The organism is Pseudomonas sp. WS 5011 (genome assembly GCF_012985775.1).
Classification (GTDB): Bacteria; Pseudomonadota; Gammaproteobacteria; order Pseudomonadales; family Pseudomonadaceae; genus Aquipseudomonas; species Aquipseudomonas peli.
Genome location: NZ_JAAQXA010000011.1, coordinates 56882 through 112024 on the forward strand (window position 1 = coordinate 56882; position 55143 = coordinate 112024).

General features: G+C 60.6%; 55 protein-coding genes (2 of these 55 only partly in view). 22 read left to right on the forward strand and 33 right to left on the reverse strand.

The annotated features are described in order from the left end of the window. The 6 genes in view from yidD to folE2 are tightly spaced (at most 41 nt apart) and all read right to left on the reverse strand, a layout consistent with a single transcriptional unit that may run on beyond the window. Positions 1–26, reverse strand: the 5' end (the start) of a protein-coding gene (gene yidD, locus HBN63_RS13335; protein WP_167144170.1) for a membrane protein insertion efficiency factor YidD. 223 nt of this gene lie to the left of the window's left edge; only the first 26 of its 249 coding nucleotides appear in the window; it begins with the start codon at positions 24–26; its stop codon lies beyond the left edge, outside the window. After that, entirely contained in the window at positions 23–430 is a 408-nt protein-coding gene (gene hisI / locus HBN63_RS13340) for a phosphoribosyl-AMP cyclohydrolase (RefSeq protein ID WP_170049756.1), read from the reverse strand. The genes yidD and hisI overlap by 4 nt, the downstream gene beginning before the upstream one ends. Beyond that, a complete protein-coding gene (locus HBN63_RS13345) occupies positions 427–1299 on the reverse strand; it encodes a metal ABC transporter substrate-binding protein (RefSeq protein WP_170049757.1) in 873 nt (290 codons plus the stop codon). Before HBN63_RS13345 ends, hisI begins: the two co-directional genes overlap by 4 nt. A gap of 9 nt (positions 1300–1308) precedes the next feature. Then, complete coding sequence (locus HBN63_RS13350) at positions 1309–2130, reverse strand: metal ABC transporter permease (protein ID WP_160090072.1); 822 nt, start codon at positions 2128–2130, stop codon at positions 1309–1311. A 41-nt stretch (positions 2131–2171) separates the two neighbouring features. After that, the gene (locus tag HBN63_RS13355) at positions 2172–2843 is read right to left on the reverse strand and encodes an ATP-binding cassette domain-containing protein (protein WP_170049758.1); all 672 of its coding nucleotides are present in this window, start codon (positions 2841–2843) and stop codon (positions 2172–2174) included. Continuing rightward, complete coding sequence (gene folE2, locus HBN63_RS13360; RefSeq protein WP_170049759.1) at positions 2840–3736, reverse strand: GTP cyclohydrolase FolE2; 897 nt, start codon at positions 3734–3736, stop codon at positions 2840–2842. Before folE2 ends, HBN63_RS13355 begins: the two co-directional genes overlap by 4 nt. 75 nt (positions 3737–3811) lie before the next feature. On the opposite strand from folE2, the gene dksA reads away from it, so the two are divergent. Genes dksA through HBN63_RS13375 form a run of 3 tightly spaced genes read left to right on the forward strand, consistent with a single transcriptional unit; the run spans position 3812 to position 6101 of the window. After that, the gene (gene dksA / locus HBN63_RS13365; RefSeq protein WP_170049760.1) at positions 3812–4237 is read left to right on the forward strand and encodes an RNA polymerase-binding protein DksA; all 426 of its coding nucleotides are present in this window, start codon (positions 3812–3814) and stop codon (positions 4235–4237) included. Between the two features lie 14 nt (positions 4238–4251). Beyond that, the gene (zigA, locus tag HBN63_RS13370; RefSeq protein ID WP_170049761.1) at positions 4252–5457 is read left to right on the forward strand and encodes a zinc metallochaperone GTPase ZigA; all 1206 of its coding nucleotides are present in this window, start codon (positions 4252–4254) and stop codon (positions 5455–5457) included. Beyond that, positions 5457–6101 (forward strand): DUF1826 domain-containing protein, encoded by a 645-nt coding sequence (locus HBN63_RS13375; protein ID WP_167144157.1) that lies wholly within the window; start codon positions 5457–5459, stop codon positions 6099–6101. The genes zigA and HBN63_RS13375 overlap by 1 nt, the downstream gene beginning before the upstream one ends. A 134-nt stretch (positions 6102–6235) precedes the next feature. Here HBN63_RS13375 and HBN63_RS13380 read toward each other — a convergent pair whose 3' ends face one another. After that, positions 6236–6589 carry an NADH:ubiquinone oxidoreductase gene (locus tag HBN63_RS13380; RefSeq protein WP_170049762.1) on the reverse strand — a complete coding sequence of 118 codons (354 nt, stop codon included), beginning with the start codon at positions 6587–6589 and terminating at the stop codon, positions 6236–6238. A 144-nt stretch (positions 6590–6733) separates the two neighbouring features. On the opposite strand from HBN63_RS13380, the gene HBN63_RS13385 reads away from it, so the two are divergent. Further along, positions 6734–7771 (forward strand): CobW-like GTP-binding protein, encoded by a 1038-nt coding sequence (locus HBN63_RS13385; RefSeq protein ID WP_170049763.1) that lies wholly within the window; start codon positions 6734–6736, stop codon positions 7769–7771. On the opposite strand, the gene HBN63_RS13390 is transcribed toward HBN63_RS13385, so the two are convergent. Continuing rightward, positions 7691–8050 carry a hypothetical protein gene (locus HBN63_RS13390; RefSeq protein ID WP_170049764.1) on the reverse strand — a complete coding sequence of 120 codons (360 nt, stop codon included), beginning with the start codon at positions 8048–8050 and terminating at the stop codon, positions 7691–7693. The genes HBN63_RS13385 and HBN63_RS13390 overlap by 81 nt on opposite strands. Before the next feature lie 114 nt (positions 8051–8164). Between HBN63_RS13390 and HBN63_RS13395 the strand changes: the two genes are divergently transcribed. Together HBN63_RS13395 and HBN63_RS13400 are read left to right on the forward strand one after the other, a co-directional pair. Then, on the forward strand, positions 8165–9043 hold the full coding sequence (locus HBN63_RS13395; RefSeq protein ID WP_170049765.1) for an alpha/beta hydrolase: 879 nt from the start codon (positions 8165–8167) through the stop codon (positions 9041–9043). Positions 9044–9048: 5 nt separating this feature from the next. Then, entirely contained in the window at positions 9049–9408 is a 360-nt protein-coding gene (locus HBN63_RS13400; protein WP_170049766.1) for a hypothetical protein, read from the forward strand. Between the two features lie 6 nt (positions 9409–9414). Here HBN63_RS13400 and HBN63_RS13405 read toward each other — a convergent pair whose 3' ends face one another. The 6 genes from HBN63_RS13405 to HBN63_RS13430 form a co-directional block, all read right to left on the reverse strand. Next, positions 9415–9816, reverse strand: coding sequence for a DUF3301 domain-containing protein (locus HBN63_RS13405; protein ID WP_170049767.1), 402 nt, complete (start codon positions 9814–9816; stop codon positions 9415–9417). Positions 9817–9864: 48 nt separating this feature from the next. Continuing rightward, entirely contained in the window at positions 9865–11403 is a 1539-nt protein-coding gene (locus HBN63_RS13410) for a sensor domain-containing diguanylate cyclase (protein WP_170049768.1), read from the reverse strand. 64 nt (positions 11404–11467) lie between these two features. Next, entirely contained in the window at positions 11468–11953 is a 486-nt protein-coding gene (locus HBN63_RS13415) for an acyl-CoA thioesterase (protein WP_090250937.1), read from the reverse strand. A gap of 63 nt (positions 11954–12016) precedes the next feature. Continuing rightward, the gene (locus HBN63_RS13420) at positions 12017–12748 is read right to left on the reverse strand and encodes a transporter substrate-binding domain-containing protein (RefSeq protein ID WP_170049769.1); all 732 of its coding nucleotides are present in this window, start codon (positions 12746–12748) and stop codon (positions 12017–12019) included. 55 nt (positions 12749–12803) lie between these two features. After that, positions 12804–14171 carry a glutamine synthetase family protein gene (locus HBN63_RS13425; RefSeq protein WP_170049770.1) on the reverse strand — a complete coding sequence of 456 codons (1368 nt, stop codon included), beginning with the start codon at positions 14169–14171 and terminating at the stop codon, positions 12804–12806. Positions 14172–14261: 90 nt separating this feature from the next. Next, positions 14262–15653 carry an aspartate aminotransferase family protein gene (locus tag HBN63_RS13430; protein ID WP_170049771.1) on the reverse strand — a complete coding sequence of 464 codons (1392 nt, stop codon included), beginning with the start codon at positions 15651–15653 and terminating at the stop codon, positions 14262–14264. Positions 15654–15775: 122 nt separating this feature from the next. Here HBN63_RS13430 and HBN63_RS13435 point away from each other — a divergent pair, with 122 nt between their 5' ends. From HBN63_RS13435 to HBN63_RS13450, 4 genes are all read left to right on the forward strand, one after another. Beyond that, entirely contained in the window at positions 15776–16546 is a 771-nt protein-coding gene (locus tag HBN63_RS13435; protein ID WP_170049772.1) for an SDR family NAD(P)-dependent oxidoreductase, read from the forward strand. Positions 16547–16669: 123 nt separating this feature from the next. Further along, a complete protein-coding gene (locus HBN63_RS13440; protein ID WP_170049773.1) occupies positions 16670–17323 on the forward strand; it encodes a GntR family transcriptional regulator in 654 nt (217 codons plus the stop codon). 80 nt (positions 17324–17403) lie between these two features. Beyond that, positions 17404–19008, forward strand: coding sequence for a tetratricopeptide repeat-containing response regulator (locus tag HBN63_RS13445; RefSeq protein WP_170049774.1), 1605 nt, complete (start codon positions 17404–17406; stop codon positions 19006–19008). Then, positions 19005–19697: a HAMP domain-containing sensor histidine kinase gene (locus tag HBN63_RS13450; protein WP_170049775.1), complete on the forward strand. Its 693-nt coding sequence runs from the start codon at positions 19005–19007 to the stop codon at positions 19695–19697. Before HBN63_RS13445 ends, HBN63_RS13450 begins: the two co-directional genes overlap by 4 nt. 63 nt (positions 19698–19760) lie before the next feature. Here the strand turns inward: HBN63_RS13450 and HBN63_RS13455 are convergent, their stop codons facing one another. Beyond that, entirely contained in the window at positions 19761–20171 is a 411-nt protein-coding gene (locus tag HBN63_RS13455; RefSeq protein ID WP_090250916.1) for an SMI1/KNR4 family protein, read from the reverse strand. 131 nt (positions 20172–20302) lie between these two features. Between HBN63_RS13455 and HBN63_RS13460 the strand changes: the two genes are divergently transcribed. Next, entirely contained in the window at positions 20303–20896 is a 594-nt protein-coding gene (locus tag HBN63_RS13460) for a hypothetical protein (protein ID WP_170049776.1), read from the forward strand. A 3-nt stretch (positions 20897–20899) separates the two neighbouring features. On the opposite strand, the gene HBN63_RS13465 is transcribed toward HBN63_RS13460, so the two are convergent. From HBN63_RS13465 to uvrD, 5 genes are all read right to left on the reverse strand, one after another. After that, entirely contained in the window at positions 20900–21268 is a 369-nt protein-coding gene (locus HBN63_RS13465) for a VOC family protein (protein WP_090250911.1), read from the reverse strand. A 137-nt stretch (positions 21269–21405) separates the two neighbouring features. Then, positions 21406–22251, reverse strand: coding sequence for a TIM44-like domain-containing protein (locus HBN63_RS13470; RefSeq protein ID WP_170049777.1), 846 nt, complete (start codon positions 22249–22251; stop codon positions 21406–21408). 104 nt (positions 22252–22355) lie between these two features. Beyond that, positions 22356–22934: a TetR/AcrR family transcriptional regulator gene (locus HBN63_RS13475; protein ID WP_170049778.1), complete on the reverse strand. Its 579-nt coding sequence runs from the start codon at positions 22932–22934 to the stop codon at positions 22356–22358. Positions 22935–23037: 103 nt separating this feature from the next. After that, positions 23038–24126 carry a TRAP transporter substrate-binding protein gene (locus HBN63_RS13480; protein WP_170049779.1) on the reverse strand — a complete coding sequence of 363 codons (1089 nt, stop codon included), beginning with the start codon at positions 24124–24126 and terminating at the stop codon, positions 23038–23040. Between the two features lie 32 nt (positions 24127–24158). Beyond that, a complete protein-coding gene (gene uvrD / locus HBN63_RS13485) occupies positions 24159–26372 on the reverse strand; it encodes a DNA helicase II (protein ID WP_170049780.1) in 2214 nt (737 codons plus the stop codon). Between the two features lie 222 nt (positions 26373–26594). Here uvrD and HBN63_RS13490 point away from each other — a divergent pair, with 222 nt between their 5' ends. Further along, entirely contained in the window at positions 26595–29477 is a 2883-nt protein-coding gene (locus HBN63_RS13490; protein WP_170049781.1) for an EAL domain-containing protein, read from the forward strand. Positions 29478–29804: 327 nt separating this feature from the next. Here HBN63_RS13490 and HBN63_RS13495 read toward each other — a convergent pair whose 3' ends face one another. From HBN63_RS13495 to HBN63_RS13520, 6 genes are all read right to left on the reverse strand, one after another. Further along, complete coding sequence (locus HBN63_RS13495) at positions 29805–31484, reverse strand: hypothetical protein (protein ID WP_170049782.1); 1680 nt, start codon at positions 31482–31484, stop codon at positions 29805–29807. A gap of 234 nt (positions 31485–31718) precedes the next feature. After that, entirely contained in the window at positions 31719–32066 is a 348-nt protein-coding gene (locus tag HBN63_RS13500; RefSeq protein ID WP_170049783.1) for a hypothetical protein, read from the reverse strand. A gap of 108 nt (positions 32067–32174) precedes the next feature. Further along, positions 32175–32564 carry an outer membrane protein assembly factor BamE gene (gene bamE, locus HBN63_RS13505; RefSeq protein WP_170049784.1) on the reverse strand — a complete coding sequence of 130 codons (390 nt, stop codon included), beginning with the start codon at positions 32562–32564 and terminating at the stop codon, positions 32175–32177. Positions 32565–33064: 500 nt separating this feature from the next. Beyond that, complete coding sequence (locus HBN63_RS13510) at positions 33065–33898, reverse strand: hypothetical protein (RefSeq protein ID WP_170049785.1); 834 nt, start codon at positions 33896–33898, stop codon at positions 33065–33067. After that, positions 33899–35500 carry a hypothetical protein gene (locus HBN63_RS13515; RefSeq protein ID WP_170049786.1) on the reverse strand — a complete coding sequence of 534 codons (1602 nt, stop codon included), beginning with the start codon at positions 35498–35500 and terminating at the stop codon, positions 33899–33901. Between the two features lie 15 nt (positions 35501–35515). Further along, entirely contained in the window at positions 35516–37036 is a 1521-nt protein-coding gene (locus HBN63_RS13520; protein WP_170049787.1) for an OmpA family protein, read from the reverse strand. 328 nt (positions 37037–37364) lie between these two features. On the opposite strand from HBN63_RS13520, the gene HBN63_RS13525 reads away from it, so the two are divergent. Then, positions 37365–38621, forward strand: a complete 1257-nt coding sequence (locus tag HBN63_RS13525; RefSeq protein WP_170049788.1) for an MFS transporter — start codon at positions 37365–37367, stop codon at positions 38619–38621. Between the two features lie 149 nt (positions 38622–38770). Continuing rightward, complete coding sequence (locus HBN63_RS13530) at positions 38771–39445, forward strand: hypothetical protein (RefSeq protein WP_170049789.1); 675 nt, start codon at positions 38771–38773, stop codon at positions 39443–39445. A gap of 3 nt (positions 39446–39448) precedes the next feature. Here the strand turns inward: HBN63_RS13530 and zwf are convergent, their stop codons facing one another. Further along, a complete protein-coding gene (zwf, locus tag HBN63_RS13535) occupies positions 39449–40936 on the reverse strand; it encodes a glucose-6-phosphate dehydrogenase (protein ID WP_170049790.1) in 1488 nt (495 codons plus the stop codon). Positions 40937–41047: 111 nt separating this feature from the next. On the opposite strand from zwf, the gene hexR reads away from it, so the two are divergent. Both hexR and HBN63_RS13545 read left to right on the forward strand, forming a co-directional pair. Next, positions 41048–41914, forward strand: coding sequence for a transcriptional regulator HexR (gene hexR, locus HBN63_RS13540; RefSeq protein ID WP_090250886.1), 867 nt, complete (start codon positions 41048–41050; stop codon positions 41912–41914). 89 nt (positions 41915–42003) lie between these two features. Then, complete coding sequence (locus tag HBN63_RS13545) at positions 42004–42228, forward strand: transcriptional regulator (RefSeq protein WP_160086176.1); 225 nt, start codon at positions 42004–42006, stop codon at positions 42226–42228. Here HBN63_RS13545 and HBN63_RS13550 read toward each other — a convergent pair. Next, on the reverse strand, positions 42170–43132 hold the full coding sequence (locus HBN63_RS13550; protein ID WP_090250880.1) for a LysR family transcriptional regulator: 963 nt from the start codon (positions 43130–43132) through the stop codon (positions 42170–42172). The two genes, HBN63_RS13545 and HBN63_RS13550, sit on opposite strands and share 59 nt — an antisense overlap. A gap of 189 nt (positions 43133–43321) precedes the next feature. On the opposite strand from HBN63_RS13550, the gene HBN63_RS13555 reads away from it, so the two are divergent. The 4 genes from HBN63_RS13555 to HBN63_RS13570 all read left to right on the forward strand — a co-directional run bounded on the left by HBN63_RS13555 (position 43322) and on the right by HBN63_RS13570 (position 48113). Further along, the gene (locus tag HBN63_RS13555) at positions 43322–44740 is read left to right on the forward strand and encodes an acetyl-CoA carboxylase biotin carboxylase subunit (RefSeq protein WP_090250877.1); all 1419 of its coding nucleotides are present in this window, start codon (positions 43322–43324) and stop codon (positions 44738–44740) included. 16 nt (positions 44741–44756) lie between these two features. Continuing rightward, the gene (oadA, locus tag HBN63_RS13560) at positions 44757–46565 is read left to right on the forward strand and encodes a sodium-extruding oxaloacetate decarboxylase subunit alpha (protein ID WP_170049791.1); all 1809 of its coding nucleotides are present in this window, start codon (positions 44757–44759) and stop codon (positions 46563–46565) included. A gap of 303 nt (positions 46566–46868) precedes the next feature. Next, positions 46869–47810, forward strand: coding sequence for a sodium-dependent bicarbonate transport family permease (locus HBN63_RS13565; RefSeq protein WP_090250873.1), 942 nt, complete (start codon positions 46869–46871; stop codon positions 47808–47810). Further along, a complete protein-coding gene (locus HBN63_RS13570; protein WP_160086172.1) occupies positions 47811–48113 on the forward strand; it encodes a DUF3240 family protein in 303 nt (100 codons plus the stop codon). It abuts the gene before it with no gap. On the opposite strand, the gene HBN63_RS13575 is transcribed toward HBN63_RS13570, so the two are convergent. Beyond that, complete coding sequence (locus tag HBN63_RS13575) at positions 48110–48505, reverse strand: hypothetical protein (RefSeq protein ID WP_170049792.1); 396 nt, start codon at positions 48503–48505, stop codon at positions 48110–48112. The genes HBN63_RS13570 and HBN63_RS13575 overlap by 4 nt on opposite strands. A 217-nt stretch (positions 48506–48722) precedes the next feature. Between HBN63_RS13575 and glsB the strand changes: the two genes are divergently transcribed. Continuing rightward, positions 48723–49631, forward strand: coding sequence for a glutaminase B (gene glsB, locus HBN63_RS13580; RefSeq protein WP_170049793.1), 909 nt, complete (start codon positions 48723–48725; stop codon positions 49629–49631). 55 nt (positions 49632–49686) lie between these two features. Here glsB and HBN63_RS13585 read toward each other — a convergent pair whose 3' ends face one another. From HBN63_RS13585 to HBN63_RS13600, 4 genes are all read right to left on the reverse strand, one after another. After that, complete coding sequence (locus HBN63_RS13585; RefSeq protein ID WP_170049794.1) at positions 49687–51042, reverse strand: 8-oxoguanine deaminase; 1356 nt, start codon at positions 51040–51042, stop codon at positions 49687–49689. A 169-nt stretch (positions 51043–51211) separates the two neighbouring features. Then, positions 51212–51667: a GNAT family N-acetyltransferase gene (locus tag HBN63_RS13590; RefSeq protein ID WP_170049795.1), complete on the reverse strand. Its 456-nt coding sequence runs from the start codon at positions 51665–51667 to the stop codon at positions 51212–51214. A 58-nt stretch (positions 51668–51725) separates the two neighbouring features. Next, on the reverse strand, positions 51726–52712 hold the full coding sequence (locus HBN63_RS13595) for an asparaginase (RefSeq protein WP_170049796.1): 987 nt from the start codon (positions 52710–52712) through the stop codon (positions 51726–51728). A gap of 88 nt (positions 52713–52800) precedes the next feature. Next, a complete protein-coding gene (locus HBN63_RS13600; RefSeq protein ID WP_170049797.1) occupies positions 52801–54243 on the reverse strand; it encodes an alanine/glycine:cation symporter family protein in 1443 nt (480 codons plus the stop codon). A 152-nt stretch (positions 54244–54395) separates the two neighbouring features. On the opposite strand from HBN63_RS13600, the gene HBN63_RS13605 reads away from it, so the two are divergent. Further along, positions 54396–55143, forward strand: the 5' portion of a protein-coding gene (locus HBN63_RS13605) for a helix-turn-helix transcriptional regulator (protein ID WP_160086160.1). 71 nt of this gene lie beyond the right edge of the window; only the first 748 of its 819 coding nucleotides appear in the window; the start codon lies at positions 54396–54398; the stop codon falls past the right edge of the window.

Sequence of the window (55143 nt, forward strand, 5' to 3'; positions counted from 1 at the left end):
ACCAGGCCCAGCAGCAGGCGTTTCATTGCGGCACGCTAATCACGCTCACCTGCGCGTCGCGGATGGCGTTGTAAAAGCAGTTGGGTCGGCCGGTGTGGCAGGCCGGGCCCTGTTGCTCAACGAGCAGCAGCAGGGCGTCGCCGTCGCAGTCCAGCCGCGCTTCGATCAGCCGTTGCCGGTGGCCGCTGGTTTCGCCCTTGCGCCACAGTTGCTGGCGCGAGCGCGACCAGTAACAGACCTGGCCGCTGGCGAGGGTTTCTTCCAGCGCGGTGCGGTTCATCCAGGCCAGCATCAGCACCTCGCCGTTGTCGTGTTGCTGGGCGATGGCGGCGATCAGGCCTTCAGCATTCCAGGGGATGGCCTCCAGCACGGCGGCCAGCGGGCGGCTCTCGTCCAGTCCGGCCTGCTCCAGTTCAAGCCATAGGCTCATGGGTTGAGCGCGGCCAGCAGGGTGTCGAGGTTGTACTTGTACATGCCTAGGTAGGTGCTGGCAGGGCCTTCGTTGGCCAGGGCATCGGAGTACAGGGTGCCGCCGATCTTGGCTCCAGCCTCGTTCGCGATCTGCTCAATCAGGCGAGGATCGCGGATGTTTTCCACAAACACGGCTTTTACTCCGTCGGCGCGAATCTGCCGGATCAGTGCGGCCACTTCGGCGGCCGAGGGCTCGTCTGCAGTGCTCAGGCCCTGGGGTGCGATAAATTTCAGGCCGTAGGCCTGGCCCAGGTAAGCGAAGGCGTCATGGCTGGTGATGATGGTGCGCTGCGCCGGGGGCAACTGGCCCAAACCGGTCTTGGCTTCTGCTAGCAGGCTGCGGATCTGCGTCAGGTAGGCATCGCGCCCGGCGTTGTAATGCGCGGCGTTGTTCGGGTCGGCCTGGACCAGCGCCTTGGCGATGTTCTGCACGTAAATTTCGGCATTGGCCAGGTTCTGCCAGGCATGCGGGTCGGCTACCTGCTGACCGTCCTCATCGAGCATCAGCGGCAGCACTCCGGCGCTGGCATCAATGCGTGTGCCAGGCGCTTCGCTGCTGTCGATTAGGCGCGCCAGCCACGGCTCGAAGCCCATGCCGTTGGCGATAATCAGGTCGGCGGCGAACACCGCTTTGGCGTCTTCGGCGCTGGGTTGGTAGATGTGAGCGTCGGCATCGGCACCGACAAGATTGCGAAGCTCTAGCTTATCTCCGGCAATTTGCTGGGTAATGTCGGCCAAAATGCTGAAGCTGGTAACAACCTTGAGTTTGTCCTCGGCGTTGGCGCAAAGGCTAAGGCTTAGGGTTAGCAGGGCAATCAGGATGCGCATGGTGGTTCCTCAATGAGCAGGCGATAAACGGAGTTGGCGGCGCAGCAGGCCATTTAGCGGCCCGAGCAGTACGGAACAGATGTAGGCCAGGCCAGCGAGCAGCACGATGCACGGGCCGCTCGGCAGGTTGGCGTAGTAGGAGAGCAGCAGCCCAAGCCAGACGCAGACCGCGCCGGTGAGTGCGGCGAGCAGCAACATGCGCGGCAGGCGGCGGCTCCAGAAACGTGCGGCGGCTGCTGGCAACATCATCAGCCCGACCACCATCAGCGCGCCGATGGCCTGAAAACCGACCACTAAATTGAGCACCACCAAACCCAGAAACAGACCGTAGGCCAGCGGCCCGAAGCGGCTGACCCCGCCGAGAAACAGTGGGTCGAGGCTGTCCATCAGCAGCCAGCGGTAAATCAGGGCGAGCAGCAACAGGCTGCCGATGGACACCAGCAACATGCCGTTCAGGGTGGGCGGGTCCACGGCCAGCACCGAGCCGAACAGCAGGTGCAGCAGGTCGAGCTTGTTCCCGGCCAGACCCAGCAGCAACACGCCGCTGGCCAGCGAAATCGGGTAAATGGCGGCCAGGCTGGCGTCTTCACGCAGGCCGGTGCGCCGCGTCACCCAGGCGGCGATTCCGGCCATGCCAAGGCCAGCGACCAGCCCGCCAATCGTCAACGCTGGCAGGCTCAGGCCAAACAGCCAGAAGCCCACTGCCGCGCCAGGCAAGATGCCGTGGGCAATCGCATCGCCCATCAGGCTCAAGCGCCGCAACACCAGAAACACACCCAGTGGTGCGGCACTGATCGCCAGCGCCACGCCGCCCAGTAACGCGCGGCGCATAAAGGCGAACTCGACGAAGGGCGTCCACAGCAGTTCCAGGCTCACGCCACGTGCTCCAGCGGCGAGTGTTGGCCCATCAGCTCGCGAATCGGCGCGAAGATGCAGCCGCTGCGCGACACCAGCAGGGCGTTGTCCAAGTGCTGACTCATGTGACTGAGGGAATGGCTGACGACAATCTGTGTGCGGCCCGCTGCCTGCCAGCGGGCGATGTGCTGCCAGAGCAGAGTTAGACCGTGTTCATCCAGCGCCGCTTCGGGTTCGTCGAGCAACAGCACCTGCGCATCGGTCAGGCTCAGGCGGGCGAGCAGGGCGCGCTGCAATTCACCGCCGGACAACGCTTGCAGGCTGTGCTGGTGCAGCTCGCTCAGCCCCCAGTCGGCCAATGCCTGCTCTAAGCGCGCCTGACGTTGCGGGCGACCTAGGCGGTTGCGCCACAACCCGGCGCTGACCAACTCCTGCAGGGTGATCGGGAATTGCCGGTCCAGCGCCTGCTGCTGCACCAGATAGGCCACGCCACCCAGGCGCGGCACGGCCAGTTCGACCTGCCCGCGCAAGGGCTGAATGATGCCCGCGATGACCTTGAGCAGGCTGCTTTTGCCACAGCCGTTGCTGCCGATCACCCCGGTCAGGCTGGCACGGGCTAAGTGCAGATTAAGCGGCGGAGTCAGCGGCTGGCCGGCAGGGCCCCATTGCAGGTTGTGGCAGTGGATCATGCCGGGCTCCAGTTCCAACGGCTGACAGCAACCGCATCGTGGGCGTGCAGGCTTTCCGCGTGCACCACGCGCAGGTGAAAGGCGCTGAAGGCCGGTTGTTCGCTCAAGGCGCTGTGCAGGCGGCGGGCAGCGTCTTCGCAGAACATCAGGTTTTGCCCGTTGGCCAGGGCGAAGGCCTGCTCATCGGCGCGCTTTACCGCCGTCTGCACGGCGGTGCCGAGGGCCTGTTCGGCGGCGTCGATCAGCTCCACCAGCGGCAATGCTGTGCTGTCGGCGTGCAAGCGCACCTGCAAGGTGGCGTAGCTGCGCTGGCTGTGTGGGGTGGCAACGATGCCTTGAGGCGAACCGAGCCATGCCAGCACCTGTTCATGGCTGAGCGGCTGGTTGGCGAAGTCGTGAGCGAATTGCTGCTGAATCAACTGGCGGGCCAGCGCGGCTGAGCAGGGGCACGTCGAGGAATAGGTCACTTCTACCTGTAGTTCCACGTGAAACCCCCATGAATCCTGGCGTGCACGCACTTCGAAGGGGTAGGCCTTCCAACCTGAGAGGGGAGTGACCAGTGCTGGGCGGTTGAGCAAGGCCTCGCCGCGCAAGGTAATCGATGCCTGCTGCGACAAACCCTGATGGCTGTCGAGAAACTCGCCCAGTAACTCTCGCAGCGTCGTCGGGTTCAGTTCGCGCTGTTCCAGCGCATGCAGCGCCAGGTATAGGCGCGACATATGGATGCCGCGGGCATTGTCATCATCCAGGCTAACCCCGACATCGGCTCTGGCATAAATGCGTTGCCCGGCCAGGTTCACCGGCAACGCGATGCCCTGCATGCCAACCCAGTCTAGGGCTTGTTCATGGGCGGGCGTTTGCGCGGCTATGTCCGGCAGTGTCAGTGCGTTCATCAGAAATCGGCGCTCGGTTGTGGGTTTAAATGTTATGTTATAACAAGTAAATTACAAAGCCAGCGAATCCTGACGATGACCGAAACGCCGCTTACCCACGCCGAACTGCTCGCCCAGCCGGCAGATGACTACATGAATGCCGCGCAGCAGCAGTTCTTCCGCGCGCTGCTGCTCACCCAGCGCGGCGAGCTGCAAACGCGCATTGCCGAAGAGTTCGAAGGCCTGCGCGAGCGCGAAACCAGCAGCGATCCCGCTGACATTGGCAGCGCCGAAGAACAGCGTCAGTGGCAACTGCGCTTGCTGGAGCGGGAAAAAAAGCTGCTCGACAAAATCGACGAAGCCCTTGAGCGGCTGGCCCGTGGTGAATACGGCCGGTGCGTGGAGACCGGCGAGCCGATTGGCCTCAAGCGCCTGTTGCTACGGCCTACCGCCAGCCTGTGCATCGAAGCCAAAGAGCGTCAGGAACAACGCGAAAAACACCTGCGCCACGCAGAATTCTGATGGAGCCTGAAACCATGACCAATCGTCTTCCCGTAACCGTGTTGTCCGGCTTTCTCGGCGCCGGTAAAAGCACCCTGCTTAACGCCATTCTGAAAAACCGCCAGGGTTTAAAGGTGGCGGTAATCGTCAACGATATGAGCGAGATCAATATCGATGGCAGCGAAGTTCAGCGCGATGTCAGCCTGAACCGCGCCGAAGAAAAGCTCGTGGAAATGAGCAACGGCTGTATCTGCTGCACCCTGCGCGAAGACCTGCTGGAAGAAGTCGGCCGCCTGGCCCGCGATGGGCGTTTCGATTACTTACTCATCGAATCCACTGGGATCAGCGAACCGCTGCCGGTGGCGGAAACCTTTACCTTCCGTGGTGAGGACGGCCAGAGCCTGGCCGATGTGGCGCGCCTGGACTGCATGGTAACGGTGGTCGACGGGGTGAACTTTCTGCGCGATTTCCATGAGGCCGAAAGCCTGGCCAGCCGTGGCGAAACCCTCGGTGAGGAGGACGAGCGCTCGATCACCGACCTGCTGATCGAGCAGGTGGAATTCGCCGATGTGCTGCTGATCAGCAAGATCGACCTGATCAGCAGCCACGAGCGCGAAGAGCTAATGGCCATCCTCAAGGGCCTCAACACTCACGCCGAAATTGTGCCGATGACCATGGGCGCGGTGCCGCTGGAGAAAATCCTCAACACCGGCCGCTTCGACTTCGAGCGCGCCGCCCAGGCACCGGGCTGGCTTAAAGAGTTGCGCGGTGAACACATTCCTGAAACCGAGGAATACGGTATTGCTTCAACGGCTTACCGTGCACGCAGGCCGCTGCATCCCGAGCGCTTCTTCAACTTCATCAACCGCGAATGGACCAATGGTCGTTTGCTGCGCAGCAAGGGCTTTTTCTGGCTGGCCAGCAAATACCAGGAGGCCGGCAGCTGGTCCCAGGCGGGCGGTTTGATGCGTCACGGCTTTGCCGGGCGCTGGTGGCGCTTCGTACCCAAGGCGCAATGGCCGACCGACGAAGAAGGGCTGCAGGCGATTATGAAAAACTGGCAGGCGCAAACCGGCGACTGCCGTCAGGAGTTGGTGTTTATCGGCCAGAACATCGACTTCGCTCAACTAACCGCCGAACTGGATGCCTGCCTGCTGACCGATGCGGAAATGGCCCTGGGCGTCGATGCCTGGCAGGCGCTGCCCGACCCGTTTGGCCCCTGGCATGAGGAAGCTGCCTGATGCTCGCGCCTGTGCTGCGCCATCCGCTGCAGCAGGTCAGCAGCGAACAGATTGATGTGCTTGGCGATGTACTGCGTGACGAGGTCAACTTGGCCGTCTGGCAACGCCAGTTGCCGGCACAGATCAGTGATTTCGCCAGCGCTTTGCTGGCTCAGGGCGAACCGCTGGGCCACTCCATGGTGCTGGAGTTGGCCAGCCCGGAGAGTGAGCCGAACCTGAGTGGCCTGGTCGATGGTTACAGCGATCTGCCGGGGCAGGCGGCTTTTTTGCAGGACGTTAGTTGGCTGATCAGTGCTTTCGCCTGCCTGTTCGATGCCAAACGCATCGGCCTGCGCCTGCGTATTCTCGACAAGGCCATGTGCCCGCGCTTTCACGTTGACCACGTGCCGGTGCGGCTGATTACCAGCTACGCCGGGGTCGGTAGTGAGTGGCTGGAAGAAGGCGTGATGGCGCGCCGCCGCTTGGGCGACCCTGGCGCTGAGCCGAGCGATCCGGCCGTGATCCAGCGCGCCGAGGCTGGCCATGTGCTGCTGGCCAAGGGTGAGAAATGGATAGGCAATGAGGGCGGCGGCTTGATCCATCGCTCGCCGCAACCACCGGCCGGTGAGCGGCGATTGCTCTTGACCCTGGATTGGCTGGCTTAAATTCCAGGCAAAAAAATAGGCTGCGGGAGAGCAGCCTTAAGCACCAGAAAGGCACACCGGCGCGTGACCCGGCATGCAGGGGTGAGGTACCCAAGGCCAAATAGAACATAGACAGGATTACGCTTTGATGACGGTTAGCGCGCCATCCATACACCCTTGCTCTGCTGCTCGCAGAAGGGCTTGAGGTAGGTGGCGTCGCTGGCCACGCCGTAGTAGTGCACATCCTGCTTATAGGGCGTGCCGCCCACCGTTGAATTACGGCATACGCCGAAGGAGCCCATCGGGCACTGCTCGACAAACTCCACCTCGACCTTCTGCCCCTGCAGCTGCGGCTGGCAGAAACCGGTGCGGAACAGGTTGGGCGGGATGCTACGGTTCTGCTGGCAGACCTTCACATCCAGGCGCTCGGCCTGGCTATGCACCACACAGGCTTCACCCCAGGCCAGGCCGGACAATATGAACAGGCTCAGCAGCAGAAAAACGCGCATCCATTGACCCTCTGAAAATATGCCGGCGACTCTAGCACGCTGTTTTTAATCAGTCTGCGTAGGGCCGCATCCTCCGATGCTGTACGCCGTTAGAATGGCCGCAGCTGAAATCTTCTTCTCGATGGACAATGGCCCGCGCCGATCATGCTGAAAAATATCCCCACCCATGTAATTGCCGGGCCGCTCGGTTCTGGCAAGACGAGTCTGATCCGCCACCTGCTGGCGCAGCGCCCGGCGCACGAGCGCTGGGCAGTGCTGATCAATGAGTTCGGCCTGGTTGGTTTGGATGCCGCTTTACTGACTACAGACGATGATGGCGTGGCCCTGGGCGAAGTGGCGGGCGGTTGCCTGTGTTGCGTTAACGGCGTGCCGTTTCAGGTTGGCCTCGGCCGGCTGTTGCGCAAAGCCAAACCGCATCGCCTACTGATCGAACCGTCCGGCCTCGGCCATCCTCTGGTACTGCTTGAGCAACTGCGTGAAATGCCCTGGGCTGGGGTTTTGGCGGTGCAGGCACCGCTGCTGGTGCTGGACGCGCAGGCGCTGGCTGCGGGTGAAGCGCTGCCGGAGAGCCAGCAGACGACGCTTAGCCGCGCCGGGCTGCTGCTGTTGAACAAGGCCGAAGACCTAGATGAAGCCACCAAGGCGCGCATCCAGGCGCAACTGCCCGCTCGCCCGATTTACTGGACCAGTCAGGGTGCATTGCCGCTCGCAGCGCTGCCCGGCTTTAGCGCCCATGCCGATGGCGACGCTATGCCGGATAACCTGCCCACGGCAGCTGCGCCATTGCCGCAACTGTGGCGCAGCTCAAGCGAGCCGATCTGCCAGGTGCAACAGCAGGCTGAAGGCTGGAGCATCGGTTGGCGCTGGCACCCCAGCCAGCAGTTTGAGCTGCTGCGCGTACAACAGTGGCTGAGCAGCTTGTCCTGGCGCCGCGCCAAGCTGGTGCTGCACACCAACGCCGGCTGGCTGTCCGCCAACGCCCTCAACGGTGATGCCCTGCATTGGCAAAACAGCGAATGGCGCAAGGACTCGCGGCTGGAACTGATCTTCAGCGAAGCGCAGGAGGTGTCGGCGTTGCAGGCCGGGTTCGCGGCCTGTGCATTAGCGCCAGAGCATTTCGGCCAGGCTGCCGAACAGCAGAATCAGCACAGCCAGGGCGCTGATACGCAAAGCCAGGGGTGAGGTGAGCCACTGCAACGCCTGCTGTTTGGGGGCTTCGCGCAGTGCATGCCACTCTTGGCGGAACGCAGGGTCGATGCGCAGGGCAAATAGCCTGTCGCGGTACAGCAGGTGCCGAGCGTGGCTCATCTGGCTGTAAAGCGGCAGGCGAATAGCAAAGTGCAGTTCGCCATCTGCGGCGCGTCCCATGTCCAGTACATGGCAGTTGATGCCGGCGCTGCTGAGTTGTTCTTGCAGGTGCTCGATAAAGCCTGCATGGCTGGATTCCAGTAAAACAAACACCCTGACGTCCTCCCTGATAGGTCTGCGGCCAGGATGCCGGAGTCAGATAGAACTGACGAGTCCTCTGGCGATGCGGATAATCCCCACCTGAATACGATCACGCAAGGCACGCTCATGCATCTCCACCCCTGGTCACACGACAGCAGCGCCGGCTTTACCTTGCGCGGTTGGCATTCACCGCCTTCGGGCAAGCCCGTGCTGCATTTTCTGCATGGCAACGGCTACTGCGGGCGGGTCTACACACCACTGCTGGCGCTGTTGGTCGAGGATTTCGACCTGTGGTTATGCGATGTACAGGGGCATGGTGAGAGTGATCACGGTGGCCGCTTCCACGGTTGGAACCGCAGCGCCGAACTGGCGGTAGAAGCTTTTAACGCCGGGCGTGAGCGGTTTGGCGGTGCGCCGGCTTATGCCTTGGGTCACAGCTTTGGCGGGGTGTTGACCAGCCTGATCCTGGCCCAGCAACCGCAACTGTTTCAGCGTGCGGTGTTGCTTGATCCGGTGCTGTTCAGCCCAGCGATGATCGGCGTTATGGCGTTGTCCGATGTTGTGGGCCTGAGCCGGCGCACAACCTTGGCCAGCAAGGCGCTCAAGCGCCGCAGCAGCTGGCCAGATCGCGCCGCTGCGTATGACGCATTGCATGGCCGTGGGATGTTCCGTGGCTGGACCGAAGAAGCGTTTGCCGCGTATATCCAGCATGCCTTGAAAGACAGCGACAAGGGCGCCGAACTGCGTTGCCGGCCAAGTCGCGAAGCCGATATTTTCAGCTCCTTTCCCAAGCGCCTGTGGCCGTCACTGGCCAAGGTGACGACGCCGACGCAGGTTCTTTATGGCGAGCGCAGCTACCCCTTTGTCGCCAAATCGGTGGCACGTTGGTGCGCCAGTAACGCCCAGGTCAGCGCCCATGTGGTACCCGGCGGACACTGCTTTATGCAGGAGCACCCGACCGACAGCGCCGCGCGGGTTACGCATTTTTTGTTGCAGCGCGATTAAGCCCGATGAGCTGCCGTGAGGATGCCTGGCTGGCGCTCTCCGAGCTGTGGCTGGACACTGAGCTGGATGAGACGGCGCTCCGATCTATCGCCACGCGGCTGCGCGCCAGTGGTTTGAGCCTGGATGAATTGCAGCAGATCTACGCGTATGAGGTTGCACCGCAGGTCTGGCTTAACCACTGGGCCGTCGCCGGGGTGTGGGAGGGGTTCGAGGCGCAATGGCTGTTTGCGGGTTGCCGGCGCAATCAGTCGGGCGGGCGTTGGCATCGGTTGAAATGCCGCGTGCTACGCCGGCCGATGACCTACGGCTGTCGCGCTGAATGGCAGCAGATCTTGGCCTTTCTGGCTGATCGGGATTTTAACTAGTCGGCCTTAATGCGGCGTGTTGTTGTCTGAATCCTGACGCTGACTGCGCCACTGCTGCATCTCAATCACCTGAGCGCTGGGTGCCGGCGGTTCACGGAAAGGGTGCGGCGCCAGTTCGATACGTCCCAGCTGTTTGCCAAACAGGGTGATGCTGCCGACATGCCGCTGCTCGCCGGTGACGGTGAATTCAAAGCCATACACCCGCGCCAGGCGCTTGCGCCCGCGTGCATCGGGTAACAGGGTGAGCCGTCGCAGGGCGACATTCTCATCCAGCAACTCGATGTCGGATTTGGCGCAATGTTGTTTCACCAACCCCAGTGCGTGTTCACGCAGACCATGGGCATGCCACAGCCAGGCGCACGCAGTGGCGAACAGCATCAGCAGAAATACATCGAAGAGGTCGATCATGGCGGCTCCGGCGGCAGGAGGCTGAGCTTAACAGAGCCTGTCGTTCGCTTACGCATCCACGCAGATACGGTTTCGCCCCTGCGCTTTGGCGTTGTAGAGCTGGGTGTCCGCGCGTTGCAGCAGCTGTTGCAGGCTGTCGCCGGGACGAGCGCAGGTCAGGCCCATGCTGACGGTGGCGTGCAATTGGCCCTGAGCGGTGGCGAGGGGCTGCGTTTGCAGGGTGCTGCGTAGCCGTTCCAGGCGCTGTTGCGCAGCGTTGAGGTCGCTGTCGGGCAGGAGGATGACGAATTCTTCACCGCCGAAGCGGGCGAACAGGTCGGTGCTGCGCGCCTGCTGTCGGCACAGTTCGCTGAAGGCTACCAGCACCTGATCGCCGACGGCATGGCCGTACTGGTCGTTGACCCGTTTGAAGTGATCGAGGTCGAGCATCGCCAGGCACAGCGGCGTGCCTTGGCGCTGGCTGCGCTGCAGTTCGTGCTCGGCGCGTTGCTGGAAGGCACGACGATTCAGGGCGCTGGTCAGCGGGTCGGTGGTGGCGAGTTGGCGCAGCTGTTCTTCCAGGGCCTTGCGCTGGCTGACATCGCGGATCTCGGCGACCTGCTGCTGCGCTTCGGCCAGGCGCGCGATGCTCAGCTCGGCGGCGAATGGCTGGCCGTCCGCACGTTGAGCAAGCAGGTCGTGCGGACGGCCATCAGCCTGTTGCAGCAGTTCGCTGAGCGGCTGTTGGCTGCTGCTGTCGAAAAGCCGCGATAGCGGTTGGCCGAGCAGTTGCTCACGGGTTTGCGCAAACAGCTGTTCCAGCTTGGGGTTGCTGTCGATGATGCGTTCGCCGTCGAGCACCATCACCCCGGCGTTGCTCACGCTCATCAGGCGTTCGAAACGTTCGGCGTTGGCAGCGGCCTGCTGGGCATTACGCTGGCTGTCGGCGAGGATGCGGCGCATGGTCAGCAGCACCAGGCCGACCAAGGCCATAAGCCACAGGGGAATGCCGAAGTTGTAGGGCAGCAGGTAGCTTACCGAGCGCGTGACGTCGTCATGGACGATGCCTTGCAGGCCATCGTGCAGGCCGACCACGCCGCGCAGCAAGGTGACCAGGGCATAACCCAGCAAGGCGATGGCAACAAACTGGCAGACGCCGCGCAGTTCCACCTCGCTGGGCGCACGCCATAGCGCCCAGCAGGCTTGCAGGGGCAGCAGGCCGCCAATGGCGGCGTACAGCGTGACGAGGTATTCCGAGTTGATGGGGCTGAGCCACCAGTGCCAGCTCAGGGCCAGGCTCATCAATCCGGCGCTGGCGGGGACAGTCCACCAGGGCAGCGGCAGGCCGAGAAAGCGGAACACGCCGAGCAGGATGATCGCCTCGCCGGCCAGTTGCAGGGCATTGCCAAGAATATTCAGCAGTTTGCTGCCACTGGCCATAAAACCCATGAACAGCAGGATGCCGATGATCAGGGTCCAGCTGCCCAGCATCCACAAACCGGGGCCCCGGTAGGGGCGGGAGAAATACCAGAGCCCGCTGCAGGCAATGGCGCTCGCCAGCATCAGGTTCAGGCCCAGCAGCATGGGGGAGAAATACAGGCTTTCCATGGCCTTACTCGGTGTTATGCACGGGGCGTAATTGTGCCGCTGGCGTGTGATGTTGTCTGCTCGTTCAGCTTTTTTCTTCGTTCAGTGCCTGGTAGCGCTGTTGCAGTTCGTGGCGGATCTGCCGTCGTTGCAGGGCCTGGCGCTGTCGCCGCAAGGCGTCCGCAGTGGTCGGCTCCAGGGCGGGAATGGGCACCGGCTTGCCCTGTTCATCCACCGCCACCATGGTGAAGAAGCAGCTGTTGGTGTGACGCACCGAGCGTTCGCGGATGTTTTCGGTGATCACCTTGATGCCGACTTCCATCGACGTACGCCCGGCGTAATTGACCGAGGCGAGGAAGGTCACCAGTTCGCCAACATGGATGGGCTCGCGAAAGATCACCTGATCCACCGACAAGGTGACCACATAGCGCCCGGCAAAACGGCTGGCACAGGCGTAGGCGACTTCATCGAGGTATTTGAGCAGGGTGCCGCCGTGAACATTGCCGGAGAAGTTGGCCATGTCCGGGGTCATCAGTACGGTCATCGACAGCTGGGCGTTTCCGGGTTCCATAGCGGGCTCTGTGCTGGGTTTGTGGCAACCATAGCAGGTGCAGGGGCAGGCCCGCGCGGTTGATCAGGGCAAGTCGAACTGCTGGCGCAGCTGGTTGAGCATGGGGGCCTGCTCGATCAGGAAGTGGTCGAAGCGTTTGATCAGCTGGGCATACCGGTAACTGCTCAGGTGAAAGCTGGTGGTGATCTGCGGTAATTGCGGGTCACGCTGCAGTTGCTGCGGGGCGATGCCAAGCAGTTGCATATGGTGTTCCACCACCTGCGGGTTGGCGTAGATGGCATCCAGGCGGCCCCGTTCGAGCATGCGGATCAGGCTCTGGATGTCCTGCACTTCCACCAGTTCGATGCTGTGTTGATCCAGCAGCGGTTGCCAGGCTTCGGCGGTAAAGCCGCGCACGATACCCACCCGTTTGATCGCATTCAGGCCCTGAGCGAGCTGCTCGCGGCGCACCAAGGTGGCGTCGACGATCTCCACCACGGCTTGGCTGTAATACAGCGGCTGGCCGTCACGGGCTTTACGGGGCCAGGCCGGATTATCGGGGAACAGCAGGTCGAGGCTATGTTCACCCAGCATATTGCGGTACAGACGGTTGACCGGTTGCGGGCGCAGCTCCAGTTCAAGGCCTTCGTGCTTGGCGAAGGCCTGCAGCAGGGCGATGCAGTAACCGTCGTAGGCCTGCCCCTCTAGAGCCTTGTAGTAGGGGTAGTAGTCGTGGTTTTCCAGGCCAACACGCAGCGGCTCGGCCAGGGCAACTACGCTGTACAGCCAGCAGACCAGGATAATGCAGAGGCGCATGGGCCACTCCAGGGTGCTCAGATCCAATACAGCGTAGCCTGCGCGGCCGTTGTCGTCAGGCGTGGGTCAGGTACCAGCGCCAATCCTGCTCGCCGACTTCGCCCATAAACTGGCGGAACTCGTTCCATTTGATCGCCAGGAACACCTTGAGGAAGTCCTCGCCGAGTGCGTCCTTGGCCCAGGCCGAGTTCTCCAGCGCGCGCAGGGCGGTCAACCAGTCGGTAGGCAGGGTTTCACGGGCCTGCTCATAGCCATTACCGATGATTTCCTCGCCCGGATCGATCTGGTTGCGGATGCCGTGGTGTATGCCGGCGAGGATTGCCGCCGCCGCCAGGTATGGGTTGGCATCGGCGCCGCAGATGCGGTGTTCCACATGTCGGCTCTTGGCCGGGCCACCGGGCACGCGGAACGACACGGTGCGGTTGTTCACGCCCCAGCTCTTGGCCAGCGGCGCGTAGCTGTTGGCCTGGAAGCGGCGGAAGGAGTTGGCGTTGGGGCAGAAGATCGCCAGGGCGTCGTTAAGCGTGGCCATCATGCCGCCGATGGCGTGCTTGAGTAGCGGCGTGCCGTGTGGGTCTTCGGAAGCCATCAGGTTATTGCCGTCGGCGTCGGCCAGGCTGACGTGCATGTGCATCCCGCTGCCGGCCAGGTCGCCGAACGGCTTGGCCATAAAGCAGGCCTGCAACCCGTGCTTGTTGGCCACGCCCTTGACCAGGCGCTTGTAGCGCACGCCTTCATCCACCGCTTGCAACGCGTCGAAGCGGTGCTCCAGGGTCAGCTCCAGCTGGCCTGGCGCGTATTCAGAGATCGCGGTGCGCACTGGCAGGCCCTGCACTTCGCAGGCGGCGTAGAGGTCGTCGAGGAAGGCTTGCTGCTGCTCCAGCTCCAGCACGCCATACACCTGCGGTGCCTGCGGGCGCACGCCGTTGGCTTGCAGCGCCGGCTGCGGACGGCCATTGGCGTCGCGGGTCTTGTCCAGCAGGTAGAACTCCAGCTCGACCGCCATTACCGGGTGGTAGCCGTCAGCCTTGAGCCGGTCGATGGCGCGCACCAGCACATGCCGTGGGTCGGCCGGTGCGGCTGGCAGGCCCTGGGTCGGATGCATGCTCACCTGTAACTGACCGGTGGGCGTGGTGCGCCAGGGTTGCAGGGTCAGGCTGCCGGGCAGCGGGTAGGTCCAGCAGTCGGCATCGGCGACTTCCCAGACCAGGCCGCTTTCCTCCACGTCCTCGCCCTGAATGGTCAATGCCAGGATCGAGCTGGGCAGCGGTCGGCCGTTCTCATAAATGGCCAGCAGTTCATCGCGGTGCAGCAGCTTGCCGCGCGGGATGCCGTTGGCATCGATCAACATGAGTTCGATCAGGCGCACGTCGGGGTGGGCGGTAAGGAAATCGCGGGCTTCCTGGGGATTGGCGAATTGCATGGTGATTCTCACAGTGAGTCGTCATTTCGTGGGAGGCGCTTTAGCGGCGATTGTTGCGGCTGAAGCCCCTCCTACAGGCTGATCGATGAGTTACTCGCGGGCGCCGGGGATGGCCAGCAGTTCGGTCAGGGCCTGGTCGAGCATGCTGATCAGCTTGTCCACATCGTCCGCTGTGGTGCTTGGGCAGCACAGGGTCATGTTATGGAAGGGCGTGATCAGGATGCCGCGGTTGATCAGGTACAGGTGCAGGGCCATCTGCAGCTCGTCGTGGAACGCTGCTTCGGCTTCGGCGCCGGTCTTCGGCGACACCGGGCAGAACTGGAACTCACTGCGCGCGCCCAGTTCGGTCACCGACCATTGCAGGTCGTGCTTGCTGATCAGCGTGCGGAAGCCGTCGGCCAGGCGCTTGGCCAGCGGTAGCATGTGTGCGTAGGCGGCCGGGGTCATCACCTCTTCCAAGTTGGCGCGCATGCAGTGCATGGCCAGGGCGTTGGCCGACAGGGTGGTGCCCATGCCGCTGTGACCGTGGCCATGGCTGCCTTCGCTGGCGCGTTTGCGCGCGGCGGTCATGGCTTCGGCCATCGCTGCGCTGCAGCCGAAGATGCCGCAAGGCACGCCGCCGGCAATCGGCTTGCCGACCACAAAGAAGTCCGGGTCGAGGTTCCACAGCTTCGTGCAGCCACCCATATCGGTGGAGATGGTGTGGGTTTCGTCAATGATCAGCAGCGCGCCGTATTTGCGGGTCAGCTCGCGGCACGTCTGCATAAAGCCCGGCTCGGGCAGGACCATGCCGATGTTGGTCATGGCTGGCTCGCAGAGCAGGGCGCAGACGTCGCCTTTAGCCAGCGCCGCTTCCAGCGCAGCCACGTCGTTGAACGGGATCGAGCGGCTGTACTCGGTCAGGTCATAGGCTTGGCCGACCAAGCCGCTGCGCGGCACGGTTTCGCCGTCGATGCAGCGCACCATTACGTCGTCCACCGTGCCGTGGTAGCAGCCGTCGAACACCAGCAGGGTCTTGCGTTCGGTAATGGCGCGGGCCCAGCGCAGCACGTAGCGGTTCGAATCGGTGGCGGTGGCGGTGACCTGCCAGAACGGCAGGCCGAAGCGCGCGGCCAGCAGCTCGCCGCAGACTACGGCGTCTTCGCCCGGCAGCATGGTGGTCAGGCCGTTGTTACCCTGTTCGGCAATGGCCTTGGCAATCGGGTCTGGCGAGTGGCCGAACATGGTGCCGGTGTCGCCCAGGCAGAAATCGATGTACTCATGACCGTCCACGTCATAGAAGCGCGCCCCCTTGGCCCGTTCGACAAACAGCGGCACCGGGGTCGACCAGTCGGCCATCCAGTGCATTGGCACGCCGCCGTACAGTGAGTGGCGCGCACGTTCGGCCAGTGCCACGGATTTTGGATTGCGCGCGATAAAGCGCTCACGCTCACGCTGGGCGAAGGTTTCTACGGCGGATGGGTGGATACCACTGGCAGTCATGTTGAACACCTCGTTCGAATATCTGCACATGCTATTTTGTGATCACAGAAAACTCAAGCGTTGGTTTGATTAGGCTTTATTGCTAGATTATCGCCATATTTGTGATCACAGGGCTCTATGAAATGGTCTTTCAACAGCACGTTGCGTTAATCAGCGGCGCGGGCAGTGAATCCGGTATCGGTCTTGCGATCGCGCGCCGGCTGGGCCGTGCCGGTGCACGAGTGTTATTAACCGCCAGCAGTGCGCGGGTCGAGCAACGGGTCGCTGAACTATGTGCAGAAGGTATTGAAGCACGGGGTCGCGCCGCTGACCTGACCAATGAGCAGCAGGTCGGCGAATTGCTCGACTGGGCGCAGGCGCAGTGGGGGCAGATCGACATTCTGGTGAACAATGCCGGCATGGCCATGCAGGGCAGCCCCGAGCCGTTTGCCGAGTTGGCGGACATGGATCTGGCGACCTGGAACCTGTCTATCGCGCGCAACCTCGGCACTGCTTTTTTGCTCACGCGCGCGGTGCTGCCAGGCATGCGTGCGCGCGGCTACGGGCGCATCGTCAATATCAGCTCGACCACCGGCACCCGTGGCAGCAACCCTGGTGAGGCGGCCTACAGCGCGGCCAAGGCTGGCATGCTCGGCCTGTCCATGGGGCTGGCGCTGGAAGTGGCCAAGCAGGGCATTACGGTCAACAGCGTGGCGCCGGGTTGGATAGCCACCGGCTCCAGCACCGACGAAGAACGCCATGCCGCCGAGTACACCCCGCTGGGTCGCGCCGGTCGGCCTGACGAAGTGGCAGCGGCGGTAGCCTTCCTTGCCTCGCCGGAGGCCAGCTACATCACCGGTGAAGTGCTGGTGGTGGATGGCGGTAACTGCCTGGTCGAGAACAAGGCGCCGTGAACCAGTAAAATTCATGCCGCCGCTCAATTGCGGCGCTCTTCGTTAGAAGGAATACCCATGCGTAACTGCTCGCTGACACTTGCCCAACTCCCTGCACCGCCGGCACAAGGATGCTGCTGAACCATGGCCGATAACCTGCAAGATCAACTCTACCAACGTATTCGTGAAGGCCTGCTGGCTGGGCGCTTCCAGCCCGGTGAACGCTTGAAAATTCGTGATCTGGCGGCCGAGTGGGGCACCAGCCCGATGCCGGTACGCGCCGCCTTGCAGCGCCTGGTCGCTGAGGGTGCGCTGGAAGGCGAGCCACAGCGCTCGGTACGAGTGCCACCGATGACCCGCGAGCGTTATCAGAGCATTTTTCAGGTGCGTCTGGGGCTCGAAGGCCTGGCTGTAGAACTGGCCACTCCGCGCCTGACGCCGGCCGACCTGGCTGAGCTGCGTGACTGTGTGGCGCGCATGGATCAAGCCATCGAGCAGCGCCAGGTGCAGGCTTACCTGAATGCCAACAGCCAGTTTCATCTGCACCTCTACAGCGCCTGTGGCAACCCAGTGCTGTTGCGCAGCATTGAGTCGTTGTGGCTGCAGGTTGGGCCGTTTTTCAACCAGCTGTTTACGGGTGCGGACCTGTCGTTGCGCCTTAACGACTTTCACGAAGAGGCCTTTACCGCCATCGAAGCCGGTGATGCCAAGGCTGCGCGCCAGGCCATGGAACAAGACTTGAGTTACTTCGCGCGCTTTCTTCTCAATTTGCTTGATCTGGAATCCGGCCAGCGTTGAGTGGACGCTGCCTTGCTGGCAGCGGGTGCACCGACAACTACACTGATTCGACTCTGAGACGACAGCACAAGGGCTCCTCAATGCTGGAATACGGCAGTAAACGCATCCTGATCGTCGATGATTTCACCGACTTTCGCAGCTCGCTTAAGTCCATGCTGCGTGACATGGGCGCGCGTGATGTGGACACCGCCGACCGCGGTGAAGAAGCCCTGAGCATGTGCCGCAACAAGCGCTACGACATCATCCTGCATGACTACAACCTGGGCGGTGGCAAGAATGGCCAGCAGGTGCTGGAAGAGTTGATCGCCGGCAAGCTGATCAGTCATCAGTGCATCTTTGTCATGGTCACCGCCGAAAGCAGCCAGGCCATGGTCCTCAGCGCCCTTGAGCACGAGCCGGATGCCTACCTGACCAAGCCGTTCAACCGCGCCAGCCTCGATCAGCGCCTGGACAAACTGGTGGAGCGCAAAACTGCACTCAAGGGCATTCTTCAAGGCCTCGACAAACAGGATCCGGCCGCCGTACTGGAGGCCTGCAAAACCCTCAGCCAGCAGGACAAGCGCTACCTGCCCTTGTGCCAGCGCTACCAATCCACGGCGCTGCGCGAGCTGGGGCGTCTGGATGAGCTGGAGCAGCTGCTCAATGGCGTATTGGCCGAGCGACCGTTGCCCTGGGCGCAGGTGGCGCTGGCCGGCCTGATGCACAAGCGCGGCGAGTTGAGTCGTGCGCAGAGCCTCTACGAGAAGGGTTTGCAGCTATTCCCGATGATGCCGGCACTGTACGACGGCCTGGCCGCCGTGCTGCTGGCGCAGGGCGAGAGCCAGCGCGCTCAGCAAGCCCTTGAAGATGCGGTCAAATTGGCTCCGCTGGCGATTCGCCGGCAGATGCAGCTGGGCAAACTGGCGCTGGATAACCAGGACTTCGACAGCGCCGGGAAGGCCTATCGACAAGCCATGGAGCAAGGTCGCACCTCCAAATTCAAGAGCCCGGAAAACTACCTTGGTCTGGCCCAGGCGATCACCGCCCAGGCCGGTGACGGCTCGCTCGATAAGCGCTTGCAGATCGAGGTCAGTCAGGCCCTCGGTGAGCTGGATAAAATCTATGCCCATGACCCCAATGTGCAGGTGCGCTCACGCCTGGCCCTGGCCAGCAGCCTGAATAAATCCGGCGAGCCCAAGCGTGCTGCGCAACTGGCCGCCGAAGCCGCTGCGGCGATGGAAAAGCTGCCGCAGCTGTTCGCCGCCGATACTGCCCTCAGCGTCGCCAGTCAGTTGCGCGCGCTGGGCCAGACGGCAGCCAGTGATGCGTTGCTGAAAAGCTGTGTCGAGGTATACGGCGACGACCCGCAGGTGATGCAAGGCGTGGCCCGGCAGACTGACAACGCCGAGATTCTCTCTGGAGGTAAAGAGGCCGTGGAGCTCAATCGCCAAGGTGTGCGCTGCTACCAGCAGAAGCAGTTCGACGAGGCGCTCCGGTTGTTCCGTCAGGCCTTTGCCCTGCAACCGAAGAACATCAGCATCGCCCTCAATACCGCACAATCGCTGTTGCAATCGGCCAGCGGCGAAGCGTCTGCCGCTTTACTCGAGGAGTGTCGGCGCTGTCTGGCCGTGGTCAGCCAGATGCCCGAGACGGATGCCCGGCATGCGCGTTACCTGCAACTGCAGCGGCGAGCGTCCGGCCAATGAGTGATTCCCCTGGCGGACTGGACTTCTCCACGGTGATCGCCTCCACCGTGCACGACATGAAAAACTCCCTGGCTATGCTCACCCGCGCACATGCGCAGTGGCAGTCGCAGCTGCCGCCGGAACAGCAGCAGGCCAGCGAGCAGGGCGTGATTGAGTATGAGTTTGCCCGTCTCAACGGCATGCTGGTGCAACTGCTCGGCCTGTATAAGCTCGGCGTTAACCAGCTGCCTATGCGCCCCGGTTATCACGAGGTTGAGGATTTTCTCCAGGCACAGCTGGCGCGGCACTTCGAGGTGCTGCAAAGCCGGCAGATCAGCGCACGCTGCGAGGTGGAAAGCTTCGATCTGATGGGCTTCTTCGATGAAGAGCTACTCGGCTCGGTGGTCGCCAACATCATCACCAACTCCATCCGCTACGCCCACAGCGCCTTGCTGATTCGGGCCTGGGAGGAAGGCGGCAAGCTGGTGCTGGCGATCTGCGACGACGGCCAGGGCTACCCGCAGGAGATGCTCAGCCAGCAATCCAACTACGTCCTCGGCCTCAAGCACAGCACCGGCAGCACCGGCCTGGGCTTGTACTTCGCCGGCCGCATCGCCGAGCTGCACGAACGCCACGGCGTGCGCGGGCATATCGAACTGGCCAACGGCGCGCCGCTGGGTGGTGGGGTGTTTCGGATTTATCTGCCCTGAAACGACTGCGGCCCTGCGGTGTGTATAACGCCGCAGGGCCGCACGTAAGACCGTAAAAAACGCTTAGCTTTCCAGCCAGACGTCACGTACCCAGTGCCAGACCGATTCCCAGGTTTCGTCTTCGTTGATTTCGCCGGTTTCCGCTTCCCACAGCAGCACGGTGCCGTCTTCTTCGACCACGTAGTAGTTGCCGTGGTCTTCGCACAGCGGCACGAATTCGCGCGGTACGCCCAGGGACCAGGCGGTGGCGGCGACTTCCGGTAGGTAGGTATGCGATTGCGGGTCGCTGGCGGTTACCGGTTCCAGGCGGCCGTAGACTACATCGCTGACCTGCAGCAGGTATTCGCGCAGGGCGAAGGGCAGATGGATAAGGATCTGCTCCTGAATCTCCACCAGGGTTTCTTCTTCCGGCAACTCCAGCGGGACGGGCACCGGCTCGTTGAGTTCGCGCAACTGTTCGATGACTTCTTCCACGGGGCTGGCCTCTTTTGCAGGTAATACGGGAGCGTCTTATACCTTAGACGGGTCTAAGCAAAAAGCTGGCACAGTGCTATTGTTCATGTGGATAGTGCGTCAATTTTTGAACGTCATTAATTGGTCGAGTCATGAAAAGTGAAACGCAAGAACCCGAAGGCGGTGCGCTCAGTGAGGAGGAGCGGCTCCAACTGCTGACCACCGCTGGCAAGCGCAACCGGCTGTTTATCCTGGCGTTGGCCGGGGTGCTGGGTAGCCTGATGCTGGTTTCGGTCGGGCTGAATATTCACAGCGTGTTCAGTGCCGGTGATGGGCCGCGTATTCAGGCGCTGGAAAAAAAGCTCCTGCAGCTTGAGCAGCAACTGGCCGTGCAGCAGACCGCATTGAGCAATCAGGAAGAGCTGTTGGCCAGTCAACAAGCCTCACAACTGACTGGGTTATTTGAGCGTGCGGAGAACCCAGACACCATCGCTGAAGTGAGCAAGGTATTGCAGGCTCAGGAGCGTGATTATCAGCAAGTGATGCAGGGACTGAAGGCCGGTATGCGTGATTTGGCCAACATGCTGCCGGGTTCGCGCAGCTGGCTGGCTGATTACAATGAAATGATTGATCGCGCGGAACTGAACAGCCGTCAGCGCCGTGAAGAAATCCAGGCATGGAGTGAAAAGGCCCAGCAGCCAGCCCCGGCGGCCAAGCCACCGGGTACCAGCGTCGATCCGGGCTAGCGGTTAGCCCATGTGGAAGAAGGCCAGTTTATTGCCGTCCAGATCACGGAAATAGCCACCATAGAAGCCCGGTATGCGTTCGCCCGGCGCCCCTTCGTCGCTTGCGCCTAACGCGATGGCCTTGGCGTAAAGTTTGTCCACACCCTCGCGTGATCCGCCAGGCAGCGCGATCATCTGGCCATTGCCTGGTGTCGGTGCTTGCTTGTCATGGGGAATACAGATGGCAAACATCGGCTGCCCCTTGGCGATGCCATAGAACGCGATGCGGCCCAAATCCATGACGATTTTGGCACCCATCTCTGCCAGCAAAGGGGTGTAGAACGACTTGGCTTTTTCCATGTCGGTGGTGCCCACAGTGGTGTATCCGATCATTGCTTAATCCTCAGGGTGGTGTGCTTGGCGCGGATCAGATTGCACTTTGAGTAGGCCGCGCGCCAGTCCATACAGTTGCTGAATGATAGACAAAGAAAACCCGGGACTTGCCCGGGTTTTCTCAGCATAGCGAGGGATCAGCCGTTCTGGCGGATACCGGCAACCAGCCACGGCTGGTTGTCACCAACGGCCCGCTCCAGACGCCAGCTTTCGCTGAATACTTCGCCCTGGTCAAAACGCGAGGTTTTTGCCACGCCGGTGAAGGTCAGGGTCGCTACGGTCTTGTCGCTCAGATCATCGACGCCATCCAGCTGTACATCGAGGTTGTCGACGTAGGTGGACTGGAAGCCATCGCCCAGGTCTGCACGCTCGCGGCTGAGGAACTCCAGCAGCTGCGGGGTGACGAACTCGGCGATCTTGTCCATCTCGTTGGCATCCCAGTGCTGTTGCAAGCTGAGGAAGTGCTCACGACCGGCGCTGATAAAGCTCTGCTCGTTGAACCAGGCCGGGGCATTGATCACCGGTTTGATCGCAGCCGCTGCACTGCTACCACCGAAGATCGAGGCTGAAGCCGCTGGCATTTCACGCTGCATCGGTGCGCCGTTGGCAGTCGCCGGGCTGGCTTGCTGACGACGGGCGGCGAGGAAGCGGAACAGCAGGAAGGCGATCAGGCCGAAGATCAGCATGTCCATGATCTGCAGGCCTTCGAAGCCGTCACCCATAAACATCGAGGCCAGCAGACCACCTGCGGCCAGACCGGCCAATGGGCCCAACCACTTCGATGCACCGCTGGCCGCAGCCGGTTGACGACCGGCGGCAGCCGGGGCAGCGGTTTGCTGGGCTGGCGCTTGGCGAGCCTGGTGGCTTGGCGCGGAACCGAAGGATTTGCCGCCGCCCAGTCGCTTGGCTTCGGCGTCGAAACTCATGGTGGTCAGTCCCAGGCTGAGGAACATGGCCAGGGCGATACTAAGGAAACGCTGCATGGTTAGCTGTCTCTTGGTGATTGGATCTACGCGCGGCATCTTGCCCGGCGTGAGCGGCGCTGGCTAGGCCTAGAATGTTTCGAGCTTTTGCCCGTGCGCCTGAGTTAGCGGCGCAGCAGCACCAGTAGCGGCCCGCAGCGTAACTGCCGGCGCAGCAGGGCGCGGAAGTCGGCTGGGTTTTCCTCGGGGTGGCGCAGCCAGTGGATAAAGCAGCGCAGGTAGACGCCAGTCAGCAGGCTTTCCTCGGCGATACGGCACAGGTGCAGGGTTTCCCGCCGCGCCGCTTCACGCCACCACTGCACGGTGCGGCTGATGCGTAGCAGGCCGCCAAGCTGCAGGTGGATATGCCCCGGTTCCAGCTTGTACAGCAGCATCTGTCCGCTCACTGCGCGGTGCGCGGCCAGGCTGTCGAACCAGGCGATCAGCAGTTCTTCCAGGCGTTTGGCCGGCTCTAGCGTCAGCAGGTCTGCGTCGTTGCCGCGCGCCAGCAGGGCCTGGTCGGCACGGTCGCACCAGGCTTCCACCAGCTGATCCTTCTCGCGGTAATGCACAGCGATGGCATCCAGCCCCACACCCAGATCGGCCGCCACATCGAACAGATGCAGGCGTTCCCAGCCGCAAACATGGGCCAGTTGCAGGGCGCTATCGAGTATCTGTGACGCGGAAACAGTTGCGCGTTTCATCGGCTCACCTCGCCATGCAGTATGGGCGGCGAGCGCCGTCGGGCTGATCTGAAACGACAAACGGAACCCGAAGGTTCCGTTTGTTTGTGCGTGTGGCGGGTACTTAGCGCCAGTTGTACAACTCTTTCTCCGACAGCTGGTGCATCTGGCTGACTTGGGCCTGGAAGGCCTGCATCGAAGCCCAGATGCGCCCATTCAGCTCGCTCTGCGCGGCCAGCTCGCCGAGCACCACGGCGGATTCGCGCTGCATGGCGGCGAGTACGTCGTCGGGGAAGCGCTTGAGCAGGGTGCCTTGCTGTTTCAGCTCATCCAGCGCCATGGCGTTGTGGTAAACGTAGTCATCGAGCATGTCCTGGCTGGCGGCGCGGGCGGCTTCCGTGAGGATCGCCTGCAAGTCAGCCGGGAGGCTGTCGAGGGCCTTTTGGTTGACCAGCAGCTCGAGTACCGCCTGGGGTTCCTGCCAGCCCGGGTAGTAGTAGAACTTGGCCGCCTTGTGCAGGCCGAAGGCCAGGTCGTTGTAGGGACTGACCCAGTCGGTAGCATCGATGGCGTTGGTTTGCAGAGCGGTGAATACCTCGCCGCCTGGCAGGTTAACGGTGGTGGCGCCGAGTTTGCTCAGCACTTCGCCGCCCAGGCCCGGCATGCGGATCTTCAGGCCTTTGAGGTCATCCAGCGAGTTGATTTCCTTGTTGTACCAGCCGCCCATCTGCATGCCGGTGTTGCCCACTACCATCGGTTTTACGCCATAGGGAGCATAGGCTTCATCCCATAGCGCCTGACCGCCGCCCCTGCTCAGCCAGGCGTTCATTTCGCTGGTGGACAGGCCGAACGGCACAGCGGTGAAGAATTGCGCCGCCGGCACCTTGCCCTTCCAGTAATAGGCCGCGCCGTGACCCAGCTCGGCGGTGCCGCGTGACACGGCGTCGAATACTTCCAGCGGCGGCACCAGTTCGCCACCGGCATACACCTTGATGGTCAGGCGGCCGTTGCTCATGGCCTTGACCCGCTCGGCCAAACGCTCGGCGGCGGTGCCCAGGCCGGGGTAGTTCTTCGGCCATGCGGTGACCATCTTCCAGTGGAAAGTCTGTACCGGCTCGGCGGTAGCTTGTGGCGCGGCAGGTTCTTCCTTGCAGCCGGCCAGCCCGAAAGCGGCGAGCAGGGCGCTGGCAAGCAGCAGAGGGCGGCGGATCATGGGGGCTCCTTATTGTTTGAATAGATTGTCGATTACAGCGCCTGCAGCTTGGCGTAGCTGAGCATCAGCCACTTGCTGCCTTCGCTCTCGAAATTCACCTGCACCCGCGCCTGCGCGCCGGAGCCTTCGAAGTTGAGGATGGTGCCTTCACCAAACAGTGAGTGCTGCACGCGCTGGCCGAGGTTGAAGCCGGTGTCCGGCACCGCGCTGCCGGCGAACATGCTATCGCCGCTCATGCTGTTGCTGCCCACATTGCGGCTGACCGCGCCGAACGGCCGGCTGACGCTGTTGGACAGGCGCACTTCCTGAATCAGCTGCGGCGGTATCTCGCGAACGAAGCGCGACACCTTGTTGTAGGTCTCGCTGCCGTACAGACGGCGCGTTTCGGCGTAGGTAATCACCAGCTTGCTCATGGCGCGGGTGATGCCGACGTAGGCCAGACGACGCTCTTCTTCCAGGCGACCGGGCTCTTCCAGGCTCATCTTGTGTGGGAACAGGCCTTCTTCCATGCCCACCAGGAACACCTGGGGGAACTCCAGGCCCTTAGCGCTGTGCAGGGTCATCAGCTGCACGCTGTCTTCGTTTTCTGCCGCCTGGGTGTCGCCGGCTTCCAGCGAGGCGTGGCTGAGGAAGGCCTGCAGCGGCGTCAGCTCGTCATCCTCGGTGTTGTCGAAAGTGCGCGCGGCACTCACCAGTTCTTCCAAGTTCTCGATGCGTGCCTGGGCTTTTTCGCCTTTTTCGCCTTTTTCGGCCTTGTGGTAGGCAATCAGTCCGCTCTGCTCAATGACTGTCTGGGTCATCAGGTGCAGCGGCATGCTCAACACTTTGGCGGCGAGATTTTCGACCAGTTCGATAAACCCGGCCAGGGCACCCGACGCACGGGCCGGTAAGGCCTTGGCGGCGACCATCAGGCGAATGGCTTCCCACATCGACACATCATGGGCGCGGGCGTATTCGCGGATGGTTTCGACGCTCTTCTCGCCGATACCGCGGGCCGGCACGTTGATCACCCGCTCCAGCGCCGCATCGTTGCCGCGGCCGTCGAGCAGGCGCAGGTAGGCCATGGCGTTCTTGATTTCCGCGCGCTCGAAGAAGCGCTGGCCACCATAGATGCGGTAGGGGATTTTCTCGCGCAGCAGCGCTTCTTCAAGCACCCGTGACTGGGCGTTGGAGCGGTAGAGAATGGCGATTTCGCTGCGCTTGAGGCCGTCCTTGCGCAGGGCATCCTCAATCGATTCCACCACATAGCGGGCTTCATCGTGTTCGTTGAACGCGGAATACAGGTTGATCGGCTCGCCATCGCCGTCTTCGGTCCACAGTTCCTTGCCCAGGCGGCCCTGGTTATTGGCGATCAGGGCGTTGGCGGCCTTGAGGATGCCGGCGGTGGATCTGTAGTTCTGCTCCAGGCGGATCACTTCGGCATCGCTGAAGTCATCAGAGAACTGCTGGATGTTTTCGATCTTCGCGCCGCGCCAGCCATAGATCGACTGGTCATCGTCGCCCACCACCATCATGCTGTCGCCGCCCTTGGCGAGCAGGCGCAGCCAGGCGTACTGGACGGCGTTGGTGTCCTGGAATTCGTCCACCAGGATATGCCGGAAGCGCCGCTGGTAATGCTCCAACAAGCCCGGCTTATCCCGCCACAAATCGAGTGCGCGCAGCAGCAGCTCGGAGAAGTCGATGACCCCGGCGCGCGCGCAGGCCGCTTCGTAGCCTTCGTAGATCTTCAGCATGGTGGCGAGGAACAGGTCGCCGCCGGGCTGGATGTTCTTTGGCCGCAGGCCTTCGTCCTTCTGCCCGTTGATAAACCACTGCGCCTGTTTAGGCGGCCAGCGCTGTTCATCCAGGCCGAGGTCGCGGATCACCCGCTTAACGATGCGCTGCTGGTCGTCGGAATCGAGAATCTGGAAGTTTTCCGCCAGGCCGGCTTCCTGCCAGTGCGCGCGCAGCAGGCGGTGGGCCAGGCCGTGGAAGGTGCCGACCCACATGCCCGCCGGGCTGACACCGAGCATGTGCTCAATGCGATGACGCATTTCGGCGGCAGCCTTGTTGGTGAACGTCACCGACAGGATGCTGTGCGGCGAGGCATTCTCGATCTGGATCAACCAAGCAATGCGGTGCACCAGCACGCGAGTTTTACCGGAGCCGGCGCCGGCCAGTACCAGTTGGCGGCCCACACGCGCGGCAACAGCCTGGCGTTGGGCATCATTAAGAGAGGCAATCAGGAGTTCGGGGTCATTTTGCATCGCGGCATTCTAGGGGGCTGCGTCAGGCAGGGCAAACCAGGCTGTTGTGGCGGTTTTATTGGACGACTGGTGAGTCAGCTCAACGAGCGTAGATGGGCTATGGCTGTGACCATCGAAAGTTGGGTATTTGTACTGTGAATTGGCGCACATCCGGCTTGGGCGAAGCGTCTAGCTCGCGTATGCTGCGCCGACGTTTAGGCAACCACTATAAGAAAATCGCCTATGACCGCATCGACTTCATTTGCTGCCGCCAATAGCCTCAAGCCGACTTCCGGGCGGGAAGTGGCTCAGCTGTTCGCGACAGATATCGCCGCCGAACGCACCCGCATGCTCTATCAGGGCTCGCAGGTGCCAACCTTGTTCATGCTGCTCAGCGGCGTGGTGTGTGCCTTCCTGTTATGGGGTGCGCTGCCACCGGTGCTGCTGGTCAGCTGGGCAATCTGGCTGGTGATCCTCGCCGTGCTGCGTTTGGTGCAGGTCCGGGCCTTCAATACTGCATTACCCAGCCGTCAGGCTGAACGCTCCTGGCGTCTGCTGTTCCTGTTTGGCGCGGGCGCTTCGGGACTGACGTTGGCGTTTGCGGCTATCGCTCTGGTGCCGGCGGATGTGTTTTACCTGCAAGCCCTGGTCTACGGCCTGATTGCCGCGGCGATTCTTTCGGCCAGCGTGGCCTATGCCATCAGTTTTACCGCCTTCCTCAGTTTTGCCTTGCCTTGCCTGCTGCCTTCGGTGGGCTATCTGCTGCTCAGCGAGCATCCGTTGCAACAGGGCTGGGGTGTGCTCGGCAGTATTCTGCTGCTGGCCCTGCTGGTGGTGGCCTGGCAGGTCAATCGGCTGGTGCAGCGCAGCTTGCTGCAGCGGTTTCACAATCAGGCACTGATCAGCAACCTGGAGCACGCCAAGCAGCAGGCTGAAGGCCTCAATGGTGAGCTTGCCCATGAAGTGGAACAGCGTCGGCGTGCCGAGCACGAGTTACGCCTGGCCCATGATGAGCTGGAAATGCGCGTTGCTGAGCGCACGCTTGAACTGGATGAAACCACCTACGCCCTGAGCAAGAGCCGCGCGCGCCTGACCCTGGCGATTGAGGCCAGTGAGCTGGGCCTGTGGGACTGGGACCTGCAGAGCGATGAGGTGCACCACTCGCGCCTCAAGGAAATCTTCGGCCTGGAGCCCCATGAAGTGCAGGTGATGCTGCGCGACCTCAAGCCGCGCCTGCACCCGGATGACCTGCCAGTGCTGCGTCGTGCACTGGTCGAGCATATGAAAGGGCGCAGTGACGACTATCAGGTGGAATACCGCATCAAGCACGCCGCCGGTCATTGGGTGTGGATCGAAGACCGTGGCCGCGCGGTCGAGCGCGACGCCGAAGGCCGCGTGCTGCGCATGCTCGGCACCCGTCGTGATATCAGTGCGCGCAAGGTGCAGGAGCAGCAGCAACAGCTGGCCGCCACGGTGTTCGAGGCCGCCAGCGAAGGCATCGTGATTCTAGATCCGGACTACCGCCTGCTGTCGGTCAACCAGGCCTTCAGCGACGTGACCGGTTATCGCCAGGACGAAGTGGTCGGCAAAAGCGTAATCAGCCTGATCAGCAGCAGCGACAGCCGTCGGCAGTATCAGATGATCCGCCTGGAGCTGGAAAACAGCGGCACCTGGTGCGGTGAGCTGATCGAAACGCGCAAGAACGGCGAGCTGTATCCGCAGTGGCTGCAACTCAATGTAGTGCGCGATGCGCGGGGCAGTGTCAGCCATATCGTCGGCTTCTTCGCCGACCTGTCGTCGCGCCGGGAAGCCGAAGAGCGCCTGCGCTACCTGTCGCACTACGACGAACTGACCGGCCTGGCCAACCGCAGCCTGTTCAAGGAGCGCCTGCACGACGCCAGCCAGCGTGCGCGACAGAGCGGGCGCAGCATTGCGTTGCTGCACGTCGACCTGGACCGCTTCAAATTGCTCAACGACAGCCTCGGTCATGAAGTCGCTGACCAGCTGCTGCGCCAGGTCAGCCGGCGCCTGACTCAGGCTGTGCCGGAGGCCGATACCCTGGCGCGTCTGTCCGGTGATGAATTCGCCATCCTCATCGACGCCTACGGCAGCCTCTCCAGCCTGGCACGGTTGGCCAGCCGCCTACTGAGCAAGCTGCGCGTGCCGATGACCGTGGGCGGGCATGAGCTGGTGGTCAGCGCCTCCCTGGGCATCAGCTTGCTGCCGGATAACGCGCGGGAAATCTCCGCTCTGGTCAGCCAGGCCAATATGGCCATGCAACACGCCAAGCACCTGGGCGGCAACACCTTCCAGTTCTTCACCGATAACCTGCAGGCTTGCACCCTGGAGCGCCTGCAGCTGGAAAACCAGCTGCGCAAAGGCATCGACGAAGGCCAGTTGGAAGTGTTCTACCAGCCCAAGCTGTGCCTGGTGTCCGACAGCCTCAATGCGGCCGAGGCGCTGGTGCGCTGGCGGCATCCGGAGCTGGGCCTGGTGCCGCCGAGCGACTTTATCGGGCTGGCCGAAGAAACCGGGCTGATCGGCGCGATTGGTGAATTCGTCCTGCGCCAAGCCTGCCTGCAGGCGCGTACCTGGCAACTGCAGGGCTTGGCGCATATTCGCGTGTCGGTAAACCTCTCGGTGCATCAGCTGCGCCAGGGCAACCTGCTCAGCCTGGTGCGCCAGGTGCTCGATGAAACCGGCCTTGAGGCGCAGTACCTTGAGCTGGAGTTGACCGAAAGCCAGTTGCTGGACAACGTTGAAAGTGTGATCAGCACCTTCCAGCAATTGCGCGAACTGGGCGTCAAACTGGCGATCGATGACTTCGGCACCGGCTATTCCTCGCTCAGCTACCTCAAGCGCTTCCCGGTGGATTACGTGAAGATCGACCAGACCTTTATCCGCGACCTCACCCCCGGCAGCGAAGACGCCGCGATCACCCGCGCGATCATCGCCATGGCCCACAGCCTGGAACTCAAGGTGGTCGCCGAGGGCGTGGAAACCCAGGCGCAGATGGACTTCCTCAAGAGCCAGCGCTGCGACGAGATCCAGGGTTACCTGATCAGCAGGCCGGTGCCAGCCGAACAGTTCGCTCAATTGCTGCGCGAGCAGACGAGCAAGTTCTAGGTTCTGTTGACGTAAGGCTCACGTTAAAATTTTGCTTTGCCATGCCCTAAGAAGCAGGCTGAGCGATAACGCTTGGGCGTGTATAAGGGATCTGCTGAGCACCTTGAAAGGGGGCTCGAACACTTGGCGTTTTGTTCGCTCACTGCCAAGGCTGGCCCGCGCGTTTTTTGCCTCGGCGGCGCTGGATTTTGAGTATGGATTTGGGCTTCTTGCACTGGCCTCCGCAAAGAAAACACCCTGTGAAGGTACCGTCTCACAGGGTGTCGGGGGGATCATCTCATTAAAGCCGGCTAAAGAGCCGGCTATTGTGCAGATATATCAACTGAATCAGTTGAACGCTTCTGTTGCCTGAGCGCTGGCAGCATCGCCATTTTCAAGGAAGATGTCTTTAAGCGACTTCTTGTATACCGGGACCGGGGCATTAAAGCTGAAGCTCGATCCTTTGGCCATTTCGCCGACAGCCTTCACGCGGTCAGGGGACCACTTCAACTGAACGTTGAAACCGTGCTGTTGGACGAAGCCCATGTCCAGCGGGGTAAATCCGCCGTAGTTTTTGGCAGTCAGATCTGCACCTGCAGCAATAAGCATTTTCGCTGCGGTCAGGTCTTTCTGCCCCATGCACTGATGCAGCGGGGTCTGGCCGGTGAAGTTGGCTTTGTTCACGTCATCCAGTTTCAACAGCACAGTAAACAGGTCGTATTTTTTGTCGCTTCGGATACGATCCAGGTTTTTACAGAAGAACGAGGCTGCTGTTTCGCCATAGGCATGCTTCGACTTGGCACCGGCAGCAAGCGTTTCGTTCGCTAGGCGCATCATGTGATCGAATGAGCAGCGGCGCTCGTTTTGAATGCACATCATCAGACGCGTGGTGCCGTCAAAATCGGTGCTCTGTGGATCAAGTCCCATGCTGATCATTGGGTCGTAGTAACCCTCTGCCATGGCTGTAATAAGGTGGTCGCCGTATTGCATCACGTAGCGACCTTCACCATAGACCTTGTTCAGGTCAACCTGTGTCGTTTTAATCAAATAGGCGATGTTGTCGATGTCGGATTGGAGAGCATCTTGGCCATCGAGAACTTTGGTCATCACCATGCGTTCTCTAGTCGAGGCTTCGCCTTCCGTCCAGTTAACTCCAACTTTATCGGGGCCGAAGAACAGGGTGGCATGACCACCATCCCAGATTGGAAAGATGTGCTTCTCCAGCGTGCCTTCTGGGTAGCGAGTATCGGTTTCATAGGTCTTCCCTTCGACCATCGAGTAACCTTTGTATATGCCTTCTTCTTTCAGGCGGACTGTACCGTCTTCATAGCGTACATACTCCTTGTACGGACCATCTTGCTTGCCATCTATGTAAGTGCGTGAAAAATACATTTTTCCATCTTCGAAAAACTCTTCAGCCACACCTGTTTGCTTTCCGTCTTTAAACGTTTGCGAAGAATGAAGTTGACCATCTTTAAAATATATTTCTGACACACCGTCTTTCTTACCGACAGCATTGTAGTTTTCAACAGACTTAGGAACCTGGTTGCCATCGACAATGTGCCAGGCTTTACTTACACCGATGAAGCCAACACCCTTGAGTTTGGTTGATTCTTCGGTAAGCAGGCCAGTCTTGCAGTCAAAAGTGGTTTGCTTGATTGTGTCGCCGGAATAATCATGGGTCCAACGTATTTGACCGCTGAGTTCATCTTCACAATACTGAGTTTTTACGCCGACTTCCACGCCATTTTCCAGCGTGGCAGTTCTAAGTAGCTTGCCATCATTGCTGTAGTCAATCCACTCGCCAGTGACCTTGCCATCAACCACTTGTATGGATTTGACTACGGTCTCATCGCGCTTAAAGACCACTGTCCCAGTAATAGGGTCGCCGGATTCTTTCTCCAAAAACTCGGATGTGTAGTGGAGAGACCTATCTTTAGTCTTAATTTCTGAGCTGTCGTATTCAGAGCTGCAGCCTGCCAAAGAAGTCAGGCAGGCGAGGGCAATCGCGGTTTTCAGATGGCGCATATGAATCCTTGTTATGAGTGTTTTGATTGCCCATCGAAGATGGGCAAGGCAGTAAATTAATTGCTGCCCACTGATATTCGTTTATTTTCGTAAAGCTGAAATTTATAGCTGAAGTGTTTTTGACGCCTAGCGGCACATCGAAAAATCGGTATAACCGGTGCCAGCAATACTTTTTCGGAACCATAGAAAACGCGCATTAGGTAGTTCCTGTGCGCGTTGTTAAAGCGGCTGAAGTTACATCGCAGCCCAAGAACCGTCTTTTTTCTTGCCGAGAACAATTGTAGTTATTTTGGTTGACTCTTGATCGTTCAGTATTGCAGTTAGCTCAATGTCGCACTTGAAAACATCATCACGAATTTCGTCGCAACTCTTCACATCCACGTCAGTAACCTTAGGAACCATTCTATCGAACATCTTTGCGGCATCCTTACCTCCTATGGACTGCATCATTTGCGCTTGTTTTTCAACTTGCGCATTGAAGACTTCCATCACATCGGCACTGGAAGGATCGCCGCCACATCCTGCAAGTAATGCAGCACTAGTGATCAGGCAGAGAGCTACAAAGTTACGAACTACTTTCATTTCGACCTCGGGTTGTATATATATGTGAGCCATAAAATTTGGATGGTGTTTAGATAGATGTTTTCATTGCGCGATTTTATTTTTAATAGTGCGAGACATTATAGTTGTTTACATTCCAGCCGCATTAAGCAGCGGATTTCCGCTCTGGCCGGGTGTGCCAGCAGATTTATAAGATTTCAATAATGTACCGTTTTTGTTCCATTCAAAAACAGTATTTTCAAATTTATTAGAGCCAACAAAGGGAACGCCTGCAATTTTCGTATAGGTATAAGTCCATACTTCCTTACCAAGTACTTCATTGCGTTGACTTGGATAGCCTATTGCAGCAGCGACTTGGTCTTGTGTAGCTTTGCCGGGTTTGAACTGACCAAGAGTTTCCTGAGGTACATATACACCTGTCGTGTAGTCGAGCGGTGTGGATGCATTTTTCATACTGGCACAGCCGCTAATAAGTATTAACGATGCTATAGCTGTTGCTTTTGCTGGGAGGAATTTCATATGTATAACCTGTAAAATTATATTGGTGGTGTTTTTATTTGATTGCGCTTAAGTATTGTTTTAGTTGGCAGTGGCACCCTAGATGGAGCTGTTACTGAGTCTAGGGTGCAATCAATTTTTTAAGCTTGGGAGATGCCTAGCGCACTGCAATATGTTGCAGTGGCACTTTCTATAAGTTTAATTTTTTTGTTTGCGCGTACTAGCAAAAATATACCCATGCCGATCAAAAATACTCCGGGGATGATAAATATCAGTAGTGGAATACCGAACGCAATCGATAACCATCCAAGCAAATTGTTAAGCTTCAAGGTCTTTATCAGTATTTGTTTGTGCGAATAAATTGCATCGGAGTCAGTCAGTGACAATGCTTTATAGCCACCAATTATTGATCTTTCGTCGGATAAATTAAAGCTTGCAAGTATGGGCTTTCTCTTTGTGTTTTTAGTGTGGGTGGTTAAAAATAGATCGTGTGATTTATGATGGGAATTTCCATTCCCGCGTTATCTCAGATCTACATTCAAACTTGGTGAGCCAAATGCCACTAGGTTGGCGTTGGAGCCTTCGAAGTAGCCTTTCCAAAAGCTTTGTAACAACTCCATGGTTTTGCCGGAACGGTAGGCTTGTTTAACGTCTTTGGTGACTAGGCCTGCACCGGCCACATAAACGCGTGCATTCTGTAAATCGGCAAATAGCTGCTTTTCGCCAACACGTTTCAACTCTTGCTGCGGTTGCAGGTCGCGGATGCGATTGTTGGCGTAAAAGCTGCCAAATTCGCTGTTTTCCAACATGTCCGAGAGCAGCAGAATTACTCGTTCTTCGGCCGGTTGGCGCGCTAGGTCTTCACCTATGTCGCGTAAGGAGTGGAAGATCTCGCTGCGCGGAATCTCTTCAGATGCTTCGCGCAGACTGCTGACGAAGGTCTGGCCGAACTTCTTTCGGAAGAAGGTCTGTTGCTCCGCCAAGCATTTGTCGAATGAGCGCAGCGATTGCATGCCTATGCCGTCACGTACCTTGCCTTCGAGCGGCTGATTCAGCTCTCCGGCGAAGCGCAGTTGCATAAACTGGTTAGGTAGAAAGGCTGAAAAGCTGTACAGACGAACTTTATCGCCAGGTGCAACAAAGCGATTTATCTGCCCCCATGCGGCTTTCTGGATACTGTTCGGCATCGGAATGGTTTGATCGACTATTACCGTCAGTTCGCGGCCTGAGCCGGGTTGGCGAAACTCGTTAACTTTGGCATAGCCATAGCAATCGGGAATGTCGTTGCGTTCGCCGCCTGCTTGCACAAGGGCAGGCAGGCATAGAAGCAAGGCGGAAAGGGCCTTGAGTTTCATTTAGACCTCTTCAAAGTCTTTCAACAGTTGTTGTTCGGCCCGAATCGCCAGCACAGCGTCCAGGTCGTAGCCCTTGGCCCTGCAGATGGTGCCCAATTGCTCATCGCTGAAGGCCGTCAGATCCTTATTGCGTAGGGCGCTGAGATCGGCGGTTGGGCTTGCCACGTGGTTGAGCTCAACGGGTGCTTCGCTGGGCAGGGCAGGGGCCGCTGGCTGACTAACCGCGAGAGGTGCCTCGTCCACAGGTACGCTCTGCAGTGCTGCTGCCGCTGGAGTGGCGGTCGGAATGCTTGGTTGCGGCTGCGAGCGGTGGGTGCCGGCCTCTTCCTGCATGCGCAGTACATAGGCATTGAAATCACGGCCGTGGGCACCTTTGAGGGCTGCCTGCACATTGCTGTCTGTGGTGGTGCGCTTGGATAGCTTCATCTGCAGCATGCGCAGCTTGTGATCGGCATGAGCAGCGATCTTGCCGCGTTGGTTTTCCATCCAGCGCTCAAGTTCAACGGCGTTGTTGAACTTGTGGGTGTATTCCCAGGCCTTCTTCGATTCGACTCCGGCGAAGCCGAAGATCGAAGCCAGCCAGACGCTAACTGCCTGGATAGCGATGTAGATCACCGAGAGCACCACAAAGGTGATCAGCGAGGCGCTGCGAATTGCGTCCATTTTGTCGGTCAGGGTGCTGTCGGTGGCGTCCTGATTCACCGCTGCAGAGTCTTCGGGCAGCTCGAAGGGGCTGGCACTGTTTTCATAGCTTTGCTCAGCAAACACGCTCGGGTTGCCAACCATTTCGGTTTCGATGCTCTTAAGCTGATAGGCGCGTATGCCGAACGCTGCACAGGCCATGATTAGTACCACCAAGGCGCAGCCGATGATCCAGCCATTGCGTGGGGTTACTGTCTGGTTGGTGACGATACGCGCCAGAATACGGTTGTAGTCTTTACCGCCTTCATCCTTCTCGGTTTCTTTGATGCGCACACCCGGCTGCACCTGTTTCAGCGGGGTGACCTTGTTCTCATCCTGATCGCCTTCCCACCAGTGGCGAGCCTTGTTAACCAGTGAGTTGTGGTGGATGGCCCGGCCGGCAGCTTCGGCAAAGCCTGCGGAGATAATCGCCAGGAGGAACGCGGCCATCCATCCCAGATATGCTTGGTCATTGGATGACAGGTTCTGGTTGATAAAGGGCACCAGCACATAGGCGAAACCCACTGCTTCAAAGAGGATCAGCAGAAAGATCAGCACCAGTACCCAGATCGGGCGCTCACGGCGGTCGCCTTCACCGATAGTGTCCAGGTAGGACTCGCACTTGTTGTAGTAGTCGGAGCTTTTGTCCCCAACGTCCTGGTAGTGGTCGTAGTAGTTGTTGCACAGCGAGGCTTCGCTCAGCAGCCACTTTTTGTGATCGGTGCTGGTGCTGCCGCTGGCCAGGCGCGCGACGGTGCCGATCACTGGGGTACCGTGCCATAGGCGCATCAGAAAGTAGCCGACTTTGTCCCAGTAGACCTTGATCAGAAGTGCCGAGAGCAGGGTGGTGATCACTGCACCGGTTACCAGTTTGTTGGCCAAGGCCAAGGCCATCAGCGCATTGAAGCTGAAATCTTCCATCTTGAGTTCCTTGTATTAGGTACGAACCGGAATGAACCGGGCGCTGTAGGCTTCGCCATTACTTTTTGGATAGAACAGCATGCCGTCTGTTGCTTGCGAGTTGCCTTTACTGAACACCACATCCAGGCAGGAAACTGGTTCTTGCGGGTTGGTCACGAATACGCGATAGAGCACACGGTCTTCGCCTTCGTAGGTGTTAGCGATGGCGTTGGCCTTGACCTGGGCTTTGCGATTGCCGGCATCGTAGTTCTGCACTACCTCTACGAAGGGCTGGCGATCCACTGCGGCGGCGTCGCGCAGTATGGATACGGGGGAAATCGTCACCAGGTGGCCATTGACCGTCTGCGCCCATACGCGGTTGTTGTACCCCGGTAGGTAATCGGTGGTGGTATGGGTTTCTAGGGCTTTACCGCTTGCCAGGTTGAATACCTCGCCACTTTGGCGCGGCTTATCGCTTTCGCAGCTGCTCATGGGGATGTCGGCCGCATTTGCCGTAGAAATTATGGCGAAACCGCCACTTTTCGGCGTGATGGCCTGGCCTAGCGTCCAGTTGCTGACAATCGCGGGCTGGCCGCCAAAATCGATCACATTACCTTTGTGCACGCGTGCTGCAGCGCTGCTCGACGAGCTAGTACTGCTGGTGCTCTTAGCGACTGCCGTACCCTTGCTCGTAGCCGGTTTGGTGGAGGCGCTACTCGTTGAGGCTTTACTCGACACTGGCGTAGCGGCTTCAGTTGAGGTGCCGTGAGCCAGATATTTGGGGTTGTTCTGTTCGGCATTAACCCGCTTTACCAGGGTGTTGCGATCGTTGACTTCGACTATCTCCACGCGGCGATTCTTACCGCGTTGCAGGCTGTCACTGTTGTCGGCAATGGGCCTGGAAGCACCTGCGCCCTGAAAGTACATGCGTTCGCGGGCAATACCCTGTTCGACTAGGATGCTGGCTACAGCACGAGCGCGGCGCTCGGATAGTTGCTGGTTGCCTTGTGCGCTGCCGGTGGCGTCGGTATGGCCGACTACCAGAATCGCTGAGTTTTGCGGCTGATCGGATTGCGTGGCAAAGGCGCTGGCCAGCTTACGTACCTGGCGCTGACCATCGCTGCTGAGCGTGGAGCTGCCTACAGGAAACATGCCCTGATCTTCGATTTGCGCGACGATGCCGGCATCCTCGGGGGCTGCGCTGGGTGTGCTGCCTGAAGTCTGCAGGGTTTCCAGCTGCATCTTGAGGTTTTCTTCGCGCGCTAATTGCTCCAACTTGTTCAGACGGTCTTTGTACATCAGTGCAATGCCGCAACCAGTGGCAGCACCGACAACCGCGCTCCCAATAATGGCCTTGTCGTTCTGCTGAGTCAGAATGGCCAGAGCTACGCCCGCAGCGGCCCCCGCAGCACCGCCGGCCATGCAGTTGATATTGGCACTGTTGTTTTTGGCGAAGTTGTCGACAGTGGCGCAGCTGCTGGTGCCAAGGCTAATGGCAATGGCTAGGGCCGTGATGCGGAATGTGCGTGAGCATCGGGTATGTAGAGCGGTAGGCAAGAATGGTGCTCCTGAAGCTTGGGGGCACTTCAGGACATGCAGATTGAGCGCGAAGTCAAAATCTTCATCCATGAAGCAGTGGTCTCTTCATCGCACCTTGCGACAGATCGGAATTGCATCACACTAATGGTGGCAATTCAATGGCGTCAATAAACTGCAGGATTTCCCGCTGCGATAGGCTCCGCCTTACTGCAGGCATTCAGCGCGAATGGTGGGTAGACACCTGAATTTCGTATGCTTTTCTATACGCGAGCATCTACTGCGCTGCGCTTGTAATTCGGCTTTGCTGCCCGCTACTGTCGCAGTGTATTCGCTGCGAGATACCTAAATGTTGCCGTCAGATCGTCGCCCGGCCAATGCCACCCTGATCCTGCTGGCCTCGCTGTATTGCGCCCAGGGCTTGCCCTCGGGGCTGTTGGCACATTCGCTGCCGGTTTTGCTGCGTCAGCATGGCGTTGATCTTGCGTTGATTGGCCTGCTCAAGTTGTTGGCCTTGCCCTGGTTGCTCAAGGTGCTCTGGGCGCCGTGGGTGGATCGGCTGGCTTCGCCGCGCTTGGGTCATCACCGCGGTTGGATTCTGCCGTTGCAGCTTGGCGTCATTACGGTGATTGCGAGCCTGGCGCTGATGAGTCCCGAGCGGCTGTTCGACAGTCACTTTTTCTTGCTGATCGGCCTGTTGCTGCTGGTCAACCTGGCTGCTTCGACCCAGGACATTGCCACTGATGGGCTGGCCGTACGCCTGCTGCCAGAGCGCTGGCGCGGGCTAGGCAACAGTCTGCAGGTGGGGGGCTACAAGGTCGGCATGCTGGTCAGCGGCAGTGGTTTGCTGCTGGCGATGGATGCGTTGGGCTGGAACCTGAGTGTGGCGCTGGTGGCGCTGCTGCTGGTGCTGATGACGCTGCCGATCTGGCGTTTTAACGAGCGACGCGAGCTGCCGTTTCAACCGGCGCAGGCGGAGCCGGCCGGGCCTGGGCTGTTGCTGCGGCATTACCGTGGCTTGCTGCTGCAGCCCGGCATGCTGTTCTGGCTGGCGGTGCTGCTGAGTTTCAAGCTGGGCGATGCGCTGGGTTCGCCGATGATCAAGCCGATGTTGGTGGATCAGGGCTGGAGCAATGCCGAGCTGGGTCAGCTGACCCTGATCAGCAGTCTGGCGGGCATCGCCGGCGCGTTTCTCGGCGGTCTGCTGTATGCGCGCATCGGCGCGTTACGGGCGCTGCTGCTGTTCGGTCTGTTGCAGGCATGCGGGATCGCCGCCATGGCTCTTTTGGTAAATGCCGGCGGCAACACCGGCTTGGTTTATCTGGTGGCGTTGTTCGAGCAGACCGCCGATGGCATGTCCACGGTGGCGCTGTTCGCGGTGATGATGCGCCAGTGCCGGCCCGAGCATGAGGGCGCGGACTTTACCCTGCAGGCCAGCGTGCAGTTGCTGTTGGCCGGGTTGGTGGGTGCCACCAGCGGTTGGCTGGCCGAGCAGCTGGGTTTTGCCAATCTGTTTATCAGTGCCGGCGTGCTGGGGCTGCTGGCGCTGCCCATCGTGCTGCTGTACTTCTGGCGTGGCGCACGGCCGGCGGCCAGCGCGGCATAAGTCGCTGGCTTTTCGCCGGGGTGTTTCGTCTATTCCCACCTGCGCCGGGTGCTGCCTGCCCGGAGGGTGCGCAACCGGATCAAAGATGGCTGTCTTTGCGCCTCGGGCGGGCAATCCTGCGGGCCTGTCCGGATTGAATAGAGGTGCGTATGCGCAAACCCGCGAGCCTGAGTGTCGGCCTGCGCCTGCTGTTGGCGTCCCAGGCCATGGCCCCGTTAAGCGTCAAGCTGGGGCTGGTGCAGCAACTGGGAGCGGAGAAGGCCGCGCTGCTGGCGCCGCATATGCCGCCGGGGCAGTTGCGTGAGCTGATCATGGTCATGCCCATCGAGTTTGCCGCCGAGGTAACCACCCACCTCGACCCGCGGCTGATTCTCGACACCTACCTCAGCCTGCCTGATAGCCTGCACCTGGAGGTAGCGCGCCAGCTCTGCGCCGATGGTGCCTTTGCCACGGCGGCGCGCTACGCCGAGTGCCTGTCGGCCAAGCAGATCAAGGTGCTGATCTACGGCATCAACGATGTTGATCATGTGCTGCAGATCGCCCGGCATATCGTCGATATGCCGCTGATCAGCGAAAGCCTGCGCAGCTTCTCTACCGGTTACCTGTGCAAGCTCACCGAAGCGGCAGTGCTGGATCGCAATCTGCCGGTGGCCGCCCAGGTGCTCGGCGGCCTGTCACTGGCGCGGCAGGCCGATGTGTGCGCCGGCTTGCAGCCGAGTACGTTGCGGCAACTGCTGCCGCTGCTGCTGTTGATCAGCGGTGAGGGGCTGCGCAAGCAGTTGCCGGAGGCGGTGCTGGAGTTGTTTGAAAAACAGCTGGCCTAGCGGCTATTCCATCCACTGCCGTTCGTGGCGTTCAAGCAGGTTGCTGGCTTGCTCCGGGCCGTCGCTGCCGGCCGGGTAGGGGCGTGGGCTCTGGTAGTGCTGGTGCCAGCCTTTGATGATCGGGTCGACCCAGCTCCAGGCGGCTTCCACTTCGTCGCGGCGCATAAACAGCGTTGAGTCGCCTTCGATGACGTCGAGCAACAGGCGCTCGTAGGCATCCCAGCGGCGCTGTTTATGGAAGGCATCCGCCAGGTTGAGGTCAAGTTCAACCGGCTGCAGGTGCATGCCCTTACCGGGGCTCTTGCCCATCAGTTGCAGGCTGATGCGTTCTTCCGGTTGCAGGCGAATCAACAGGCGGTTGGCTTCGCCGCCGCCGAACAGTTGATGCGGTACTGGCTTGAACTGGATGAGTATTTCCGAGGTTTTACGCGCCAAACGTTTGCCCGTGCGCAGGTAGAACGGCACGCCGGCCCAGCGCCAGTTGTCGATTTCGGCTTGCACGGCGACAAAGGTTTCGGTGTCGCTGTCGTTGTCGACGTTCTTCTCGAAATAGTAGGCCGGCACTTCCTGGCCGCCGATCTTGCCGGCGGTGTATTGGCCGCGCACGGTCTTGTCCTGAACGTCGAGGCCGGTGATGGGTTTCAGCGCTTCGAGGATTTTCACCTTCTCGTTACGCACCGCCTCGGCATCGAAACGCACCGGCGCTTCCATGGCCACCAGGCACAGCAGCTGCAGCAGGTGGTTCTGGATCATGTCGCGCATGGCGCCGGCTTTTTCGTAGTAAGCGCCGCGATTTTCCACGCCGAGGGTTTCGCACACGCTGATCTGCACGTGATCAATATGCCCGGCGCGCCAGATAGGCTCGAACAGGGCGTTGGCAAAGCGCAGTGCCATCAGGTTCTGCACCGTCTCTTTGCCCAGGTAGTGGTCGATGCGGAACACCCGCGACTCATCGAACACGGCGCCAATGGCCGCATTGATGGCCTTAGCTGACTCCAGCGAATGGCCAATCGGCTTTTCCAGCACGATGCGCGCCTTGGGCCCAGCCAGGCTGGCGATTTTCAGGTGTGAGGCGATGTCTTCAAACAAATCCGGAGCGGTGGCCAGGTAGTAAATGCGCACCCGCTCTGGATCGTTCCCCAGGCGTTTGCCCAGGCGGCCGAAATCGGCGCTTTGGCTGGCATCCATGGCGAAGTAATCAAGCCGTGCGGCGAAGCTGGCCCAGGTATCGTTGTCGAAGTCGTTGCGCGCTACTTGAGCGCGGCAATGGCGCTCGGCCAGGGCCTGAAACGCTGAGCGGCTGAGCGCGCTGCGCGCCAGGGTCAGAATGCGTGTGTCGGTATGCAGGCGCGCGGCGCGATGCAGATGGTAGAGCGCTGGCAGCAGTTTATGCAGGGCCAGGTCGCCGGTGCCGCCAAACACCAGCATGTCGCAGGGAATGCTCAAGGTGGGAACTCCGACTCGGTTTAACCGTGCGGCGGCGGCGGCCATGTAGTATAACTACAAGACCACTACAACCTGTCTTTCGCCGATCATAACCGAGTCATGACTCCGATGCGGCGTGCTAGATGGATTCGTTAGCCAAAAGCCGAGCCTAAACCTGTGAACCTGTTGCAGCACATTGCCCAGTCGCGTCATCTACTCCGCAAATCGGAACTCAAGGTCGCCGACCATGTTCTGCTTGATCCGGCTTCGGTCATGCACAGCTCCATGGCTGAGCTGGCCCATAGCGTCGGCATAAGCGAGCCGACGATCGTACGGTTCTGTCGGGCGATTGGTTGCACCGGTTTTCAGGACCTCAAGCTCAAATTGGCGCAGAGTCTGGCGGCCGGTGCCAGCTTCGGCCAGTTCGCCATCCATGAAGACGACTCGGTGGCCGACTTCAGCCTGAAAATCTTCGACACCACCCTGCACACCCTGATCGAAGTGCGCGAAAAGCTCGACACCCAGGCCTTGCAGCAGGCCATTGCCGCCATTGCCAATGCCCAGCGTGTGGAGTTCTATGGCTTTGGTGCGTCCGGTGCGGTGGCGGCGGATGCCCAGCACAAGTTCTTCCGCCTGCTGCTCACGGCTGCAGCCTATTCCGACCCGCACATGCAGGCGATGAGTGCGGTGACCCTGAAACCTACCGACGTGGCCATCTGCATTTCGCAGTCCGGGCGCTCCAAGGATTTGCTGATCACCGCCAACCTGGTGCGTGAAACCGGCGCGACGTTGATCACCCTGTGCCCGAGTCAGACGCCGCTGGCGGATCTGGCCACGGTCAACCTGGCCATCGACGTGCAGGAAGACACTGAAATCTACACCCCGCTGACTTCGCGCATCGCCCACCTGGTGGTGATCGACGTGCTCGCCATGGGCGTGGCCATGGCCCGTGGCCCTGGCCTGGTGAATCACCTGAAGAGTGTCAAACGCAGTCTGCGCAGCCTGCGCCTGTCGCCGAAGTCGCATAAAACCGTCGAAGACTGATGTCATCGCCACGTTATCGCGTGGCCATCAAAGCGTCATATCCAGGGTCGATGCTGGTACTCCCTTACTCAGCTTGGGAGTTGCACCCTATGTCTGGCTATCTGGATAAACCGCAGTCTCACGAAAGCAGTGATGCAAAAGCTCGGCGCAAGCTGATCGACCAGCGCCGCATGGAATACCGTCGCGCCATTGAAAGCTATGCCGAGCAGCGTCAGCTGCAACATGAGTTGGTCGACTTTCCGGAGTTGATTGCAGCTAATTACCTGGCGGGCAAGCAGGCATTGGCGCAGCAAACCGCTCAGCCAGCGTGTTGATCAGGCTGCGTTGATCGCGCACGAAGGCGAAAAACGCTTGGGCCACCGGTGACAGGTATTTGCTGCGCGGGTGCACCAGGCACCAGCTGCGCAGCAGCGGCAGCTCGCTCACCGGCAGCTCACGCAGGACGCCGCATTCCAACTCGCGGCGCACCGCGTGACGTGGCAGCAGGGCCAGGCCAAGGCCGGCGATGACGCCTTCGCACTGACCTTCCATGGAGCCGACTTCCAAGGTTTGCGCGAAGTGCGCGCGCTTCTGGTGGCAATACTCCTCACAGGCCTGGCGCGTGCCGGAGCCCGCTTCGCGGATCAGCAGCGGAAATGCGGTGAGGTCCTGCAGGCTCAGTGGGCCCTGACTACACAACGGGTGATCGGCGGGCGCCACGGCGATGATCGGGTTCGTCAGAAAGGGCAGAAACTCCAGGTTCATGTCCGTTGGCACCCGCGACATGATCAACAGGTCATCACGGTTGGCGTTCAGGCGTTTGAGGGCCTGGGTGTGATTGGTGACCACCAGCTGTAAGTTGACTTCCGGGTATTGCTGGCGAAAAGCGGCGAACAGGTGCGGAATGAAGTACTTGGCGCTGGATTCGATCGCCAGGCTCAATTGCCCTTGCAGTGAGCCCTGGAGGTCAGAGAGCTGCATATCGAGGCTTTCCAGGCGGCCGAAAATATCCGCGCTGGCGCGTTGCAGGGCTTCGGCGGCTTCGGTCAGGTACAGCTTCTTGCCGATGTAATCAAACAGCGGCTGGCCGATCAGCTCTTCCAACTGGCGAATCTGCAGGCTTACGGCGGGTTGGGTCAGGGCCATTTCCTCTGCGGCGCGGCTGTAGGACAGGTGGCTGCATACAGAGCGAAACACCTGAATCTGACGAAAAGTCATACGCAGCAAGGACTTACGCACAAATTTTACCTGTGTGAGGGCAGTGGTAAGGCTTAACTATAAGCTTTAGCTAATGCCTAACCCAATAATAATTGATTTTGGTTAATCACCAAGCCGGCGTAGCGTGAGCACCTGACCGCTGCTGCTGTTGCGGTCACACGTCGACCGGTTTTGCCGTTCGCCTGCTCACGTGATCGAGGACGCTGGCTCGTGATCAAGAAAATCCTGATAGCCAACCGCGGTGAGATTGCCGTACGCATCGTGCGAGCGTGTGCCGAAATGGGTATTCGCTCGGTGGCGGTGTACTCCGATGCCGATCGCCACGCCTTGCACGTCAAGCGCGCCGACGAAGCCCACAGCATTGGCGAGGAACCGCTGGCCGGCTATCTGAACCCGCGCAAGCTGGTCAACCTGGCGGTGGAAACCGGCTGTGATGCACTGCATCCCGGCTATGGCTTTCTCTCGGAAAACGCCGAGCTGGCAGACATCTGCGTCGAGCGGGGCATCAAGTTTATCGGCCCGAGCGCGGAAGTGATCCGGCGCATGGGCGACAAGACCGAAGCGCGGCGCAGCATGATCGCCGCCGGCGTACCCTGCACCCCCGGTACCGAAGGCAACGTGGCGGATATCGCCGAGGCACTGCGCGAAGGCGACCGCATCGGCTACCCGGTAATGCTCAAGGCCACCAATGGCGGCGGCGGGCGCGGTATCCGCCGCTGTAACAGCCGCGACGAGCTGGAGCAGGCCTACCCACGGGTGATCTCCGAGGCGACCAAGGCCTTCGGTCGTGCCGAAGTGTTTCTGGAAAAGTGCATCGTCAACCCCAAGCACATTGAGGCGCAGGTGCTTGCCGACAGTTTTGGCAACACCGTGCACCTGTTCGAGCGCGATTGCTCAATTCAGCGGCGTAACCAGAAGCTGATTGAGATCGCCCCCAGTCCCCAATTGACCCCTGAGCAGCGCGCTTACATCGGCGACCTGTCGGTACGCGCCGCCAAAGCGGTGGGTTACGAGAACGCCGGTACCGTGGAGTTCCTGCTGGCCGAGGACGGCGAGCTGTACTTCATGGAGATGAACACCCGGGTGCAGGTGGAGCACACCATCACCGAAGAAATCACCGGCATCGACATCGTCCGTGAGCAGATCCGCATCGCCTCTGGGTTGGAGTTGTCGATCAAGCAGGAAGACATCATCCACCGGGGTTTCGCCCTGCAGTTCCGTATCAATGCCGAAGATCCGAAGAACAACTTCTTGCCCTCGTTCGGCAAGATCACCCGTTATTACGCCCCCGGCGGTCCTGGAGTACGCACCGACACGGCGATCTACACCGGCTACACCATTCCGCCCCACTACGACTCCATGTGCCTGAAGCTGATCGTCTGGGCGCTGACCTGGGAAGAAGCCCTGGCCCGTGGCCTGCGCGCCCTGGATGACATGCGCGTGCAAGGGGTCAAAACCACCGCCGCCTATTACCAGGAAATCCTGCGTAACCCGGAATTTCGCAGCGGCCAGTTCAACACCAGTTTTGTCGAGTCGCACCCGGAGCTGACCGAATACTCGATCAAGCGCAACCCGTCGCACCTGGCCATCGCAATTGCCACCGCCATCGCTGCCCACGCCGGCCTGTAGGGGAAGGAACCAGACCATGAACAAGAAGATCACCATCACCGATACCATCCTGCGCGATGCCCACCAGTCGATCATCGCCACCCGCATGCGCCTGGATGACATGCTGCCGATCTGCGCCAAGCTCGATCAGGTTGGTTACTGGTCGCTGGAAGTCTGGGGCGGAGCGACCTTTGATTCCTGTGTGCGCTTCCTCAAGGAAGACCCGTGGGAGCGCCTGCGCAAACTCAAGGCCGGCCTGCCCAACACTCGTCTGCAGATGCTCCTGCGCGGGCAGAACCTGCTCGGTTATCGCCATTACAGCGATGATGTGGTGCGCGCCTTTGTGGCCAAGGCGGCGGTCAACGGCATCGACGTGTTCCGCATCTTTGATGCGATGAATGACGTACGTAACCTGCGCGTATCCATTGAAGCGGTGAAGGCCGCCGGTAAGCACGCACAAGGCACCATCGCTTACACCACCAGCCCCGTACACACCGTTGAGGCGTTTGTGAAGCAGGCCAAGGCCATGCAGGCCATGGGCATCGACTCCATCGCGATCAAGGATATGGCCGGTCTGCTCACCCCGTACGCCACTGCTGATCTGGTGCGGGCGCTGAAGGCGGAAGTCGACCTGCCGGTGTTTATCCACAGCCATGACACCGCTGGCATGGGTTCGATGTGCCAGCTCAAGGCGATTGAAGCCGGTGCTGACCATATCGACACCGCCATCTCCAGCTTCGCCTGGGGCACCAGCCATCCGGGTACCGAGTCGATGGTCGCTGCGCTCAAGGGCAGCCCCTACGACACCGGGCTGGATCTGGCGCTGATTCAGGAGATCGGTCTGTACTTCCACGCCGTGCGCAAGAAGTACCACCAGTTCGAGAGCGAATTCACCGCCGTGGATACCCGCGTGCAGGTCAACCAGGTGCCGGGCGGGATGATGTCTAACCTGGCTAACCAGCTGAAAGAGCAGGGCGCGTTAAACCGCATCAACGAAGTGTTTGCGGAAATCCCGCGGGTGCGTGAAGACCTCGGCTTCCCGCCGCTGGTGACGCCGACCTCGCAGATTGTCGGCACCCAGGCGGTGTTCAACGTCCTCGCCGGTGAGCGTTATAAAACCATCACCAACGAGGTGAAGCTCTACCTGCAAGGTCGCTACGGTCTGGCGCCGGGCAAGGTCAACGAACAGCTGCGCAAGCAGGCGATTGGCAGCGAAGAAGTCATCGAAGTGCGTCCGGCCGACCTAATCAAGCCGGAGATGGCCAAACTGCGTGAGGAAATCGGCAGCCTGGCCAAGTGCGAAGAAGACGTGCTGACCTACGCCATGTTCCCGGATATCGGGCGCAAGTTCCTTGAAGACCGCGCTGCCGGCACCCTGACGCCGGAAGTGCTGCTGCCGATCCCGGAAGCCGGCGGTGTGGCCCCTGCGGGTGGTGAAGGCGTACCGACCGAATTCGTGGTGGATGTACACGGCGAAAGCTACCGCGTCGACATCACCGGCGTTGGCGTGAAGAGCGACGGCAAGCGTCACTTCTACCTGTCGATCGACGGCATGCCGGAAGAAGTGGTGTTTGAACCACTGAATGATTTTGTCGCGGGCAGTTCTGGCAAGCGTAAGCAGGCCAGTGCGCCGGGCGATGTCAGCACCAGCATGCCAGGCAATATCGTCGATGTACTGGTCAAGGTCGGTGACACGGTCAAGGCCGGTCAGGCGGTGCTGATCAGCGAAGCGATGAAGATGGAAACCGAAGTGCAGGCGCCGATTGCCGGTACCGTGACGGCGGTGCATGTGGCCAAGGGCGACCGGGTCAATCCGGGCGACGTACTGGTGGAAATCGAAGGTTAACCTCGGAAGCCCCGGCTGTTTGAACAGGCATTTGAATGGCTTTTTTGGGGCTTCTTTTTACACCGCAGGCGCGGCTTATTCGTCGCGCCTGCATGGGTTTTTAGGCCCAGTGCCTGAGTCCCTGGAGCCGTAAGGCTCCTTTTTTCGGTTATGCCCCGCTGTGCAGGGTTCTGCTGTTCTCAGCAGGAGACTGGGCAAAACTGCGGGTATCAGCACAACGCGTGGTGGGGGCATGACCTTTTATTCGAGCAGGTGTGACGCGACAGGCGTCTTAATAGCAGTTCAATACGGGAGCAATGCGCGGTGAGTCTGGATCCGGTGGTGCTGTTCTTTGTGTTCGGCCTGTTGGCAGGTTTGCTGAAAAGCGAGCTGAAATTGCCACCTGCGCTGTATGAAACCCTCTCCATCATTCTGCTGCTGGCGATTGGTCTGCACGGCGGTGTGGAGTTGGCCGAGCAGGCCAGCTGGCAGTTGCTCGGGCAGGCGGCCTGGGTGCTGGGGCTGGGTGTGGCGCTGCCGCTGCTGGCCTTTGCTGTGCTGCGTGGCCTGGGCTTCGATCGGGTCAACGCCGCGGCAGTGGCGGCACACTATGGTTCGGTCAGCGCCGGGACCTTTGCTGTGGTAGTGGCCTATATGCTGGCCAAGGGCATCGAGTTCGAAAGCTACATGCCACTGTTTGTCGCCATTCTGGAAATCCCGGCGATTCTGGTCGGCATCCTGTTGGCTAAGGGGATTGCCCGCGACACCGATTGGGGCGAGTTGGGCCGGGAAATCTTTCTCGGCAAGAGCATCATGCTGCTGCTCGGTGGCCTGATCATCGGTGCGATTGCTGGCAAAGAGGCAATCAAGCCGCTGGAGCCGTTCTACACCAGCATGTTCAAACCGGTGCTGGCGCTGTTCCTGCTGGAGATGGGGCTGATTGCCTCGGGTCAGCTCGGCTCGCTCAAGCAGTTCGGTCTGCGCCTGCTAGGTTTTGCCTTGCTGATGCCGTTGTTCGGTGCGTTGATCGGCGCGCTACTCGGTCGTTTTATGGGCCTGAGCCTCGGCGGTACAGCGGTGCTGGCTACGCTGGCGGCGTCTGCTTCCTATATCGCCGTGCCGGCGGCCTTGCGCCTGGCCTTGCCCGAGGCCAACCCGTCGCTGTCGCTGACGGCGTCGCTGGGCATTACCTTTCCCTTCAATATCATCGTCGGCATCCCGTTGTACCTGATGCTGGCCGAACAGCTGATGGCCTGGGGGCTCTAGATGGACGCGCATATCCGCACCCTGCTTACCGTGATCTGCGAAGCGGCGCTGGAGAAAAAGCTGGTGGCTGACCTGGAACAGCTTGGCGCGCCGGGCTGGACCATCTCCGATGCCCGCGGCCGGGGTGGCCGCGGCGTGCGCAGTGCCGGCTGGGACACCGAAGGCAATATCCGCGTGGAGATCATCTGCACCCGCGATATCGCTGAACGCATCGCCGGCCACCTGCAGGCGCGCTACTACGCCAACTACGCCATGGTCTGCTACCTGGCTCAGGTGGAAGTGCTGCGCGCGGAAAAGTTTTAGCGGCGCAGGCGATGGGCGGTGCGCAGTTCCAGCAGGTCTTGATAGGTGCAGGTCTGCGGTGCTTCGCCGGTCAGATCAAAGCAGCGTTGGCCGAAACCCATTGGCCAGTAAGCGATGCCGACTGGTGGCCAAAAGATCGAGGCCACTCGGAAACGGCTCTTCAATTTGCCAGAGCGAATGGTATTGGCCTGATTGTCTTCGATACGGTAGGGAATACCAGCGCTGGCGCCCCAGGAGAAGGGACGGCTGCGGACAAGCCCCTGGTTGTTCTTCGCCGGTCGTTCGTTAATCACCAGGGTGCTGTTTTCCGGCAGTTTGAACCAGGCGCCGGTGGAGCAGCCTACGCAGGCTAGGGCGATGAGTAACAGAGTGCTGAGGCGGAGTGCGGACATGCGTGTCGATCCTTATGGTCATCCGTGAACATTCACGAGCAGGCGTCAATCTGGCCATTGGCCAGCTGCGCGGGCGCGCAATATACCCAGTTTTGATCGGGTTTGCCTGTGCCGGGGGTGTTCCTGAAAAGTTTTCCGGGCCCGGCTGTGATCAGCGTCTTGCCGCCAGCGTCTAGCCACAGAGCCCGGGCGTCTGGGCGCCGCTAAGGGCCTGAGCATGCAAGCGCTGTTGAATGAAATTCTTGATCAAGTCCGCCCGCTGATCGGGCAAGGGAAAGTGGCCGATTACATCCCGGCGCTGGCTGATGTGCCGGCCAACCAGCTGGGCATTGCGGTGTACAGAAACGACGGTGAGCTGTATTGCGCCGGTGATGCACACACGCCGTTCTCCGTGCAGAGCATTTCCAAGGTGTTCAGCCTGGTGCAGGCGATCGAGCATTCCGGTGAGGATATTTGGCAGCGTTTGGGCCATGAGCCCTCCGGCCAACCCTTCAATTCGTTGGTGCAGCTGGAGTTCGAGCGAGGCAAGCCGCGCAATCCGTTTATCAATGCCGGCGCGCTGGTGATCTGCGACATCAATCAGTCGCGCTTTGCTGCGCCAGTGCTGTCGATGCGTGACTTTGTGCGCCGTCTGGCGGGTAACCCGGAGGTGGCGGTGGACCAGCGGGTAGCCGAGTCGGAATACCAGCACCGCGCGCGCAATGCGGCGGCGGCTTACCTGATGCAGTCCTTCGGCAATTTTCACAACGATGTGGAAGCGGTGCTGCGCAGCTATTTCAGTTACTGCGCGCTGCGCATGAGCTGCGTCGACTTGGCGCGGGCGTTCTGCTTTCTGGCTAACGACGGCTTCTGCAAGCACAGCAGTCAGTCGATTTTGAGTGCGCGGCAGAGCAAACAGGTCAACGCGATCATGGCCACCAGCGGCCTGTATGACGAGGCCGGCAATTTCGCCTACCGCGTCGGTCTGCCGGGCAAGAGTGGTGTTGGTGGCGGCATTGTCGCGGTGGTGCCGGGGCGTTTCAGCGTGTGCGTGTGGTCGCCGGAGCTGAACGCCGCCGGCAACTCCCTGGCCGGGATCAAGGCCCTGGAGCTGCTGAGCGAGCGGATCGGCTGGTCGGTGTTTTAACTGCCGCCGTAGGAGCGGCGGGGTACCGCCCAGCAGCTCCTTCAGGGTGGATGCATCACCCAGCAATCAACTCCTTGGCCGCCTGGCGGTGATCGGCGATCAGCTTGGCCACGTCGAGGCCTTCGATCTGGCCGTCAATCACCCGCCACTGGCCGCCGATCATCATCCGGTCGGCCTTGTCGGCGCCGCACAGCAGCAGGGCGGAGATTGGGTCGTGGCTGCCGGAGAAGCGCAGCTCATCCAGTTTGAAGAAGGCCAGGTCGGCCTGCTTGCCCACCGCCAGTTCGCCGATATCGCTGCGCCCCAGCAGCTTGGCCGAACCCTTGCTGGCCCAGCCCAGCACCAGTTCCGGGGTGATTTTTTCGGCGCCGTAACGCAGGCGCTGGATATACAAAGCCTGACGCGCTTCGAGAATCATGTTCGAGGCATCGTTGGAGGCCGAGCCATCCACGCCGATGCCGATCGGTGCGCCGGCGGCTTCCAAGTCGAGGGTCGGACAGATGCCCGAGGCCAGGCGCATATTCGAGCTTGGGCAGTGGCAGATACCGGTGCCGGCCTGGCCGAGGCGGGCGATTTCATCCGGGTTGAAGTGAATGCCGTGGGCCAGCCAGGTGCGCGAGCTGAGCCAGCCGACGCTGTCCAGATAGTCCACAGTGCGCAGGCCGAAGCGCTGCAGGCAGAAGTCCTCTTCGTCGAGGGTTTCGGCCAGGTGGGTGTGCAGGCGCACGTCCAGTTCTTCGGCCAGTTCGGCGCTCTGGCGCATGATTTCCTGGGTCACTGAAAACGGCGAGCAGGGCGCCAGGGCGATCTGGATCTGCGCACCGTCGCCGCGCTGGTGGTAGTCCCGGATCAGCCGTTGGCTGTCGGCCAAGATGACTTCGCCCTGCTGCACCGTCTGTTGCGGCGGCAGGCCGCCGTCGGCTTCGCCCAGGCTCATCGAGCCGCGTGTGAGCATGGCGCGCATGCCCAGTTCGCGCACCGCTTCGACCTGCACGTCGATGGCGTTTTCCAGGCCGCCGGGGAACAGGTAATGGTGATCTGCCGCGGTGCTGCAGCCGGACAGCAACAGTTCGGCCAGGGCCACTTTACTGGCCAGGGCGAGCTTCTCGGGGGTCAGGCGTGCCCACACCGGGTAGAGGGTTTTCAGCCAGGGAAACAACGGCTGATTGACCACTGGGCCCCAGGCGCGGGTGAGGGTTTGATAGAAGTGGTGGTGGGTGTTGATCAGCCCCGGCAGCACCACATGTTCGCGGGCATCGAAGGTGCGATTGCAGGGTTGGCTCGGCTGCTGGCCAGCCTTGAGCAGTTCACTGATCACACCGTCTTCAATCACCAGTCCGCCGGCAGCGTCGAGGTTGTTTGCAGTGAAGATGGCGAGGGGGTTTTTGATCCAGATACGTGTAGCAGCCATTGAGTTGGCTCCTCTGAAGTTGGGTTCAGGTTAGCCAGCTCAGTGTTTACCCTGTCTGCTGATCCAGGTGCGCGGCCGGCGCAGGTGGCCGGGCGTGGCGCAGAAGATAACGCCGTAATCTGCCTGCGGCAAGAGCGCATGGCAGAATTTCTGACCACGAAGTCAGTGCTTAGAACACTTTGCGGTATTGGATGAAACCAGAGCGTTCAGCGATACGCTCATACAGCAGCATGGCCTTGCTGTTGCTCTCGTGGGTCATCCAGTAGGTACGCGAGCAGCCCTGTGCCTGGGCTTCGCGGTAGACGTGCTCGATCAGCTTACGGCCGGCACCACTGCTGCGTACATCCTTGCTGATAAACAGGTCCTGCAGGTAGCAGTAGTCGCCGGGTGTCCAGGTCGAGCGGTGGTAGATCCAGTGCACCAGGCCAATCGCCTGGCCATCATGCCAGGCCAACGCGGCATGCATCGGCTCGGCCGGGTCTAGGAAGCGCTGCCAGGTAATGTCGCTGGTCGCTGCGGCAATTTCAGTCATGTAGAAACGCTGATAACCCTGCCACAGCGGTAGCCATACGGCATGATCGGCGGCAGTTACAGGGCGGATCTCGACGGGGATGCGAACGGGCATGGCGACACTCTCCTTGGCTGGGTAAAGCCCTTACAGCCTAGCCGTAAGGGCCCAAGCTTCAATCGGCGCGTTCACCACAGACATCCAGGGCGAACCAGTGTTCCACTTCGGCCTGGCTCAGACCCGCGCCGAGCAAGGCGAACAGCTTGCCCAGAGCCGCTTCACGGGTCATGCCGCCGGCGGAAATCAGCCCGGCGCTGGCCAGTTGGCTGCCGGCGGCATACACGCCAAACTCGACATGGCCGTGCGGGCACTGGCTGATTGCGGCCAGTACCACGCCACGTGCATGGGTGGCCTTGAGGACATCGAGCAGTTCAGCGTTGTCTGACGGGCCTGTGCCGCTGCCGTAGCACTCCAGCAGCAGGCCTTGCACGCCGCTGTCCAGCAAGGCGCGCACGTGGTTTGCCTGGATGCCGGGGTAGAACGGCAGTACGGCCAGATTCACCGGCTGGCGCGGTTGGCGGTAGTCGATATTCGCTGGAATGCTTTCCGCACGTGAGCTCTGGCGCTGGCGTGGCAGCACGTGGAAGGCATCGAAGGCATCGCTGCGCAGCTTGCTCACCCGCGCGCCATGCAGCAGCTCACCGTTGAAATACAGGTGCACGCCCGGCGTGACGCCGGCCTGCAGCGCGCGCATGGCGCCGAACAGGTTGCCCCAGGCATCGCTGCCCTCGGCACCGGCCGGCAGCATCGAACCACTGAGAATCACTGGGACGGGCAAACCCAGCAGCAGAAAGCTCAAGGCGGCAGCGCTGTAGGCCAGGGTGTCGGTGCCGTGCAGCAGCAGTACGCCGTCGCAGCCGTCCTGCTCGATGCCGGCGTGAATCGCCGCGACCATCGCCAGCCAGTTGTGCTGGTTCATATTGGCGCTGTCGATTGGCGGCAGCAGCTCGCGGAAGGTCCATTGCGGCAGCGGCTGAGACTCCAGCGCTTGCTGGCGGCGCAGGCGCTCATCGAAACCGGACGCTGGGGCCAGGCCCGTGGCGCTCATTTGCATGCCGATGGTGCCACCGGTGTAGAGCACCAGAAGATTGCTACAACCCATCAGGGGTCTCCGTACTTTCATTGTTCTTATAAGAAAACAGGGGGCCAAGCCCCCTGTTTATTACAGCGTATGCAGCGTTAGCGGCGGCTTAGCGCTGATGCACGCTGTTGCCAATTTCCGCATGGTTGGCCGGGGCGTTTTGCGCCGCGTTAGGCCATGCAGCTGGGTCGAGGTCCAGGTCAGCGAAGTTTTTCGCATCGAATACGGGCGATTCCACGCCGGCCTTGATCTGGCTGTCGTAGTCGCGCATCAGACGCAGGCCGACCTTGAACAGCAGCACCAGGGCAATCAGGTTGCAGATGGCCAACAGACCCATGGTCACGTCGGCGAAGGCGAACACTGTGCCCAGATCCTGTACCGAACCCCAGAGTACCAGAGCCACCACCAGCACGCGGTAGACCATCACTGGCGCGCGTTTCTTGCTGAAGAAGCCCAGGGCGTTTTCACCGAGGTAGTAGTTGTAGATCAGGGTGGTGAACACAAACAGCAGCAGCGCCACGGTCACGAACACCCGGCCCCACTCACCGACCACGCTGGCGACGGCAGTTTGGGTCAGCACAACGCCGGCCATTTCGGTGCCCGGCGTATACACACCCGACAGCAGGATGATCAGCGCGGTGCAGCTGCACAGAATGATGGTGTCGATAAACACGCTGAGCGACTGCACGATGCCCTGAGCTACCGGGTGCTTGACCTCGGCAACGGCGGCGACGTTAGGCGCACTGCCCAGACCGGCTTCGTTGGAGAACAGGCCGCGTTTTACGCCCATCAGGATGGCCGCGCCGATACCGCCGGCAAAGGCAGGTTCCAGGCCGAACGCGCTCTTGAAGATCAGCGCCAGGGTGGCCGGGATAGCATCGACGTTACTGCCGATCACGAACAGCGCCATGGCGATGTAGGAGAAGGCCATCACGGGTACCAGCACGTCAGCAAATTTGGCGATGCGCTTGATGCCGCCGAAGATGATCAGGCCAATCACCACGGTCAGAATCAGGCCGCTGACGTAGGTCGGCAGGCCGAAGGTGTCATGCATGGAGCTGGCTACGGTGAACGATTGCACGGCGTTGAAGCCGAAACCGAAGGTCACCAGCAGCAGGATCGAAACGACGATGCCCAACCAGCGTTGGCCGAGGCCGTGCTGAATGTAGAAGGCCGGGCCACCGCGGTAGGTGCCGTCGTCTTCGCGGCGCTTGTACAGCTGCGCCAGGGTGCATTCGAAGTAGCTGGTGGCCATGCCGACCAACGCCACGACCCACATCCAGAAGATCGCGCCTGGGCCACCGAGCATGATTGCCACCGAGACACCAGCGATGTTACCGGCGCCGACGCGACCGGCTACCGAGAGCATCAGCGCCTGGAACGAGCTGAGCTGGCCAGGCTGACGCTGGAAGGCTTCGGCGAAGATGCGAAACATGCTGCCGAAGTAACGGAACTGGACGAAACGCGAGGCGATGGTGAAGTACAGACCAAGGCCGATCAGCATCACGATCAGGAGCTTGCTCCAGATCAGGTCGTTGAGAATATCGAGCATGGCAGTGAGGTCTCTCTTGTTGTTTTGTGAAGGAAATATGGGCGGGGCCGAATGGTTGAGCAGACGCGCGCGTGGTGCAATTTCGCGGGTCGCGGCGAACTGATGCGAGTTGATGCTAGAATCGCGTCGCTCGCATCACCAGGAAATCCGCCATGTCCGACCATCTAGGGTCCAATCTAAAGCTGTTGTGCAGCCATTACCGGTCAATCGCCGAGGTTTGCCGCAAGCTCGCGATCAATCGCGCCCAGTTCAACAAATACCTGAGCGGACAAAGCCGACCGACGGCTTACAACCTCAAGCGGATCTGCGATTTCTTCGGTGTCGAAGCCTACGAGCTGAGCCTGCCGGCCGAGCAGTTTGCCGACCTGATTGGTGCGCGTACGCCGGGCCAGGTTTCCGGCGCGCGTACCGACGCATTGGTGGAGCTGCTCAAGCCCCTGCGCGCGCATGCCGGCAACCTGTCGCGTTACTGCGGCTACTACTTCGAATACTCCAACTGCATGTCGGTGCCGGGCACCGTGCTGTTGTCGCTGGTGCATCTGTGGGAGGAGGACGGCGACTTCCTGTTCGAGCGCCAGGAGCGTCAGGAGCGATCCGCGAGCGCCGACGTGCAGGGCGAAGACTGGGTGCGCTGCCGTTACCTGGGTGCGGCGTTTCAGCTGCAGGACCGGCTGTTTCTGATGGACTACGAATCGCTGACCCTCAACGAAATGAGTCAGACCATTCTGATTCCCAGCTACAAGAGCCGCATCACTCGCTTGAACGGCCTGAAAACCGGCGTCTCCAGCGGCGACCGCCGTAGCCCGGCCTGTACCCGCGTGGTGTGGGAATACCTGGGCACCGAGATCAACCGCATCAGCGCCTACCGCCAGGTGCGCCTGTACCGCCCGGACGATCCGC

Coding starts and splice junctions, on each gene's coding strand:
- HBN63_RS13570 (WP_160086172.1), top strand. CDS start 47,811: ATGGACGCGCATATCCGCACCCTGCTTACCGTGATCTGCGAAGCGGCG.
- HBN63_RS13460 (WP_170049776.1), top strand. CDS start 20,303: ATGAAAAGTGAAACGCAAGAACCCGAAGGCGGTGCGCTCAGTGAGGAG.
- HBN63_RS13470 (WP_170049777.1), bottom strand. CDS start 22,251: ATGCAGCGTTTCCTTAGTATCGCCCTGGCCATGTTCCTCAGCCTGGGA.
- HBN63_RS13590 (WP_170049795.1), bottom strand. CDS start 51,667: ATGCCCGTTCGCATCCCCGTCGAGATCCGCCCTGTAACTGCCGCCGAT.
- HBN63_RS13465 (WP_090250911.1), bottom strand. CDS start 21,268: ATGATCGGATACACCACTGTGGGCACCACCGACATGGAAAAAGCCAAG.
- HBN63_RS13420 (WP_170049769.1), bottom strand. CDS start 12,748: ATGCGCCTCTGCATTATCCTGGTCTGCTGGCTGTACAGCGTAGTTGCC.
- HBN63_RS13430 (WP_170049771.1), bottom strand. CDS start 15,653: ATGACTGCCAGTGGTATCCACCCATCCGCCGTAGAAACCTTCGCCCAG.
- HBN63_RS13525 (WP_170049788.1), top strand. CDS start 37,365: ATGTTGCCGTCAGATCGTCGCCCGGCCAATGCCACCCTGATCCTGCTG.
- HBN63_RS13375 (WP_167144157.1), top strand. CDS start 5,457: ATGCTCGCGCCTGTGCTGCGCCATCCGCTGCAGCAGGTCAGCAGCGAA.
- zigA (WP_170049761.1), top strand. CDS start 4,252: ATGACCAATCGTCTTCCCGTAACCGTGTTGTCCGGCTTTCTCGGCGCC.
- HBN63_RS13400 (WP_170049766.1), top strand. CDS start 9,049: ATGAGCTGCCGTGAGGATGCCTGGCTGGCGCTCTCCGAGCTGTGGCTG.
- HBN63_RS13345 (WP_170049757.1), bottom strand. CDS start 1,299: ATGCGCATCCTGATTGCCCTGCTAACCCTAAGCCTTAGCCTTTGCGCC.
- HBN63_RS13600 (WP_170049797.1), bottom strand. CDS start 54,243: ATGCTCGATATTCTCAACGACCTGATCTGGAGCAAGCTCCTGATCGTG.
- HBN63_RS13585 (WP_170049794.1), bottom strand. CDS start 51,042: ATGGCTGCTACACGTATCTGGATCAAAAACCCCCTCGCCATCTTCACT.
- HBN63_RS13410 (WP_170049768.1), bottom strand. CDS start 11,403: ATGGAAAGCCTGTATTTCTCCCCCATGCTGCTGGGCCTGAACCTGATG.
- HBN63_RS13385 (WP_170049763.1), top strand. CDS start 6,734: ATGCTGAAAAATATCCCCACCCATGTAATTGCCGGGCCGCTCGGTTCT.
- HBN63_RS13510 (WP_170049785.1), bottom strand. CDS start 33,898: ATGAAACTCAAGGCCCTTTCCGCCTTGCTTCTATGCCTGCCTGCCCTT.
- HBN63_RS13515 (WP_170049786.1), bottom strand. CDS start 35,500: ATGGAAGATTTCAGCTTCAATGCGCTGATGGCCTTGGCCTTGGCCAAC.
- uvrD (WP_170049780.1), bottom strand. CDS start 26,372: ATGCAAAATGACCCCGAACTCCTGATTGCCTCTCTTAATGATGCCCAA.
- HBN63_RS13475 (WP_170049778.1), bottom strand. CDS start 22,934: ATGAAACGCGCAACTGTTTCCGCGTCACAGATACTCGATAGCGCCCTG.
- dksA (WP_170049760.1), top strand. CDS start 3,812: ATGACCGAAACGCCGCTTACCCACGCCGAACTGCTCGCCCAGCCGGCA.
- HBN63_RS13350 (WP_160090072.1), bottom strand. CDS start 2,130: ATGCGCCGCGCGTTACTGGGCGGCGTGGCGCTGGCGATCAGTGCCGCA.
- hisI (WP_170049756.1), bottom strand. CDS start 430: ATGAGCCTATGGCTTGAACTGGAGCAGGCCGGACTGGACGAGAGCCGC.
- HBN63_RS13395 (WP_170049765.1), top strand. CDS start 8,165: ATGCATCTCCACCCCTGGTCACACGACAGCAGCGCCGGCTTTACCTTG.
- HBN63_RS13405 (WP_170049767.1), bottom strand. CDS start 9,816: ATGATCGACCTCTTCGATGTATTTCTGCTGATGCTGTTCGCCACTGCG.
- HBN63_RS13355 (WP_170049758.1), bottom strand. CDS start 2,843: ATGATCCACTGCCACAACCTGCAATGGGGCCCTGCCGGCCAGCCGCTG.
- HBN63_RS13545 (WP_160086176.1), top strand. CDS start 42,004: ATGTCTGGCTATCTGGATAAACCGCAGTCTCACGAAAGCAGTGATGCA.
- HBN63_RS13440 (WP_170049773.1), top strand. CDS start 16,670: ATGGCCGATAACCTGCAAGATCAACTCTACCAACGTATTCGTGAAGGC.
- HBN63_RS13425 (WP_170049770.1), bottom strand. CDS start 14,171: ATGCAATTCGCCAATCCCCAGGAAGCCCGCGATTTCCTTACCGCCCAC.
- HBN63_RS13500 (WP_170049783.1), bottom strand. CDS start 32,066: ATGAAAGTAGTTCGTAACTTTGTAGCTCTCTGCCTGATCACTAGTGCT.
- HBN63_RS13490 (WP_170049781.1), top strand. CDS start 26,595: ATGACCGCATCGACTTCATTTGCTGCCGCCAATAGCCTCAAGCCGACT.
- HBN63_RS13450 (WP_170049775.1), top strand. CDS start 19,005: ATGAGTGATTCCCCTGGCGGACTGGACTTCTCCACGGTGATCGCCTCC.
- HBN63_RS13495 (WP_170049782.1), bottom strand. CDS start 31,484: ATGCGCCATCTGAAAACCGCGATTGCCCTCGCCTGCCTGACTTCTTTG.
- HBN63_RS13445 (WP_170049774.1), top strand. CDS start 17,404: ATGCTGGAATACGGCAGTAAACGCATCCTGATCGTCGATGATTTCACC.
- bamE (WP_170049784.1), bottom strand. CDS start 32,564: ATGAAATTCCTCCCAGCAAAAGCAACAGCTATAGCATCGTTAATACTT.
- HBN63_RS13530 (WP_170049789.1), top strand. CDS start 38,771: ATGCGCAAACCCGCGAGCCTGAGTGTCGGCCTGCGCCTGCTGTTGGCG.
- HBN63_RS13435 (WP_170049772.1), top strand. CDS start 15,776: ATGGTCTTTCAACAGCACGTTGCGTTAATCAGCGGCGCGGGCAGTGAA.
- oadA (WP_170049791.1), top strand. CDS start 44,757: ATGAACAAGAAGATCACCATCACCGATACCATCCTGCGCGATGCCCAC.
- zwf (WP_170049790.1), bottom strand. CDS start 40,936: ATGGCCGCCGCCGCCGCACGGTTAAACCGAGTCGGAGTTCCCACCTTG.
- HBN63_RS13415 (WP_090250937.1), bottom strand. CDS start 11,953: ATGGAACCCGGAAACGCCCAGCTGTCGATGACCGTACTGATGACCCCG.
- HBN63_RS13595 (WP_170049796.1), bottom strand. CDS start 52,712: ATGGGTTGTAGCAATCTTCTGGTGCTCTACACCGGTGGCACCATCGGC.
- folE2 (WP_170049759.1), bottom strand. CDS start 3,736: ATGAACGCACTGACACTGCCGGACATAGCCGCGCAAACGCCCGCCCAT.
- HBN63_RS13480 (WP_170049779.1), bottom strand. CDS start 24,126: ATGATCCGCCGCCCTCTGCTGCTTGCCAGCGCCCTGCTCGCCGCTTTC.
- glsB (WP_170049793.1), top strand. CDS start 48,723: ATGCAAGCGCTGTTGAATGAAATTCTTGATCAAGTCCGCCCGCTGATC.
- HBN63_RS13575 (WP_170049792.1), bottom strand. CDS start 48,505: ATGTCCGCACTCCGCCTCAGCACTCTGTTACTCATCGCCCTAGCCTGC.
- HBN63_RS13380 (WP_170049762.1), bottom strand. CDS start 6,589: ATGCGCGTTTTTCTGCTGCTGAGCCTGTTCATATTGTCCGGCCTGGCC.